This is a genomic window from Pseudomonas sp. URMO17WK12:I9, assembly GCF_900230165.1.
GTDB classification, from domain to species: Bacteria; Pseudomonadota; Gammaproteobacteria; order Pseudomonadales; family Pseudomonadaceae; genus Aquipseudomonas; species Aquipseudomonas fulva.
Genome location: NZ_OCMQ01000002.1, coordinates 566,886 through 623,773 on the forward strand (window position 1 = coordinate 566,886; position 56,888 = coordinate 623,773).

General features: G+C 61.1%; 54 protein-coding genes (1 of these 54 only partly in view). 27 read left to right on the forward strand and 27 right to left on the reverse strand.

All coding sequences use genetic code 11. The annotated features are described in order from the left end of the window. The 10 genes from CRP40_RS07310 to CRP40_RS07355 all read left to right on the forward strand — a co-directional run. A protein-coding gene (locus CRP40_RS07310) for a DUF2235 domain-containing protein (RefSeq protein WP_050587285.1) crosses the window boundary here: on the forward strand, nt 1-199 show its 3' portion. Its footprint begins 1,496 nt before the window's first position; the window shows 199 of its 1,695 coding nt (coding positions 1,497-1,695); its start codon lies beyond the left edge, outside the window; the stop codon is at nt 197-199. A gap of 107 nt (nt 200-306) precedes the next feature. Further along, nucleotides 307-777: a hypothetical protein gene (locus CRP40_RS07315; RefSeq protein WP_027913255.1), complete on the forward strand. Its 471-nt coding sequence runs from the start codon at nt 307-309 to the stop codon at nt 775-777. Nucleotides 778-1,022: 245 nt separating this feature from the next. Further along, on the forward strand, nt 1,023-1,610 hold the full coding sequence (locus tag CRP40_RS07320) for a hypothetical protein (RefSeq protein ID WP_231977362.1): 588 nt from the start codon (nt 1,023-1,025) through the stop codon (nt 1,608-1,610). 69 nt (nt 1,611-1,679) lie between these two features. Then, nucleotides 1,680-3,380, forward strand: a complete 1,701-nt coding sequence (locus CRP40_RS07325; RefSeq protein WP_050587284.1) for a DUF2235 domain-containing protein — start codon at nt 1,680-1,682, stop codon at nt 3,378-3,380. Then, nucleotides 3,377-4,138 carry a TraX family protein gene (locus CRP40_RS07330; RefSeq protein ID WP_050587283.1) on the forward strand — a complete coding sequence of 254 codons (762 nt, stop codon included), beginning with the start codon at nt 3,377-3,379 and terminating at the stop codon, nt 4,136-4,138. The genes CRP40_RS07325 and CRP40_RS07330 overlap by 4 nt, the downstream gene beginning before the upstream one ends. Before the next feature lie 10 nt (nt 4,139-4,148). Continuing rightward, nucleotides 4,149-4,688 (forward strand): IncP plasmid survival protein KfrC family protein, encoded by a 540-nt coding sequence (locus tag CRP40_RS07335; protein ID WP_023532599.1) that lies wholly within the window; start codon nt 4,149-4,151, stop codon nt 4,686-4,688. A 46-nt stretch (nt 4,689-4,734) separates the two neighbouring features. Next, the gene (locus tag CRP40_RS07340; RefSeq protein WP_027913252.1) at nt 4,735-6,573 is read left to right on the forward strand and encodes a type IV secretory system conjugative DNA transfer family protein; all 1,839 of its coding nucleotides are present in this window, start codon (nt 4,735-4,737) and stop codon (nt 6,571-6,573) included. Continuing rightward, entirely contained in the window at nt 6,570-7,109 is a 540-nt protein-coding gene (gene traF / locus CRP40_RS07345; RefSeq protein WP_027913251.1) for a conjugative transfer signal peptidase TraF, read from the forward strand. The genes CRP40_RS07340 and traF overlap by 4 nt, the downstream gene beginning before the upstream one ends. Nucleotides 7,110-7,395: 286 nt before the next feature. Next, a complete protein-coding gene (locus tag CRP40_RS07350) occupies nt 7,396-8,115 on the forward strand; it encodes a carbonic anhydrase (protein WP_023532649.1) in 720 nt (239 codons plus the stop codon). Nucleotides 8,116-8,305: 190 nt separating this feature from the next. After that, complete coding sequence (locus tag CRP40_RS07355) at nt 8,306-9,838, forward strand: SulP family inorganic anion transporter (RefSeq protein WP_027913250.1); 1,533 nt, start codon at nt 8,306-8,308, stop codon at nt 9,836-9,838. Between the two features lie 53 nt (nt 9,839-9,891). Here CRP40_RS07355 and CRP40_RS07360 read toward each other — a convergent pair whose 3' ends face one another. Then, a complete protein-coding gene (locus CRP40_RS07360; protein ID WP_027913249.1) occupies nt 9,892-10,533 on the reverse strand; it encodes a hypothetical protein in 642 nt (213 codons plus the stop codon). A gap of 356 nt (nt 10,534-10,889) precedes the next feature. Here CRP40_RS07360 and CRP40_RS07365 point away from each other — a divergent pair, with 356 nt between their 5' ends. After that, entirely contained in the window at nt 10,890-11,522 is a 633-nt protein-coding gene (locus tag CRP40_RS07365) for an SCO family protein (protein WP_027913248.1), read from the forward strand. Between the two features lie 126 nt (nt 11,523-11,648). Here CRP40_RS07365 and CRP40_RS07370 read toward each other — a convergent pair whose 3' ends face one another. From CRP40_RS07370 to CRP40_RS07380, 3 genes are all read right to left on the reverse strand, one after another. Continuing rightward, a complete protein-coding gene (locus CRP40_RS07370; protein WP_027913247.1) occupies nt 11,649-12,419 on the reverse strand; it encodes a MetQ/NlpA family ABC transporter substrate-binding protein in 771 nt (256 codons plus the stop codon). Nucleotides 12,420-12,483: 64 nt separating this feature from the next. After that, nucleotides 12,484-13,164, reverse strand: coding sequence for a methionine ABC transporter permease (locus CRP40_RS07375; protein WP_173645902.1), 681 nt, complete (start codon nt 13,162-13,164; stop codon nt 12,484-12,486). Continuing rightward, nucleotides 13,155-14,162: a methionine ABC transporter ATP-binding protein gene (locus CRP40_RS07380; RefSeq protein ID WP_027913245.1), complete on the reverse strand. Its 1,008-nt coding sequence runs from the start codon at nt 14,160-14,162 to the stop codon at nt 13,155-13,157. Before CRP40_RS07380 ends, CRP40_RS07375 begins: the two co-directional genes overlap by 10 nt. Nucleotides 14,163-14,384: 222 nt before the next feature. Here CRP40_RS07380 and katE point away from each other — a divergent pair, with 222 nt between their 5' ends. Further along, nucleotides 14,385-16,520, forward strand: coding sequence for a catalase HPII (gene katE, locus CRP40_RS07385; RefSeq protein ID WP_027913244.1), 2,136 nt, complete (start codon nt 14,385-14,387; stop codon nt 16,518-16,520). Between the two features lie 45 nt (nt 16,521-16,565). On the opposite strand, the gene CRP40_RS07390 is transcribed toward katE, so the two are convergent. From CRP40_RS07390 to zur, 4 genes are all read right to left on the reverse strand, one after another. Beyond that, nucleotides 16,566-17,273: a PA5502 family lipoprotein gene (locus CRP40_RS07390; protein ID WP_027913243.1), complete on the reverse strand. Its 708-nt coding sequence runs from the start codon at nt 17,271-17,273 to the stop codon at nt 16,566-16,568. Nucleotides 17,274-17,398: 125 nt separating this feature from the next. After that, the gene (znuB, locus tag CRP40_RS07395; RefSeq protein ID WP_027913242.1) at nt 17,399-18,181 is read right to left on the reverse strand and encodes a zinc ABC transporter permease subunit ZnuB; all 783 of its coding nucleotides are present in this window, start codon (nt 18,179-18,181) and stop codon (nt 17,399-17,401) included. Then, a complete protein-coding gene (gene znuC / locus CRP40_RS07400) occupies nt 18,174-18,947 on the reverse strand; it encodes a zinc ABC transporter ATP-binding protein ZnuC (RefSeq protein WP_027913241.1) in 774 nt (257 codons plus the stop codon). The genes znuB and znuC overlap by 8 nt, the downstream gene beginning before the upstream one ends. Further along, complete coding sequence (gene zur, locus CRP40_RS07405; protein WP_027913240.1) at nt 18,944-19,429, reverse strand: zinc uptake transcriptional repressor Zur; 486 nt, start codon at nt 19,427-19,429, stop codon at nt 18,944-18,946. Before zur ends, znuC begins: the two co-directional genes overlap by 4 nt. A 66-nt stretch (nt 19,430-19,495) precedes the next feature. Here zur and CRP40_RS07410 point away from each other — a divergent pair, with 66 nt between their 5' ends. Beyond that, nucleotides 19,496-20,401, forward strand: coding sequence for a zinc ABC transporter substrate-binding protein ZnuA (locus CRP40_RS07410; protein WP_027913239.1), 906 nt, complete (start codon nt 19,496-19,498; stop codon nt 20,399-20,401). A gap of 99 nt (nt 20,402-20,500) precedes the next feature. Here the strand turns inward: CRP40_RS07410 and CRP40_RS07415 are convergent, their stop codons facing one another. Next, entirely contained in the window at nt 20,501-21,451 is a 951-nt protein-coding gene (locus CRP40_RS07415; protein WP_027913238.1) for a homoserine kinase, read from the reverse strand. 68 nt (nt 21,452-21,519) lie between these two features. Continuing rightward, nucleotides 21,520-21,807 (reverse strand): DUF2782 domain-containing protein, encoded by a 288-nt coding sequence (locus tag CRP40_RS07420; protein ID WP_027913237.1) that lies wholly within the window; start codon nt 21,805-21,807, stop codon nt 21,520-21,522. Between the two features lie 75 nt (nt 21,808-21,882). Here CRP40_RS07420 and polA point away from each other — a divergent pair, with 75 nt between their 5' ends. Then, nucleotides 21,883-24,630 carry a DNA polymerase I gene (polA, locus tag CRP40_RS07425; protein WP_027913236.1) on the forward strand — a complete coding sequence of 916 codons (2,748 nt, stop codon included), beginning with the start codon at nt 21,883-21,885 and terminating at the stop codon, nt 24,628-24,630. A gap of 298 nt (nt 24,631-24,928) precedes the next feature. Here polA and yihA read toward each other — a convergent pair whose 3' ends face one another. Then, nucleotides 24,929-25,561 carry a ribosome biogenesis GTP-binding protein YihA/YsxC gene (gene yihA, locus CRP40_RS07430; protein WP_027913235.1) on the reverse strand — a complete coding sequence of 211 codons (633 nt, stop codon included), beginning with the start codon at nt 25,559-25,561 and terminating at the stop codon, nt 24,929-24,931. 228 nt (nt 25,562-25,789) lie between these two features. Here yihA and CRP40_RS22160 point away from each other — a divergent pair, with 228 nt between their 5' ends. The 7 genes from CRP40_RS22160 to CRP40_RS07465 all read left to right on the forward strand — a co-directional run bounded on the left by CRP40_RS22160 (nt 25,790) and on the right by CRP40_RS07465 (nt 32,905). Beyond that, nucleotides 25,790-26,062 (forward strand): cytochrome c5 family protein, encoded by a 273-nt coding sequence (locus CRP40_RS22160; RefSeq protein WP_080992798.1) that lies wholly within the window; start codon nt 25,790-25,792, stop codon nt 26,060-26,062. A 31-nt stretch (nt 26,063-26,093) separates the two neighbouring features. Next, a complete protein-coding gene (locus tag CRP40_RS07440; protein WP_027913234.1) occupies nt 26,094-26,711 on the forward strand; it encodes a c-type cytochrome in 618 nt (205 codons plus the stop codon). Nucleotides 26,712-26,862: 151 nt separating this feature from the next. Continuing rightward, on the forward strand, nt 26,863-27,495 hold the full coding sequence (gene dsbA, locus CRP40_RS07445) for a thiol:disulfide interchange protein DsbA (RefSeq protein WP_027913233.1): 633 nt from the start codon (nt 26,863-26,865) through the stop codon (nt 27,493-27,495). A gap of 11 nt (nt 27,496-27,506) precedes the next feature. Next, nucleotides 27,507-28,361, forward strand: coding sequence for an endonuclease/exonuclease/phosphatase family protein (locus CRP40_RS07450; protein ID WP_027913232.1), 855 nt, complete (start codon nt 27,507-27,509; stop codon nt 28,359-28,361). Nucleotides 28,362-28,456: 95 nt separating this feature from the next. Beyond that, entirely contained in the window at nt 28,457-30,331 is a 1,875-nt protein-coding gene (locus CRP40_RS07455) for a GGDEF domain-containing protein (RefSeq protein WP_027913231.1), read from the forward strand. Nucleotides 30,332-30,407: 76 nt separating this feature from the next. Next, complete coding sequence (locus CRP40_RS07460) at nt 30,408-31,196, forward strand: N-acetylmuramoyl-L-alanine amidase (protein WP_027913230.1); 789 nt, start codon at nt 30,408-30,410, stop codon at nt 31,194-31,196. 104 nt (nt 31,197-31,300) lie between these two features. Then, a complete protein-coding gene (locus CRP40_RS07465; RefSeq protein WP_027913229.1) occupies nt 31,301-32,905 on the forward strand; it encodes an EAL domain-containing protein in 1,605 nt (534 codons plus the stop codon). A gap of 15 nt (nt 32,906-32,920) precedes the next feature. On the opposite strand, the gene CRP40_RS07470 is transcribed toward CRP40_RS07465, so the two are convergent. Together CRP40_RS07470 and algB are read right to left on the reverse strand one after the other, a co-directional pair. Then, nucleotides 32,921-34,687 (reverse strand): KinB sensor domain-containing domain, encoded by a 1,767-nt coding sequence (locus CRP40_RS07470; RefSeq protein WP_033694889.1) that lies wholly within the window; start codon nt 34,685-34,687, stop codon nt 32,921-32,923. 11 nt (nt 34,688-34,698) lie between these two features. Continuing rightward, nucleotides 34,699-36,045, reverse strand: a complete 1,347-nt coding sequence (gene algB / locus CRP40_RS07475) for a sigma-54-dependent response regulator transcription factor AlgB (RefSeq protein WP_027913227.1) — start codon at nt 36,043-36,045, stop codon at nt 34,699-34,701. A gap of 211 nt (nt 36,046-36,256) precedes the next feature. Between algB and CRP40_RS07480 the strand changes: the two genes are divergently transcribed. The 6 genes from CRP40_RS07480 (at nt 36,257) to CRP40_RS07505 (ending at nt 41,626) form a co-directional block, all read left to right on the forward strand. Beyond that, nucleotides 36,257-37,078, forward strand: a complete 822-nt coding sequence (locus tag CRP40_RS07480; protein WP_027913226.1) for a BON domain-containing protein — start codon at nt 36,257-36,259, stop codon at nt 37,076-37,078. Between the two features lie 173 nt (nt 37,079-37,251). Beyond that, nucleotides 37,252-37,542 (forward strand): hypothetical protein, encoded by a 291-nt coding sequence (locus tag CRP40_RS07485; RefSeq protein ID WP_027913225.1) that lies wholly within the window; start codon nt 37,252-37,254, stop codon nt 37,540-37,542. 34 nt (nt 37,543-37,576) lie between these two features. Beyond that, nucleotides 37,577-37,738 (forward strand): DUF1328 domain-containing protein, encoded by a 162-nt coding sequence (locus CRP40_RS07490; RefSeq protein ID WP_023532363.1) that lies wholly within the window; start codon nt 37,577-37,579, stop codon nt 37,736-37,738. After that, nucleotides 37,735-38,205: an inhibitor of vertebrate lysozyme family protein gene (locus tag CRP40_RS07495; RefSeq protein WP_027913224.1), complete on the forward strand. Its 471-nt coding sequence runs from the start codon at nt 37,735-37,737 to the stop codon at nt 38,203-38,205. The genes CRP40_RS07490 and CRP40_RS07495 overlap by 4 nt, the downstream gene beginning before the upstream one ends. Nucleotides 38,206-38,933: 728 nt before the next feature. Continuing rightward, nucleotides 38,934-40,262, forward strand: a complete 1,329-nt coding sequence (gene gltP / locus CRP40_RS07500) for a glutamate/aspartate:proton symporter GltP (protein ID WP_023532821.1) — start codon at nt 38,934-38,936, stop codon at nt 40,260-40,262. A 134-nt stretch (nt 40,263-40,396) separates the two neighbouring features. Further along, complete coding sequence (locus CRP40_RS07505; RefSeq protein ID WP_023532681.1) at nt 40,397-41,626, forward strand: spore maturation protein; 1,230 nt, start codon at nt 40,397-40,399, stop codon at nt 41,624-41,626. A 31-nt stretch (nt 41,627-41,657) separates the two neighbouring features. Here the strand turns inward: CRP40_RS07505 and CRP40_RS07510 are convergent, their stop codons facing one another. From CRP40_RS07510 to CRP40_RS07575, 14 genes are all read right to left on the reverse strand, one after another. Then, nucleotides 41,658-42,680 carry a DUF5924 family protein gene (locus CRP40_RS07510; RefSeq protein ID WP_027913223.1) on the reverse strand — a complete coding sequence of 341 codons (1,023 nt, stop codon included), beginning with the start codon at nt 42,678-42,680 and terminating at the stop codon, nt 41,658-41,660. Nucleotides 42,681-42,756: 76 nt separating this feature from the next. Further along, the gene (locus CRP40_RS07515; protein WP_027913222.1) at nt 42,757-44,163 is read right to left on the reverse strand and encodes a pitrilysin family protein; all 1,407 of its coding nucleotides are present in this window, start codon (nt 44,161-44,163) and stop codon (nt 42,757-42,759) included. Nucleotides 44,164-44,193: 30 nt separating this feature from the next. Next, entirely contained in the window at nt 44,194-45,852 is a 1,659-nt protein-coding gene (locus CRP40_RS07520) for a Na/Pi cotransporter family protein (RefSeq protein WP_027913221.1), read from the reverse strand. A 208-nt stretch (nt 45,853-46,060) separates the two neighbouring features. Continuing rightward, on the reverse strand, nt 46,061-46,831 hold the full coding sequence (locus tag CRP40_RS07525) for a TerC family protein (protein ID WP_027913220.1): 771 nt from the start codon (nt 46,829-46,831) through the stop codon (nt 46,061-46,063). Nucleotides 46,832-46,901: 70 nt separating this feature from the next. Then, a complete protein-coding gene (locus tag CRP40_RS07530) occupies nt 46,902-48,209 on the reverse strand; it encodes a CitMHS family transporter (protein ID WP_027913219.1) in 1,308 nt (435 codons plus the stop codon). Nucleotides 48,210-48,498: 289 nt separating this feature from the next. Next, the gene (locus tag CRP40_RS07535; RefSeq protein WP_027913218.1) at nt 48,499-50,454 is read right to left on the reverse strand and encodes a DUF4105 domain-containing protein; all 1,956 of its coding nucleotides are present in this window, start codon (nt 50,452-50,454) and stop codon (nt 48,499-48,501) included. Further along, on the reverse strand, nt 50,451-50,771 hold the full coding sequence (locus CRP40_RS07540) for a DUF2388 domain-containing protein (RefSeq protein ID WP_023532340.1): 321 nt from the start codon (nt 50,769-50,771) through the stop codon (nt 50,451-50,453). The genes CRP40_RS07535 and CRP40_RS07540 overlap by 4 nt, the downstream gene beginning before the upstream one ends. A 36-nt stretch (nt 50,772-50,807) precedes the next feature. Continuing rightward, nucleotides 50,808-51,101, reverse strand: coding sequence for a DUF2388 domain-containing protein (locus CRP40_RS07545; RefSeq protein ID WP_027913217.1), 294 nt, complete (start codon nt 51,099-51,101; stop codon nt 50,808-50,810). 29 nt (nt 51,102-51,130) lie between these two features. Next, the gene (locus tag CRP40_RS07550) at nt 51,131-51,448 is read right to left on the reverse strand and encodes a DUF2388 domain-containing protein (RefSeq protein ID WP_027913216.1); all 318 of its coding nucleotides are present in this window, start codon (nt 51,446-51,448) and stop codon (nt 51,131-51,133) included. Between the two features lie 285 nt (nt 51,449-51,733). Then, nucleotides 51,734-51,949 (reverse strand): DUF1127 domain-containing protein, encoded by a 216-nt coding sequence (locus CRP40_RS07555; protein ID WP_027913215.1) that lies wholly within the window; start codon nt 51,947-51,949, stop codon nt 51,734-51,736. Between the two features lie 338 nt (nt 51,950-52,287). Then, a complete protein-coding gene (locus CRP40_RS07560) occupies nt 52,288-53,781 on the reverse strand; it encodes an acetyl-CoA hydrolase/transferase family protein (protein ID WP_027913214.1) in 1,494 nt (497 codons plus the stop codon). A 186-nt stretch (nt 53,782-53,967) separates the two neighbouring features. After that, nucleotides 53,968-55,404: an NAD(P)(+) transhydrogenase (Re/Si-specific) subunit beta gene (locus tag CRP40_RS07565; RefSeq protein WP_027913213.1), complete on the reverse strand. Its 1,437-nt coding sequence runs from the start codon at nt 55,402-55,404 to the stop codon at nt 53,968-53,970. Then, the gene (locus CRP40_RS07570) at nt 55,401-55,721 is read right to left on the reverse strand and encodes an NAD(P) transhydrogenase subunit alpha (RefSeq protein WP_023532697.1); all 321 of its coding nucleotides are present in this window, start codon (nt 55,719-55,721) and stop codon (nt 55,401-55,403) included. The genes CRP40_RS07565 and CRP40_RS07570 overlap by 4 nt, the downstream gene beginning before the upstream one ends. A 12-nt stretch (nt 55,722-55,733) precedes the next feature. Continuing rightward, nucleotides 55,734-56,855 carry a Re/Si-specific NAD(P)(+) transhydrogenase subunit alpha gene (locus CRP40_RS07575; RefSeq protein WP_027913212.1) on the reverse strand — a complete coding sequence of 374 codons (1,122 nt, stop codon included), beginning with the start codon at nt 56,853-56,855 and terminating at the stop codon, nt 55,734-55,736. Nucleotides 56,856-56,888: the final 33 nt, after the last annotated feature.

Here is a 56,888-nt window from a genome sequence, read left to right on the forward strand (position 1 = left end):
CGAACACCATATCCTTCAAAAGGTCGGTCAGACTGATCAATTCGTGATCCATGACCGGCGTGACGTCGACCCTAACCGAAACTTCCAGGTAGGCAAAAGTACAGCCATCGTCAACGAGAAAGGTATTGGTGAGCTGGGGCGTAGTACCCCACCCAAGATCGAACTTGATGTGGGGCTAGGTCAGGCGATGCGTAGATAAATCCATCTCGACCTGCAGACCTTGCCAGTTCACGTGTTGTACGCGTCGCTCGGCAGTCAGTTGCCGGCCTGATCGCAGGCGCTACCCCACAAACCTGAGAGTCCAAAATGACTGAAAAAAACGATGCCTATTCGTGCGATACACGCGGCATGAAGCTGCCCGATGGGGTCTTCCCCCCTATGCAGGGATATACCCATGAGGACTTGATAAGCGCGGCGGCAGTCCGTGCCGAAGCGGTACTGACCAAGGATGGTATGGACCCCACGCTGATTCGGGAGTCGCTATTGGCAATGGCAAACTACCTCAAGCCAGCATTCGAGGCCCAAAACGTCGAGTACCAGATCTCGACGTGGTACCAAAAACCATATGCGGACCCGGCGGATCGTGGCAGAAGCGTTGCTGACATGGCCGAAACCTTTGGCGCTCTCGCGGTGCGAGCCACCACCGAATCTCTGCGAGGCTCTGCGTTATTGGACAAAGACTGGGATTTTATCCGTGAGTACATCAGCAACGCGGGGGACGGCGTGCACGACCTGATCGCTGGCTTGGAACGGCCAGACGCCACACCGGATGTGTAGGGTCACCAGGCCGAGTGAATGAGGACACCAAGCTCGTCGAACGTTCTCTCACGACTTAGTCGAGGTAGGCACCCTGTTCTGGTGCAACATTGGTCTGCTGAGCCTCATAACTTCTCGGCTTCGCCTGTCTTGTGAGGCCAACGCATCAACAGAAAAACACTTCAGAAGGACGCAGGCCACTCAACGACCAAACTTCAACCATGGAAAATACCATTGAATTTCATTCCTCATTATGGAGGAGAGTGATGAACCAAAAAAAACGTTGGCCTCAAGGACGCTGTGGACTAATGCGCGGCGGCCTACTGGGCTTTGCACTGACTACCAGTCTGGTAGCGCTGCTGATCAATTCCCCTGTTCAAGCAAAGGAGCCAACCATGGCTGATAAAGACTACACCTACCACCCCTACACCCCTGGCATGAAGCTCCCCGACGGTGTCTTCCCGCCCATGGAGGGTTACACCCATGGTGACCTGATCGCAGCCGCTCAGGTCCGCGTTGAGGCGTACATGAAAGCGCACGATATCGACCCGACGCTGATACGTGAGTCGTTGATCGCACTGGCGGCGCACATGAATGAAAAGTTCGAACGTGAAGGCGTCGAATACCAAGTGTCGAGCTGGTATCAGAAACCCTACGACGATCCTGCCGCACGAGCGCGCAGTGTCGAGGCGATGAGCGAAGAGTACGGTTCTGCGACCGTCGAAGCCGCCGCAGAATCGATGGACGGTTCGCCATTACTGCATCAGGGCAGGGAGTTCTACAAAGGTTACATCGGGGCGGCAGGTGATGCAGTTCGTGATCTCATCATCACGCTGAACAAACGAGACGCCTGACCGCGTACCGGCGTGGTATGCACGCCGGCTCGCGAACACTCAAGCCTTACAACTGCATAGGGACGTGACATGAGCGACGCTCTGCGATTTTCGGTCTTTTTTGATGGCACCGGGAATAACAAAGACCTGGACCAACCTAAAGGCATGCACACGAACGTGGCTCGCCTGTACGACCTGGATAATGCCCAAGGTACCAACTTGGCCAGAAACTCCGGTCACGAGCCCGCTCAGTACGACAGTACCTTGCGTACGGGACAGTCCGAGAAGGTGTACTTCGACGGCGTCGGCAGTCAGGCACAGACGTCCGTTCGCTCGGCACTGGAAGGTGGGACGGGCCTGGGCGGGCAGGAGCGGGTTGAGCAGGCGTACAACGCCATCGTGGCGTTCCACAACAAATACCCGGATCAGAAAGTCGATGTAAACATCGTCGGTTTCAGCCGTGGTGCTGCCCAGTCGCGTGCCTTGGCCAATGAGTTCATTGATCGTGGTGTGCCCAAGCTCGATGACCAAGGCAAAAGCACGGGCGAATATCTGATTCCTCCCGGACAAGCTCACGTTCACAAGTTGGCGATCTTCGATACCGTTGCTTCCTATGGGAACGCCTTGTCCGACGAGCACTTGGGCAAGAACCTGGAAATCAGCAAGAACGTCGACTCCACCACTCATCTGGTGGCCAGTAACGAATACCGCGGTACGTTCCGGTTGACCAGTGCACTGCGCAATGATGACAACTCCAAGATCGAAGAGGTGAAATTCCCTGGTGCGCATTCGCAGGTGGGTGGCGGGTACAGGGATGACGACCTAGCGGCTGGGCCACTTGCCCATATGTACAACAGCCTTGAGGACGCCGGCTTTGATCTCAAGCCAATGTTGCAAGAGGACCTCCAGCGCGTCGGACGCTATAACGACATTATTCAAGATCCTGCCAAGGTTCAGGAGGCCCTGATCGATTCTCGACTCAAGGATGGGAATCTGGCATTCGGACGGGGTGAAGACGGCTCGTATATTGTCTTGGACAATACGCCGTTCATCGGTGAGCGAGGCACGGTGCTGAGCTCTAATCGCCAGACTCGGCCGTTCGATCACGAGACGAATGGTCGAGGCGTGATTTTTGAAAATGACGACTCGCTGAGCAAAACGCGGATCCAGCGTGGCGTGGAGACGGTCGGGACATGGTTTGAGAAAGCCGGCGATCAACTCAAGAACCGGGCTGCGGAATTCGTGGGTAAGCGTCCCGAAGTCAGTCAAACTGTCGACAAGATGGGCGACGACCTCTTCGAAAAGCAGCTCAAGCAGTTGAATGCGCAGTCTACGGCGCAGAGCCAAGCCATGAAGGCTGCGATGACGCAGTCCAGGCCCGACCAGGCCTACATCTCTAGCCTGAACCTGCAACCTGTTCCCATACCCGGTCAGAAAAACCGCCCGGGCGAGGAAGATACTCAGGCCCGCCAACGTGGTGAATCCCACAAAGCAATGGAGGAAAAGGCTAAGTCGCTAAACCCTGGGGCCAGTATTCGCGACGCTGGGCAAGAGGGCCGCTCTGCCACCAGTGGCATGGTCGTGGACATGGATGATCACCACATCTTGCAGAAGGTGGGGCGCTCCGATCAATTCGTGATTCACGACCGTCGTGATGTGGACCCCAACCGTAATTTCCAGATTGGTAAAAGCACGGCCATCGTCAACGAGAAGGGGCTCGGCGAGGTCGCGCGCGACATGACACCCAAACTCTCCCTCGAAACAGGACTGGGCCAGGCGATGCGCAGATGACGCACACCAGCGCGCATTGCGCCCCTGCACCTGCCGATCAGGTGGCAGCGCCGGGCGTTCGATTTCAGACCGGTGCGCTTGAAGCGTTGAAGTGGCTGGCATTGTTGTTGATGACCGGCGATCACGTGAACAAGTACCTGTTCAACGAGACGCTCCCCTATCTGTTCGAAGCTGGCCGTGTCGCGATGCCGCTGTTCGTGATGGTGCTGAGCTACAACCTGGCGCGCCCGACGACTTGGCACAATGGCGGCCACCGGCGTACCGCCTGGCGCCTACTGGGCGTCGGCCTGCTCGCCACGCCGCCGTTCATCGCCTTGGGCGGGCTGTGGTATGGCTACTACCCGTTGAACATCCTCTTCACCCTGCTGGTCATCACGCTTACCCTGGCCGCCTGCGAGCGCGCCTTGGCAGGCCAACGCTGGGCGTGGTTCGTGGCACTGATGGTGTTCGTGCTCGGCGGCGCACTGGTGGAGTTCTGGTGGCCGGCGGTACTGCTGGGGCTGTGTACGACTTGGTTCGTCCGTCGTCCCAATCCGATAGCCGCACTGGGCGCAGTGCTCTCGTTGGCATCGCTTACCTATATCAATGGCAATGCCTGGGCCATGGCTGCCCTGCCCATCGTGCTGCTGGCGCGCGGCCTGTCACTGAACGTACCGCGGTGGCGCTGGCTGTTCTATGCCTATTACCCCCTGCACCTTGCGGCGCTTTGGCTGATCCGTATCCCCATGGCCAAGGTCGGTTACCTGTTCCTGATTTGAGGAGTGCTTGATGAAAATGCCCACCCCCATCAACCCGCCGGCGGATGATGCTGGCCAAGGTATCGAGGCGCAGGCCCAGGCATTGGCCGCCGAGCAGGCTGCGCTGCTGCAGGGCAGTTCGGTACAGGCCCGCTACGATCAGGCCCTCGGCGAACTGGTGGAGCAGAAAGCCGATCAGGCGGGTGCGCTGGAACAGCGGCTGGAGAACATGCTCGATCGTCAGCAGGCGCAATTGCAGCAGAACATGGCCTCACGCCCAGGCATGATCGCCCTGCCCTCCACACGTGCTGCCTGGGAACAGGCGAACCAGCGCTGCCAGGCACGTTTGCAACAGTTGCAGGCGCGCCTGGAACGGGTACAGGACCTGCACCATGGCATGGGTCTGTACTCTCCGCGTATCGAGGAGATGGCGGCGCGCCAGTTGCGAGCCGAGCAACCTGAACTGGTCGAGCAATGGAGCCTGCAACGCCAGGCCGAGCGCAGCTTGACCGAAACACAGCGCCGCAGCCTCACCCAAGAGCTGAGCCGTGGTCGGACGCCATCACCATGACGCCAACCCTTTTTCCCACTCACTTCATCCTTTCCGGAGCCCATCCATGAAGCACAACAACGCCGTTGGGCCGCAAATTCGCGGCGAGAGGCGCGGCGGCGCCAGCCGTTGGCAAGCTTTGCTGGCGCTGGCGTTTTTGCTCGCCGGGTTGGCCACTGCCACGCAATATTTCGCCTATCTGTTCAACTATCACGCCGCCCTTGGGCCTAACCTCAACGGGGTCTATGCCCCTTGGATGATCCTGGTGTGGGCCGCTCGCTGGTCGACCGAACAGCAGGACGCGCTGATGACCGCAGGCTCCGTCGGGGTACTGGTCACAGGGGTTGGCCTGATTGCCGTGGTGGTGGTGCGCATGATCACCAACAACAGTGCCCAGGCCAACGCCTTCCTGCACGGTTCGGCGCGCTGGGGGGGGCACAAGGACATCCAGAGCGCGGGTTTGCTGGCCGATGAAGGCGTGTACGTCGGCGCCTGGCTCGACAAGCGCAACAAGCTGCATTACCTGCGTCACAACGGGCCGGAACACATCCTCACCTTTGCCCCCACGCGCAGTGGTAAGGGCGTGGGGCTGGTGATTCCTACCTTGCTGTCGTGGAAGCACAGCGCCGTGATCACTGACTTGAAGGGTGAGCTGTGGGCGTTGACCGCAGGGTGGCGTCAACAGCATGCGGGCAACCGCGTGCTACGGTTCGAACCGGCAACCGCCAATGGCTGTGTGGGTTGGAACCCGCTGGAAGAGATCCGCCTGGGCACCGAGTTCGAGGTGGGTGATGTGCAGAACCTGGCCACGCTGATCGTCGACCCTGACGGCAAGGGCCTGAACGACCACTGGCAGAAGACCTCCCAGGCCATGCTGGTCGGCTGCATCCTGCACCTGTGCTACCGCGCCCAGGATGAAGGGGGCGTGGCCAGCCTGCCGATGCTCGATGCCATGCTGGCCGATCCCTCCCGGCCCATTGCGGAGTTGTGGGAAGAGATGACCCATTACGGTCACCTGGACGGCGAAAACCACCCGCTGGTGGGCTCTGCCGCGCGCGACATGCTCGATCGGCCGGCCGAGGAAGCCGGCTCGGTGCTGTCTACCGCCAAGTCCTACCTGTCGCTGTTCCGCGACCCGATCGTGGCCCGCAACGTGGCGCGCTCGGAGTTCAAGATCCGCGACCTGATGAACCACGACGACCCGGTCAGCCTGTTCATCATCACCCAGCCCAACGACAAGGCGCGCCTGCGCCCGCTGGTGCGAATCCTGGTGAACATGATCGTGCGGCTGCTGGCCGACAAGATGGACTTCGAGGACGGCCGGCCCAAGGCCCATTACAAGCACCGCCTGTTGATGATGCTCGATGAGTTCCCAAGCCTGGGCAAGCTGGACATCATGCAGGAGTCGTTGGCGTTCGTGGCCGGTTACGGCATCAAGTGCTACCTGATCATCCAGGACTTGTCGCAGTTGCAGGAGTTCTACGGGCAGAACGAGAGCATCACCTCCAACTGCCATATCCAGAACGCCTACCCGCCTAACCGCGTGGAAACGGCCGAGCACCTGTCCAAGCTGACAGGCCAGACCACCATCGTGAAAGAGCAGATCACCACCAGCGGGCGCCGCTCCAGTGCGTTGCTCGGGCAGGTTTCGCGCACCATCCAGGAGGTCCAGCGCCCCTTGCTCACCACCGACGAAGCCCTGCGCATGCCCGGCCCGCGCAAGGACAGCCAAGGCAACATTCAGGAAGCCGGGGACATGGTGGTGTACTGCGCAGGTTACCCAGCCTTCTACGGCAAGCAGCCGTTGTACTTCCAGGACCCGATCTTCCTGGCCCGCGCCAAGGTGCCTGCGCCGCGCGAGAGCGATCGCACCATCGATCTACGGGACACTGTGACCCCGGCATGAAACGTCCGCTGAGCGTGGCCGCCGCCTTGGCCATCCTGTGTTTCCTGTTGCTGCCCCTGGCGCTGCACTGCGGCGCCAGGATCAATGTGACCAGCAGTTTCCCGCCCGGTATCTATTGGGTAGTCGACAAGACGCCGGCCAAGGGCGACTTGGTGATGTTCTGCCCGCCAGAGCAGCCCTTGTTCGATTTGGCCCATAGCCGTGGCTATGTGGGCAGCGGGACATGCCCTGGCGGCTACATGCACATGCTCAAGCGCCTTGTGGCCGTGGCGGATGACGAGGTGGACTTCGCCGAGACGGGCGTGCGGGTCAATGGTCAGTTGCAGGTGCGCAGCCAGCCGCTGGCCAAGGACCCCAGTGGGCGGAGCCTGCCACGCCCGCCTCAGGCTCACCTGCGCCTGGCGGGCAGCGAGGTGCTTCTGCTCTCCGACTACAGCAGCCTGTCGTTCGACGGTCGCTATTTCGGTGTCTTGCCACGCAAGCAAGTGAACGAAGTGGTCAGGCCTTGGCTGGTATGGCAGCGCGAGCCACGTTGAGCGCTGGGGCCTTAATCCCCAGCCTCACTAATCCGAGCAAATAATTGCAGTCATGGTACTTGGCAATTGATGCTTTTTTGCTACTATTGAAACTCCCTCCTGATCATCTGGAACGCCCGTTCTAGAGCCTCCGAATTAAGTTTCAGTTAAGTTTTCCCGGCTAGCGTAGGAAATCAGTCCACACCGACTGTGATTTATGCTCAATGCCTGTCATCTAAATCCCAGCATTGCCAGAATCTTTCACCGGTAAAATGGATTTGCCTACTCACCGTCAAGAGGATGAATCATGCCCGTAAAGGACCCATCCAAGGTCGTGCCGCAGGTCCCTGCGGAGAGCGCCGATGCCGCCCTGAAGCACATTGTCGACGGCTTCCTGCGCTTTCATCATGACGTTTTTCCTGAGCAGCAAGAGCTGTTCAAGAAGCTCGCCACGGCGCAAACGCCGCGCGCCATGTTCATTACCTGCGCCGACTCGCGCATCGTGCCGGAGCTGATCACGCAAAGCTCGCCGGGCGATCTGTTCGTTACTCGCAACGTCGGCAACGTGGTCCCGCCTTATGGCCAGATGAACGGCGGCGTTTCCAGCGCCATCGAATACGCCGTCATGGCGTTGAAGGTGCATCACATCATCGTGTGCGGTCACTCCGACTGCGGCGCCATGCGCGCCGTGCTCAACCCGCAGTCGCTGGCCAAGATGCCGACCGTCAGCGCATGGCTGCGTCATGCCGAAGTAGCCCGCACCGTGGTCGAGAACAACTGCACGTGCGAAACCGAGCACGAGAACATGCAGGTGCTGACCAAGGAAAACGTCATCGCCCAGCTGCATCACCTGCGTACGCACCCCTCCGTTGCTTCGCGCCTTGCCGCTGGCGAGCTGTATATCCATGGTTGGGTGTACGACATCGAGACGAGCAAGATCGAAGCCTACGACGCCTTGAGCGACAGCTTCCTGCCGCTGTCGGCAGACCAGCCAGTGCCCTGCGCTACGCCGAGAGGCCGCTACTAAGCGACCCGACCACCGCTGAACCTTGATGGCCGGCTACACCCCGCTGGGGTGTGGCGTGGCCGTCTGCTGCCCTGAATTCCCTGACTGGTGTGCCGGCTTCTGCGCTGGCGGCTTGCTGCCGCGCGCCTGTCGGGGCTAAACGTGCCCGCGGCCAGAGGAATGGCCGTGCGATAGAGAAAGGAGTAATACGGTGAACATTACACAGCTGAAAGCGGCCCTGCCGCGTGAGTTGCTGGCCTCGGTAGTGGTCTTTCTGGTGGCCCTGCCCTTGTGCATGGGCATTGCGATTGCCTCCGGTATGCCGCCGGCCAAGGGACTGATCACCGGTATCATCGGCGGCATTGTCGTCGGTTTTCTTGCCGGTTCCCCGTTGCAGGTCAGCGGACCGGCAGCTGGGCTGGCGGTGTTGGTCTTTGAGTTGGTGCGCCAGCACGGCATGGCCATGCTCGGGCCGATTCTGCTCCTGGCAGGGATACTGCAGTTGCTGGCCGGGCGCCTGCGCCTGGGCTGCTGGTTTCGAGTGACGGCGCCTGCGGTGGTGTACGGCATGCTGGCGGGTATCGGGGTACTGATCGTGCTGTCGCAGGTCCATGTGATGTTCGACACGGCGCCTCAGCCGTCGGGCATGCAGAACCTGCTGGCGTTCCCGGCAACCGTCGCTGGGGCATTGCCCCTGCAAAGCGCAGGCATGGGTTGGCAGGCCGGTGCATTGGGGTTGGGTACCATGGTCATCATGTGGGGCTGGGAACGGTTGCGGCCACAGCGTTTGCGCTTCATTCCGGGGGCATTGCTGGGTGTGACGGCCATGACTGCCATCAGCCTGTGGCTGGCGCTGCCGGTGAATCGCGTGGAGGTACCGGCGGACTTGTCCGAGGCCATCGACTGGATTCGGCTCGATGACCTGATGAAACTGACCGACCCTAGCCTGCTGGTGGCTGCCTTCGCACTGGCATTCATCGCCAGCGCCGAAACCTTGTTGTCCGCCGCAGCGGTGGACCGCATGCACAGTGGCCAGCGCTCGAATTTCGACCGGGAACTCTCGGCCCAAGGCATCGGCAACATGCTGTGTGGCGTACTGGGCGCGCTGCCCATGACCGGCGTGATCGTGCGTAGCTCGGCCAACGTTCAGGCCGGCGCACAAACCCGGGCTTCGGCGATTCTGCATGGCGTGTGGCTGTTGGCGTTCGTGGTGGTGCTCAGCAGCATCTTGCAGCAGATCCCGATTGCAAGCCTGGCCGGGGTGCTGGTGTTTACCGGGATAAAACTGGTCGATCTCAAAGCCTTCCGGGGCCTTGGACGCTATGGCCGGATGCCGATGTTCACCTATGCGGCCACCGCCTTGGCGATCATCTTCACCGACCTGCTCACGGGCGTCTTGCTGGGCTTTGCCCTGACGTTGCTCAAGCTCGCCTTAAAGGCAGCACGCCTGAAGATCAACCTGGTGGACCTGCCCAAGGCCGGGCACATGGAACTTCGCCTGAGCGGCGCGGCCACCTTCCTCAAGGTGCCGGCGCTGACCAAGGTGCTCGACGGCGTACCGGCCGGCACCACCTTGCATGTGCCGCTGGGCAACCTCAGTTACATCGACCACGCCTGCCTGGAGTTGCTCGAAGACTGGAGCCGCAGCAATGCAGCCAATGGCTCCAAGCTTCGCGTCGAGCACAAGCGCTTGAAACGGCGGGTAGAGGGACGGTTACGTACCACGTCCGGCGTCGGCGCCTGACAGCGGGCCGTGGCCCAGGCCGGCCATCGCAAGAACAGCCAGCCTGGCCCTGCTCAGGCTGGCTGGCCGAGCTCCACGCCCAGCTGACGTGACAAGCAAGGCCAACGTTTCCAGGCGGCGCCGGTTTCAGGGCTGCTCAGCTTCTCGCGGTAGGCCTCTACGGATTCGGCGGCGAAGCTCTCGTCGTCGAGCATTTCATCGACCGAATGGTGCACCACTTCGTCGAGCTGATTGGCGAACGCCTCGCCGATCAGCTGGTGAGCGATCAGGTTGGCAACGGTGGTATCGACGGGGATGAGCGGCTGCTGGAAGTGCCGGATGTACAGGTCGTTCACCTCCTCCACCAGGCGATGGGCCAGATAGGCCTCATCCAACAGGCAGTCCAGGCCGACATGCCCTTGCATCACGCTGGGCGGCTGCAGGAAGTAAGCCTCGGCAATCTTCAGCACCGGCGTGATCTGCGACTCGATGCCGGCTTCACGCGCCACCTCATGAGCCGCTTCGAGCAGTTCCGGCACTTGATCGATGTAGGCACCCACAAAGCGCGCCAGCGTGTCCTGAGCACCCTGCTCCGGCAATTGAATGGACGGGTGCAGGTGCGGCAGTTGCAGCGCGAGACGTTTTTTCAGCTGGCCGGTCTGGCCTTCATGTTGATGGGCTTGATTCACCTGCTCGCGTACAGCAGCGATGTTCATGACAACTCCAAGGACAAAACGTTTCAAACGGAAGACACTAACTTAGCTGGATATTCAATTAAGTTAAGATCCATTTGTTATAAACGGATCCAATCCCTGTGGCATCCAGCATATATGGCGTTCCCTGCCTGACGGTTTTCCTTCAATTACACCGGTTTAGAGCCTTGAGGCGGCGGATGAAGTTCATTTCATGAAGAGCCTCGCCCACCGTGCTGATCCTTCCGGGCAGCCTGAAAAGGCCAGTGCAGGCCGTGGCGCCGCGCCGCATGCGCAGCATGTCGGCATCGCGTACCCTACTGCCTACCTTGTGCGCTGTTCGCCACAGCGATCGTCGACCTCAACCTGTTACCGAGCCCATGACCCGAACCCAGAAAGCCGTCTTCATCATCGCTGCCCTGATCGTTGTGATCATGGGCCTGATCCTCAACAATGTGCTCAACGCCAAACGCGCCCCGAGCGCCACCGAGCTTATCGATGCTGGCATCATCCTGCTGCCGCAAAGCCGGACGGTGGCTGGCGTGACCATGACCAACCAGGATGGCCAGCCGGTGCAGCTGGACCAGCTGAAAGGCAAGTGGTCGCTGCTGTTCTTCGGCTATACCTACTGCCCGGACATCTGCCCCACCACGTTGGCGCAGCTGCGGCAGGTAAAGAGTGAACTGCCCAAGCAGGCGCTGGACCGCTTGCAGGTGGTATTGGTGAGCGTGGACCCCAACCGCGACACGCCGAACCAGCTCAAGCAGTACCTGGGTTATTTCGACAAGGACTTCATGGGGCTGGCCGGTTCCGTGGAAGACACTCAGAAGCTGGCCAATGCGCTCAGCATTCCCTTCATCCCAGCCGATACCAGCAAGCCCGGTTACACCGTGGACCACAGCGGCAACCTGGCCATCGTCGGCCCGGACGGCCGTCAGCGTGGCTTCATTCGTGCGCCGTTCGACAGCCAGAAATTGGTGGCCCGCCTACCTGGTCTGGTCCAGGGCGACTGAGCATCGCTCAGGGCCCTGCGCGGAGCCTGGCCTCTGGGGCGATAGCACAGGCGCATTGCCCCCGTGCTTGTGTCACGCGCCAGTAGCAACCTTACCCTGGGTCGCCAGGCGACCCAGGGCGCAGGCTCAGAACGCGGGTACTACAGCGCCTTTGTACTTCTCGGTGATGAACTGCTTCACCTCAGGCGAATGCAGAGCGGCTGCCAGCTTCTTCATGTCCTCGCTGTCCTTGTTGTCCGGACGCGCGACGAGGATGTTCACGTAAGGCGAATCGCTGCCCTCGATGGCCAGCGCATCCTTTTCCGGGTTCAGCTTGGCTTCCAGTGCATAGTTGGTGTTGATCAGGGCGGCATCGACCTGGGTCAGCACGCGCGGGATGGTGGCCGCTTCAAGTTCGCGGAACTTGATGTTCTTCGGGTTCTCGGCAACGTCTTTCACAGTGGAGAGGATGTTGGTGTTGTCCTTGAGCTTGATGACACCAGCCTTGTCCAGCAGCAGCAGAGCACGGCCACCGTTGGTGGCATCGTTGGGGATGACTACGGTGGCGCCGGACGGGAGTTCGTCGAGCTTCTTGATCTTGGTGGAGTAAACGCCCAGCGGTTCGATGTGCACGCCAGTCACGCTCACCAGGTCAGTGCCCTTGGCCTTGTTGAACTCATCGAGGTAAGGCTGGTGCTGGAAGAAGTTGGCGTCCAGACGCTTTTCCGCCACCTGTACGTTTGGCTGGATGTAGTCGGTGAATTCCTTCACCTTCAGCTCCACCCCTTGCTTGGCCAGCAGCGGCTTGACCACATTGAGAATCTCGGCATGCGGCACCGGCGTAGCGGCGACGGTGAGGGTATCGGCCTGGGCCGAGAAGGCCGCGATGGCGGCAGCGACAGCAAGCAGCTTCTTCATTGATCACTCCTTGTGAGGGCCGCGACGGCCCCCGAACGGGTCGGTCGAGCCGACCCCATTGGGGTTACTTACGGGAAAAATGCACAACCAGCCGGTCGCCGACACTTTGCAGGACCTGCACCAGCACCAGCAGCAGCACCACGGTCACGACCATGACGTCGGTCTGGAAGCGCTGGTAGCCGAAACGAATCGCCAGGTCCCCCAGGCCACCGGCACCCACGACACCGGCCATGGCGGTGTAGGAAACCAACGTGATGGCCGTGACGGTGATCGCGGCGAAGATCCCTGGCCGGGCCTCAGGCAACAGCGCGCTGGTGATGATCTGGCGCGTGGTGGCGCCCATCGACTGGGTAGCTTCGATGATGCCGCGGTCCACTTCGCGCAGGGCGGTTTCGACCAGACGTGCAAAGAACGGGGTAGCACCCACCACCAGCGGCGGGATCGCACCTGCCACGCCTAGCGATGTACCCGTGATCAGCACGGTGATAGGGATCATTACGATCAGCAGGATGATGAACGGCAGCGAGCGCAGGATGTTGACCACCAGCGACAGCAACGCGTACACGCCCTTTTGTTCGAACATTTGCCGCGGGCCGCACAGGAACAACAGCACACCGAGTGGCAGGCCGAGCAGTACGGTGAAGAACAGCGAGCCGAACAGCATGATCATGGTATCGACGGTTGCCAGCCAGATTTCGGCCCAGTCGACGTTAGCGAAGAAACTCAGGGCGTCCATCAACGCAATACCTCCATATGAACATCAGCAGCCTTGAAGCAGGCAAAGGCCGCTTCCATGTCGCCGCCGATCAGGGCAAGTGTGAGCTGGCCGTAGGGGACGTCCTTGATGCGATCGATACGCCCGGCAAGGATGCTGTAGTCGACGCCGGTTTCACGGGCGACGGTGCCCAGCAGCGGTGCATAGGTCGCGTCACCCTGGAAGGTCAGTCGCACGATGCGGCCTGGCACATGGGCGAAATCGTCGCGCTGCTCGCCTTCGTCGACTTGCTCGTCTTCCTGCACGAAGCGTTTGGTGGTGGGGTGCTGCGGATGGAGGAACACGTCCGCCACCGAGCCCTGCTCGACGATCTGGCCGGCGTCCATTACTGCCACCCGGTCGCAGACACGGCGGATCACGTCCATTTCATGGGTGATCAGCACAATGGTGAGCTTCAGCTCACGGTTGATCTCGGCCAGCAGCTGCAGTACCGAGGCGGTGGTCTGCGGGTCCAGGGCGCTGGTTGCTTCGTCACACAGCAGAATCTTCGGGTTGGTGGACAACGCACGGGCAATGCCGACGCGCTGCTTTTGACCGCCCGACAACTGCGCAGGGTACTTGCGCGCATGGTCCGACAGACCGACCCTGGCCAGAAGCTCGACCACGCGTTTGTCGATCTCGGCGCGCGACAATTGGCCAGCGAGGGTGAGTGGCAGGGCGACATTGTCGGCGACGGTCTTGGACGCCAGCAGGTTGAAATGCTGGAAAATCATGCCGACCTGCTGGCGAAAGCCGCGCAATTGGGTGGCATTGAACGCGGTCACTTCTTCACCGTCGACGATGATCTTGCCGCCGGAAGGCTCTTCCAGGCGGTTGATCAGGCGCAGCATGGTGCTCTTGCCGGCCCCGGAGTGGCCGATCAGGCCAAACACCTGGCCATCCTCGATCGTCAGGGTCGTCGGATTCAGGGCGGGAATTTCTCTACCGGCAACGCGGTAAGTTTTGTGTACCTGTTGGAACTCGATCACGTAGCGAACCTTGTGGGGCGCATGGAAATTGATTCAGCGGTGGGCTGGGGGCCGCATTTTAGCCTTTTATAACCGCTGTTCTTAGCATTTATTTTGCCTCTGACCAATCAGAACGCTATATGGCGACAGCTGGTCATCCCGATGGAACGCTCGCTCTTGTGCCCGGGTCACTAACTGGACAAGCCCGATCGGGCGCCCGAAGACTGATGAGGAAAGCCAACCATGCCCAGCAAGAACAAGGATGCGCCGAAGCACAGCGAGGCCGCAGGTACTCAGACCCCGGATCGGGCCAATACCAATGCCAAGTTGCAGAGCCTGGAAGCAGACCGCAGCGATGCCACCGGGCAGGCGCTGCGCACCAACCAGGGTGTGCGCATTTCGGACAACCAGAACACCTTGAAGGCCGGCGACCGCGGCCCCTCGCTGCTTGAAGACTTCATCATGCGCGAGAAAATCACCCATTTTGACCATGAGCGCATCCCGGAGCGGATCGTCCATGCACGAGGCACCGGTGCCCATGGTTATTTCCAGAGCTATGGCTGCCACGCCGAACTGACCAAGGCCGGTTTCCTGCAAGATCCGGAGAAGATCACCCCGGTATTTGTGCGCTTTTCCACCGTTCAGGGGCCGCGCGGCTCCGGTGACACGGTGCGCGACGTGCGCGGCTTTGCCGTGAAGTTCTATACCGATGAAGGCAACTTCGACCTGGTCGGCAACAACATGCCGGTGTTCTTTATCCAGGACGCCATCAAGTTCCCGGACTTCGTACACGCCGTCAAGCCCGAGCCGCATAACGAGATCCCCACCGGCGGTTCGGCCCACGACACCTTCTGGGACTTTGTCTCGTTGGTGCCTGAATCGGCGCACATGGTCGTCTGGGCCATGTCGGACCGCGCCATCCCACGCAGCCTGCGCATGATGGAAGGTTTCGGCGTGCACACCTTCCGTCTGGTCAACGCCGAAGGCGTGGCCCACTTCGTCAAGTTCCACTGGAAGCCCAGCGAGGGCGTGCATTCCGTGCTGTGGGACGAGGCGCAGAAACTGGCGGGCAAGGACACCGACTACCACCGTCGTGACCTGTGGGAAGCCATCGAAACCGGCGACTACCCGGAATGGGAACTCGGCGTGCAGATCGTGCCTGAGGCCGACGAGCACAAGTTCGACTTCGACCTGCTGGACCCGACCAAGATCATCCCTGAAGAGCTGGTCCCGGTCACCCCGCTGGGCAAGATGGTGCTCAATCGCAACCCGGACAACTTCTTCTCCGAGGTCGAGCAGATCGCTTTCTGCCCAGGCCACATCGTGCCGGGCATCGACTTCACCAATGACCCGTTACTGCAGGGTCGCCTGTTCTCCTACACCGATACTCAGATCAGCCGCCTGGGTGGCCCAAACTTCCACCAGATCCCGATCAATCGCCCGGTTGCCCCGAACCACAACAACCAGCGCGATGCGATGCACCAGCATATCGTGCACAAAGGCCGCGCCGCCTACGAGCCCAACTCCATCGACGGCGGCTGGCCGAAGGAAACCCCGCCCGGCCCACGCGACGGCGGTTTCGAGACGTATCAGGAGCGCGTCGATGCGCACAAGATTCGCCAGCGCAGCGATTCGTTCGGTGATCACTTCTCCCAGGCACGCCTGTTCTTCCAGAGCATGAGCCCGACCGAGCAGCAGCACATCATCAAAGCCTACAGCTTCGAATTGGGCAAGGTTGAGCGTGAGCACATACGTGCACGCCAGGTGAATGAGATTCTCGCCAACATCGACCTGAAGCTGGCAGCAGCCGTGGCGGAAAACCTGGGCCTGCCAGCCCCTAAAGCCGGTACCGTCAAGGTCAAGGGCAGCCAGCTGGCCGAATCGCCAGCCTTGAGCCAGATGAACCATCCGGGCAAGGTCGGGATCAAGGGTCGCAAGATCGCTGTACTGATCGCCAACGGCGTGGATGCCGCCAGCGTCGACAAGATGGTCAAGGCCCTGGAGGCGCAGAGCGCTCGCCCCATGCTGCTGGGCCCGACCTCGGCGCCTGTGAAGGCCGCCGACGGTACGCAACTGCCGGTAGATGCCTCCATGGAAGGCATGCCGTCGATCATGTTCGATGGCATCGTCGTACCCGCTGGCAAGGCGTCCACCGATGCCATGGCGGCCAGTGGCCTGGCCAAGCACTTCCTGCTTGAGGGCTACAAGCATCTCAAGGCGATGGTGCTGACCCAGGAACTGCTTGCAACGCTGGGCCTGAAGGAAGACAAGGGTCTGCTGACCGGCGACGACCAGAAGGCCATGGACGCGTTCGTCAAGGCAGTGGAAGGGCATCGCGTATGGGAGCGTGAAGCGGCTGCCGAAGCGGTTCCTGCTTAAACCCTCCGCGTGTCAGGGGCTGCATTGCAGCCCCTATCCACGGGCCTAGCGCTGGTGGGGTACCAGCACCACCTGAGCGGGCAACGCGCGCTGGATGTCGTGCTTTTGTTTCAGGTCGAAGGTGCTGTCGATCTTGCGAACACGCTTGGCCAGCAATGTCTTCAGCCACGGCGCATCCGCGCTGCGTGGCACCTGGAACACCACATCGCAACCATAATTGACCACGTCGGCGGCGATGTCATCGAGCTGCTGGCGCATGGCTTGGATGTCGGTGGTTTCCAACGCAATCACCGTACTGGGCGCACTGGGGTCGATCACTCGAGCCTTGGGTTTGGCTTCGGCAGCCTTGAGTGCGGCTTCGGCCTTGGCCAGCTCGGCCTTGCGCGCTTGTGAAACGGCATCACCGCCAGTGACCGCCGGTGCCTGTGGCATCAGTGCGCGCGCGCGCGCCAGGGCTGTGACCGCCGCATTCACGTCACCCTTCTGCAACATGATCTGGCTGCGTTGCAGGTAGGCTTCGGCCAGCTCGCGCTGGTATTGCTCGACGCGGCCATCGCCAGGCGACTGCGCTTGCAGGGAGACCAGTTGGTCTTCTGCGGTGGCCAGCTCGTTGCTGGCGATATTTTGTTGCAACTGCTGCCATGCATCAGGCTGGGCAGGCGTGCTGGCCTGTTCGACCGGTGCATGGGAGCACGCGGCAAGGAACAGGGAAAAGACGCCAACAAGCAGACAACGGGAGGCAAACGGCTTCATTCCTGCGGCTCTCTATTTGCGCAAAAAGCGAGCAAGTCTACACCCAGGTGCGCACGCTCGAAAACTGGTCTTACAGACCCTTTACTCCGCCGAAGGTTGCAAGGCAGGACTTGGACGCCTGTCGCTCACCGTTTGGGCAGGGCCAGACTCAGCAAGAATAGCACCGCAGCGCACACCACAATGGATGGACCGGCAGGCGTGTCCTTGAACCATGACAAGGCCAGCCCGCCGCAGACCGCTACCACGCCTATGACGCTGGCGCCTACGGCCATCTGCTCGGGAGAGCGCGCATGCCGCTGAGCGGCTGCCGCCGGAATGATCAGCAAAGAGGTGATCAGCAAGACGCCGACGATCTTCATGGCCACCGCGATGACCACGGCGATGAGCAGCATCAGCGCCATGCGCAACGCTGCAACCGGTAGCCCTTCGACCGTTGCCAGTTCTTCGTGGACGGTGACGGCGAGCAAGGGGCGCCACAAGACGGCGATCAGTACGAGTACCAGGGCGCTGCCGCCCAAAATCCAGGCAAGATCGGTCGGGCTGATGGCCAGCAGATCCCCGAACAGGTAAGCCATCAGGTCGATGCGCACGTCGTGCATGAAGCTCAGCACCACCAGGCCCAAGGACAAGGTACTGGGTGCCAGGATACCGAGCAGCGTGTCGGATGCCAGAGGCTGGCGTTGCTGCAAGGTCACCAGCAAAATCGCCAGCAACAGGCAGCCCACGGTGACGGCCAATGTGGGGCTGACATCCAGCACGAAGCCCAGGGCCACACCCAGCAAAGCAGCATGGGACAGGGTGTCGCCAAAGTAGGCCATGCGCCGCCAGACGACGAACGAGCCAAGGGGGCCAGCTACCAGCGCGAGGGACAGACCAGCGAGCAGGGCGTAGAGAAGAAAATCAGCCATGCTTGCAGTGCGCTCCGTGAACATGGGGGGCTGGGGCGACCACCGAACCGTGCAGGTCGTGACTGTGGTCATGATGATGGTGATAAATGGCCAGGCTGGGTGCGGTCTGGCCGAACAGTTCGACGAATGCCGGGTCACCGCTGACCTGTTCGGGATGACCGGAGCAGCACACATGGCGGTTCAGGCACACCACCTGATCGGTCGCACTCATGACCAGGTGCAGGTCGTGGGAAACCATCAATACGCCGCAACCCAGGCGGTCGCGCAGTCGGGTGATGAGGTTGTACAGCTCCGTTTGCCCTACTACGTCAACGCCTTGGACCGGCTCGTCCAGCACCAGCAACTGCGGCTCTCGCAGCAGCGCACGGGCCAGCAGCACACGCTGCATTTCACCCCCGGACACAGTCTGGATGGGACTGTCGATCACGTGCTCGGCGCCGACCTCCTGAAGCGCCGACAGGGCCGCTGCGCGATCCACGCCAGGTACCAAGCGCAGAAAGCGCAGCACCGACAACGGCAGCGTGGCGTCGACCTGGATTTTTTGCGGCATGTAGCCAATGCGCAGCCGGGGTTTGCGCCATACCGAGCCGCGGTGTGGCTTGAGTAGCCCCAGCACGGCGCGGACCAGCGTGGTCTTGCCCGCTCCATTGGGCCCGATCAGGGTGACGATCTGGCCGGGTGCGACTGCCAAGTCGATGCTGTCGAGCACGGCCTCCCCGCCATAGGTGACGCCAACCTGCTCCAGGCGGATCAGCGCGTCGCTCATGCCGCGTCCTTGCAGTTGCTGCACACGCCCACGACCTCGACGGTTTGGTTCTCGACCGTGAAACCTACATGCCTGGCGCTGCCGACGATGGCATCGCTGATACTCGCCTGCTCCAGCTCAATGGCGATATGGCACAGTCGGCAAATGAGAAACTGCCCCTGGTGCGTATGCTCGGGATGGCTACAACCGATAAAGGCGTTGAGCGAAGCGATGCGGTGCACGAGACCGTTTTCCAGAAGGAAGTCCAGCGCGCGGTACACCGTTGGCGGCGCCGCGCGACGGCCATCCTGTTCGCTCAGCACCGCCAGGATGTCGTAGGCGCCCAGCGGTTTGTGGCTCTGCCACACCAGCTCCAGTACCCGGCGGCGCAGCGCCGTCAGGCGCAGCCCTTGACGAGCGCACAGAGCGTCGGCTTCAGCCAGGGCGCTGTGCACGCAATGGGAATGGTCATGAGGACGGGTGGCCAGCGGCGTAATGGACATGGGCAGCGACGATTCTGGATAGAGACGTTATTATGTTACCTGTTTCTGACGATTCGAGTACCTACCGTGGCCCGATTCCTTACCCTGTTTGTCGCTTTCATCGCATTTTCCGCCCACGCTGACGTGCATGTGCTGACCAGCATCAAGCCTCTGCAACAGATCGCCGCTGCTGTGCAGGAAGGCGTCGGCAGCCCTGAAGTGCTGTTGCCGCCGGGTGCCTCGCCTCACCATTACGCACTGCGTCCCTCGGACGTGCGCAGGGTCGCGGAGGCGGATTTGCTGTACTGGATAGGCCCGGACATGGAGGGCTTTTTGCCCAAGGTGCTGACCAGCCGCAGCAAGACGACCGTCGCGGTACAGTCGCTGCCGGGCATGAAGCTGCGTCACTTTGGCGAGGACAGCCATTCCCACGACGAAGACCACGACGACCATGACCATGATCACCGCCCAGGCAGCCTGGATGCGCACTTGTGGTTGTCTTCGGTGAACGCCCGGGTGATCGCCGGGAAAATGGCCGCCGATCTCGCCAGCGTGGACCCTGCCAATGCCGACCGCTACACGCGTAACCTGGCGACCTTCACCCAGCGCCTGGACGCGCTCGACACCCGCATCAAGGCTCGGGTGGCGGGTGTGGCCGGTAAGCCTTACTTCGTGTTCCACGAGGCCTTCGATTATTTCGAGGCTGAGTATGGCCTCAAGCATACCGGCGTGTTCAGCGTGGCGTCCGAAGTGCAGCCCGGCGCTCAGCACGTGGCCGCCATGCGTAAGCGGCTGCAGGAAGTGGGCAAGACTTGCGTCTTCAGCGAGCCGCCCTTGCGCCCCCGGCTGGCCGAAACCCTGACAGCCGGTCTGCCGGTGCGCCTGGCCGAGCTCGATGCGCTGGGTGGCACCGATCCGGTAGATGCGCAAGGCTACGAGCGATTGCTCGACAAGCTAGGGGGCGACCTGGCGAGCTGCCTGGAGCAGCTGTAAAGGTACGCTGCGGCTGCATATCTGGGTGGGCGCCCGGGGCAGCGCCTGATGCCTTCTGCCCCATGGGCAGGCGCACAGGGCCTGCCGCCAGGGTTTGGATCAGAGGGCGAACGGCAGCTTCACGGCCACCTGCTGGCGCTGCGCCAGGCGCACCTCGAACTCGCTTGGGTCGTGGATCATCACATCCATGCCAGCAAAGGACTCCGCCGCGATCAAGCGAGACAGCCAGAACCGCACGCAGGCAACGCGCAACATCTGTGGCCAGAGTTCGGCTTCGGCTGCTGTGAACGGCCGTAATGCGGCGTAGGCGGCAAGCAAGGCCTGGGCGCGCGGTACATCGATGCCGGCCTGCGCATCCAGGCACCAGTCGTTCAGGGTAATGGCAATGTCATACAGCATCGGCCCCGAGCAGGCGTTGTAGAAGTCGATGACCCCGGACAGATGGGTGCCTTCGAACATCACGTTGTCGCGGAACAGGTCGGCATGCAGGTTCGCCCGGGGCAGTGCCAGGATCTGCGCCTGGTGGGCGGCGATTTCATCCAGCGCCGGTTGCAGCAGGCTCGCCTGCTCGGCGTTCAGGCGCGGCAGCAGTTCAGCCCCGGCGGCCAGCATCCACTCAAGGCCTCGGTCCGTGCGGCGCTCGATGATGTGTTCACGGGTGGCCAGGTGAATGTGTGCGAGCAGTTCACCGACCTGGGCACAATGCTGGGCATTGGGCGCCTTGATGTGTTTGCCCGAGAGCCTGGGTTGCAGCAACGCCGGTTTGCCGCATAGTTCGCGCAGGCCATGGCCGTCACGGTCACGAATGGCGTAGGGCACTGGCATCCGGGCCGTGTGCAGGGTATCGAGCAGCTCGATGAAGAACGGCATGTCCTCGCTGGGCCCACGCTCGATCAGCGTCAGCACGAACTCCCCCTGTTCGAGGCTGACGAAGAAGTTGCTGTTCTCGGTGCCGGCGGCGATACCCTGGAAATCGAGCAGGCGACCCAGCTCATAAGGTGCCAGAAAGGTTTCCAGCTCAGGCCGGGTCACGGGGGTGAAGACTGACATGATGAAAGATTGCCCATGCAGGCACTTCTGGCCGAAGTGCCGGGTTGATGTGAACGGTGCGCGTCAGATTACCACTCGAAGATCTTCCAGGACGGAATCAGCATGTCCGGCTGGTCGGAACGAATGAAATTGCCATCGGAGCCATCGGCGCGTACCAGAAAGTAAGGCTTGCCATGTTTGGGCGTGATCTTGATCGCATACAGGAAGCCGTTTTGGCGATATTCCTGGATGGTCTTGTCGCCTTCCGTGCGAATGGTCACCTCGGGATCGGCCGAGGGCGCGTCATCCGCCGCCAAGGTAACGACGGGCAGACCTGCCATCAGGCAGAGCAGTAACAGGCGATTGAGTGTACGCATGATAACCTAGTCCCTTTGTCGTCAATGATTCTGGCTATTCTAGCGCCGGACCCGTCGAAAAGGTTGATTCTGCTCATGAGCCAAGCGCCCCTCGTCCTCGTGGACGGTTCCTCCTACCTTTATCGCGCCTTCCATGCCTTGCCCCCGCTGACCACGTCCAAGGGCATGCCAACCGGTGCGGTGAAGGGTGTGCTCAACATGCTCAAGAGCCTGCGCAGGCAGTACCCAGACAGCTTGTTCGCCGTGGTGTTCGACGCCAAGGGCGGCACGTTCCGCGACACTCTGTTCGCCGACTACAAGGCCAACCGCCCCAGCATGCCTAACGATCTGCGGGTGCAGATCGAGCCGCTGCATGCCAGCGTCAAGGCCATGGGCTACCCACTGTTGTGCGTCGAAGGGGTCGAAGCTGACGATGTCATCGGTACCTTGGCACGCAGCAGCGCGGCGCTGGACCGGCCGGTCATCATTTCCACCGGCGACAAGGACATGGCGCAACTGGTCGACGGGCACATTACCCTGGTCAACACCATGACCGGTAGCGTGCTGGACGTGGCTGGCGTGCACGAGAAATTCGGGGTCGGCCCCGAGCACATCATCGACTTCCTGGCGCTGATGGGCGACAAGGTGGACAACATTCCAGGTGTGCCTGGTGTGGGTGAAAAGACCGCCGTCGGGCTGTTGACCGGGATCGGCGGGGGGCTCAGCGACCTGTACGCGAACCTGGACAAGGTGCCTGCGCTGCCCATTCGAGGCGCCAAGAGCCTGCCCGCCAAGCTTGAAGAACACCGTGAAGCGGCTTTCATGTCGTACGAGCTGGCCACCATCAAGATCGATGTGCCGCTGGACATCGAAGTCGATGCGCTGGTGTGCGGCGAACCAGACCGCGAGGCGCTGCTGGCGCTGTATACCGAAATGGAGTTCAAGAGCTGGATTGCCGACCTGCAGCGCGATGCGGCTCGGGAAGGGGACCAGTTGCCCCCGGTAGAGGCCCCGGCGGCCATGGTCGAGGCCCGCTATGAAACCATCCTTGACCAGGACCGCTTCGACGCCTGGCTTGAGAAACTGCGCCAGGCACCGCTGTTCGCGTTCGATACCGAAACCACCGGCCTCGATGCGCAGCGCGCCCAGCTGGTAGGGATTTCCTTCGCCGTCGAGCCCCATGAAGCGGCCTACGTCCCCTTGATGCACGACTACGAAGGCGCCCCTGCCCAGTTGGACCGTGAGGCCGTTCTGCTCGCGCTCAAGCCCTTGTTGGAGGACCCGGCAAAAGCCAAGGTCGGCCAGAACGCCAAGTACGACATCAACATCCTTGCCAATGGTTCTCCCGCGATCCAGGTGCAGGGGGTGGCCTATGACACCATGCTTGAATCGTACGTGTTCAACTCGACCGGCACGCGGCACGACATGGACAGCCTGGCGCAAAAGTACCTTGGGCATACCACCATTGCGTTCGAGGACATCGCAGGCAAAGGTGCCAAGCAGCTGACCTTCAACCAGATCCATCTGGACAAGGCCGGCCCCTACGCGGCCGAAGATGCCGACATCACCCTGCGCCTGCACCAGGCATTGCAGGCGCACATGGCCAAGACCCCCAGTGTGCAGTCGGTGCTCACGGACATCGAAATGCCGCTGGTGCCGGTGCTGGCCAAGATCGAGCGCCAGGGCGCGTTGGTCGATGCGGCGCTGTTGCACGTCCAGAGCGGCGAGCTGGGTGTGAAGATGGCCGAGCTGGAACAGCGGGCCTTCGAACTGGCTGGTGAGGAATTCAACCTGGGTTCGCCCAAGCAGCTGGGCGCGATCCTGTACGACAAGCTGGGCATGCCGGTGATCAGCAAGACGGCCAAGGGCCAGCCATCGACGGCAGAAGCTGTGCTGGACGAGCTGGCCGAGCAAGGGTACCCACTGCCTGAAGTGCTGATGCAGTACCGCAGCCTGAGCAAGCTCAAGAGCACCTACACCGACAAGCTGCCGGGGCAGATCAACCCTCGCACGGGGCGAATCCACACGTCGTACCAGCAGGCAGTGGCGGCCACGGGCCGGTTGTCGTCCAGTGACCCGAACCTGCAGAACATTCCGATCCGCACGGCCGAAGGCCGGCGAATCCGCCAGGCCTTCATCGCAAGCCCTGGCTACAAGCTGCTGGCCGCCGACTATTCCCAGATCGAGCTGCGCATCATGGCGCACCTGGCCAAGGACGAAGGCTTGCTGCACGCGTTCCAGAACGATCTGGACGTGCACCGGGCGACGGCGGCCGAAGTATTTGGCGTTGCGCTCGAACAGGTCACCCATGACCAGCGGCGCAGCGCCAAGGCGATCAACTTCGGGCTGATCTACGGCATGAGCGCCTTTGGTCTCGCCAAGCAGATCGGGGTGGACCGCAAGCAGTCCCAGGATTACATCGATCGTTACTTCACACGCTATCCAGGGGTGTTGGCCTACATGGAGCGTACCCGTGCCCAGGCCGCAGAGCAGGGGTTCGTGGAAACCCTGTTTGGTCGCCGGCTCTACCTGCCTGATATCAACGCCAAGAACCCAGCCTTGCGCCGGGGAGCCGAGCGCACGGCGATCAACGCGCCGATGCAGGGTACGGCTGCCGACATCATCAAGCGCGCCATGGTCAATGTGGACAACTGGCTGACCGAAAGCGCACTGGATGCGCGGGTGATCCTGCAGGTGCACGACGAACTTGTTCTTGAGGTGCGCGAAGACCTCGTGGATCTGGTGAAAGATGAAATTCGAAAGCACATGAGTCAGGCGGCGCAACTGGACGTGCCGTTGCTGGTCGAGGCCGGTGTGGGCGCAAACTGGGACGAAGCCCACTGATTGCGCGGGCCAAGGGGCGTTGTGGTGCGGTTTGCCGTCACAGTCGCCCTGGGCTGTCACAACCGGTTTCATGAAACTGTCGCAAATAGTTCCAGGCCCCAGGAACTAAAGCAGTGAACTGCAACTCAGAGTACCTGAATGGCTGGTGAAGCCGTTCGATGCTCCTATGTTGTGTTAAGTGTTGGCAGATATCCGGACCCCGCCCTAGCGGTCCGGGCTTGGACCCCGAACTTCCCCCTCCCCATACGAAGTCCGGGGTTTTTTTTGCCTGAAATTTGCCTGGCGCGGGCCTTGGCCCTCAGGCGACAGGCTTGTCTTCGAGCTCCATCCAGTCGGCCAGCACGCGGTAGGCGTCTTCAAGGCCCAGGCGCTTGGGGGCCGAGAACAGTTGGATGGTCACGCCTTCGCCCCAGCCTTTCCTGATCTCCGATTGCACCTTGAGCAAGGTGTTCTTGGCGGCGCCATGGGTGAGCTTGTCGGCCTTGGTCAGCAAGATATGCATGGGCATGCCGCTGGCCTTGGCCCAATCGAGCATCATCTTGTCGAAATCCGTCATCGGGTGGCGGACATCCATCATCAGGATCACGCCACGCAGGCATTCGCGGCTGCCCAGGTAAGCTTCCAGGTGGCGCTGCCAGTGCTGCTTGAGGGGGATGGGCACCTTGGCGTAGCCGTAGCCCGGTAAGTCGACCAGGCGGCGTTCGTCATCCAGGCTGAAGAAGTTCAGCAACTGGGTGCGGCCGGGCGTTTTCGAGGTGCGGGCCAGGCTGGCGTGGGTCAGCGTATTCAGCGCGCTGGATTTACCGGCGTTGGAGCGGCCGGCGAAGGCCACCTCGTAACCCTGGTCGTCCGGGCATTGTTCGACCTTGGCAGCGCTGAGGGCGAATTTGGCTTTCTGGCACAGGCCGAGGATGGGGTTCTTGACTTGCATGGGATATCCGATGTGGTGATGCCAGCCCCCTGTTGAGCGGGGCCTGGCAAGCGGTGTCGTTTCCGTTTGGGTGGCGGAAGTATATAATGCCCCAGTTTTTGTGTGCTCTTTCTCCCGGCTTTGGGGAACGAGCATGGGGTGTCGAACATGAGCTTGCGCATTAGAACGCAGCGCGGCCCCCAACCCTGAACGTCATGGCGCAATACGCAATGGCCGCTTGCTGTCGGTCTGTTCCTGCCGGTTTTCAGCGCACAGGCTACACAGGATTCCGAGGTGTTGTACAACCGCGTGTGCGCGGCGGGTACAGCGAACGCCTGCTCCATGAGCCCAGAGGGGCGATCGGGCAACCTGAATCCTGATCTGGCGCAATGCATGAATATCTCGGCACGGCACAATGCTCAGGGTTTCAAGGCTATGCCGCCGCGTGGATTGTGCATGGACTGCAGTGCCGAGGACTACCGTCTGGTCATCCTTTGGATGAATGGCAGTCCCGATACATAACATTTCACCCCTAGCCGTGTTGGATTAGCTGATGAACAAACTAGTCGTGAGTCTGCTGTTGAGCCTGGGTGTCGCAGGTGCGGCCACTGCTGCGCAGCCCGTCAAAGGCGATGCCGCCGCAGGTCAGGCCAAGACGGCCGTCTGCGGGGCCTGCCACAACCCAGATGGCAATAGCCTGGCACCGAACTTCCCCAAGCTGGCAGGTCAAGGCCAGCGCTACCTCGAAAAACAAATGCACGATATCAAGTCCGGCAAACGCGTCGTGCTGGAGATGACCGGCATGCTGGCCGGTTTCAACGACCAGGACCTGGCCGACATTGCGGCATATTTCGCTAGCCAGAAAAGCAGCGTGGGCGCGGCCGACCCTGCGCTGGTCGAGCGCGGGCGTGCGCTGTTCAACGGTGGCGACCTGGACAAGGGCATGCCGGCCTGCACGGGCTGCCACTCGCCTGACGGGGCGGGTATCGCACTGGCCGGGTTCCCTCACCTGAGCGGGCAGCATGCCCAGTACGTGAGCAAGCAGCTGACGGACTTCCGTGAAGGCAATCGCACCAACGATGGGGATGCCATGACCATGCGCACCATCGCCGGGAAGCTCAGTAACCATGACATCGAGGCATTGGCCAGCTACATCCAGGGCCTGCATTAATGCCCGGTTAATGTTGAAAGCCAAAGATGAAAGGGCGGCGCGGCTGCCCTTTTTTTCGTCCGCAGCCGTTACACTACAGAACTAGAGCCCTTCCCGGCCTGTCTCAATCCAGGTCGTGCCGTGGCGACCCATGACTGCTCAGGAGTAAAGCATGCGTAAACTGATTCTCAGCGCTGCGCTGGTCGCTGCCAGCGTACTTGGTATGACTTCCGTTCAGGCCGCAGAGCCTGTAGCCGGCAAGGAGTATGTCGAGCTGAGCAACCCGGTTCCGGTTTCCGTGCCTGGCAAGATCGAAGTGGTCGAGTTGTTCTGGTATGGCTGCCCGCATTGCTATCACTTCGAGCCTGTCATCAACCCGTGGGTCGACAAGCTGCCCGAGGACGTCAACTTCAAGCGTGTGCCTGCCATGTTCGGTGGCCCTTGGGATGCCCATGGCCAGATGTTCCTGACTCTGGAAGCGATGGGCGTCGAGCACAAGGTGCACGCGGCGGTATTCGACGCCATCCAGAACCAGCACAAGCGCCTGACAGACCCAGAAGACATGGCCGCTTTCCTGGCAACGCAGGGGGTGGACAAGGACAAGTTCCTGGCCACCTACAACTCTTTCGCCATCAAGGGCCAGGTCAACCAGGCGAAAGAACTGGCCAAGAAGTATGAAATCACGGGCGTTCCCAGCATGGTGGTCAACGGTAAGTACCGCTTCGACCTGGGCACCGCTGGCGGACCAGAGGGCGTCCTCAACGTGGCCGACCAGCTGATCGACAAGGAGCGCGCTGCCAAATAGGCAGCGCACCCATGCCTCGCCTACGGGTCACGCGCGGCGTTGCCCTGCCCCAGCCGCAGGTCAACGAGCATCACCTGCAAGCCCCCGGCTTGCCAGAAGATGGTCGTCTGCGGCTGCTCAGCTTCAACATCCAGGTGGGCATTAGTACCGAGCGCTATCGGCATTACCTGACGCGCAGCTGGCAGCACCTGCTGCCGCACACTGGCCGAGCCAGCAACTTGCAGAAAATCGGTAAGTTGCTTGGGGACTTCGATCTGGTGGCCCTGCAAGAGGCGGATGGGGGCAGCTTGCGCTCGGGCTATGTCAATCAGGTCGAGCATCTGGCCCAACTGGGTGCCTTCCCCTATTGGTACCAACAGCTCAATCGCAACCTTGGGCGCTTCGCTCAGCACAGTAATGGCGTACTCAGTCGCTTGAAGCCTCACCAACTCGAGGATCACCCACTGCCTGGCCCAGCAGGGCGCGGGGCTATCCTGGTGCGCTTCGGCGAGGGTGAGGATGCGCTGATCGTAGTCATGATGCACTTGGCCTTGGGCGCCAAGACCCGTGCACTGCAGCTGGCCTACATCCGCGAACTGATCGGCGGGTATCGCCATCAGGTGTTGATGGGGGACATGAACACCCATGCTACCGACCTGCTCGAGCATTCACCGTTGCGCGACCTTGGCCTGATTGCGCCTCAGGTGGAGGCCACCTTCCCCAGTTGGCGACCACAGCGCTGCCTGGACCATATCCTGCTCAGCCCGAGCCTTACCCTGGAAAGGGTCGAGGTGCTGGCCCAGCCGATTTCCGACCATCTTCCTGTGGCCGTCGAGATCCGATTGCCTGATGCATTGACTGTGGATACGCTGCCGGCCTTGAGCTGAATCAACTGACGCCTCGCTTGCCCTCAAGTGTCCCGGGCACGCGCCGACAGTGTGTATCAGACAGCCCCAGTTGTATCACCCGTGCGGACACAGGCATGACCGAAGAAGCCGAGCGCTGGAAAGAAAAATACCTGATAAGCATTGAGCAACAGGAGAAGCTCGAACGTCGCTGGGAGGCGCGCCTGGACTTGCTGCGCCGAGGCCTGGTTCGCAGTACGTTAGCCGCTGAGGGCAGCGACAAGGTCGTCGACCAGTGCATGAAGGAAATGCGCGAGGTCATTCGCAGTGACAACATGGATGCCGGGCTTGCCGGCCTTATCCCCCGTCTTGAAAAAGCGGTACTGGAGTCTGAGCAGCGCCGCGAAACCCGCATGAACCAAGTGGGCGATGCGCTGACGGCACTGGTTGATCAGTTGCAAGGCCTGCCGTTGACCAGCGATGTCTCCAGGCCGTTGAAGAAGCTTGCCAAGCGGCTGGAGGCCGGTGTAACCCAGTCTCGCGATCTGCCGCCGCTGCTGGGGGAACTCAGTGGGCTGCAAGGGCGTGCGCTGGCCGCGCTGGACAGGCCCGAAGCCAGTTCGCGGGGCGGCTTTTTGCAGCGGTTGTTCAAAGGTCGCGATGACCTGGCGCCTGTCGAGGCCGCCAGCGAGCAGGCGCCGGGCCTCGTCCCTGCTGCCTCGCAGCCCCTGGTTCAGGAAGCGTCCATTGTCCCTCAGCACGATGGGCATGAGGACAGCGATGCGTCCCCGTCACTGATCGAGTCTGAACAAATGTCGGGTGGCGAGCCGCCGCCCGTGCCCCAGGCACCTGGTCCGGCAATGGGCGTGCCATTGCAAAGTGGGGGTGAGGATGATTCGACCCCTTTGGCTGATGTCACGTTGTCTGACCAAGAGGCCTATGCCCTGCCCTACGCAGTCGAGCCGCCATACAGCCAGGTGGCCGCCCATATCGAGCAGACGCTGCTCGGTCTGCTGGATGACCTGAGCCTGCCGGACCGCCACAAGGCGCAGGCGCAGGCGATGCGCGAACGGGTGGCGCGCGGCATGAACTGGTACGAGTTGATTCCGGTGCTGGATGATCTTGCCGTGTTGTTGCTGGCGATCACCGACAGCGGCCAGCATGAGTTCGAAACCTATCTGCAATTGCTCAATGAGCGGCTCGAGGGTTTCCACGGCCACTTGCAGGCCGCCAGCGCAGGTCACGCCGACAACAGCAGTGCGGCACGCGAACTGGATACGCAATTGCGTGAGCAGGTGGACGGGCTGCAAACCGACATGCAAGGCGCCGCAGACGTATCGAGCTTGAAGCACCTGCTCGAAAGCCGGCTCGAAGGCTTGCTGATGACGATGGACCAGCACCAGCACGAGCGCGATCGCCGCGAGCAGGCGCTGGCTGGGCGTCTGCAGGGGCTGTCCGAGCGCGTGGCCAGCATGGAGCAGGAAGCGCTGGGTTACCGTGAGCACCTGGAGGAGCAGCGGCAGAAGGCGTTGCTCGACCCACTGACCGGCTTGCCCAATCGTGCGGCCTGGAGCGAGCAAATCGAGCGCGAGATGCAGCGCTGGCAGGAAAACGGCGGCGACTTGGCCATGGCGATTCTGGACCTGGATCATTTCAAGCAGATCAACGACGGCTATGGGCATCTGGCCGGTGACAAGGTACTGAAGATCGTGGCCGAACAGTTGCGCAAACGGCTGCGAGGCCAGGATTTCATTGCCCGCTTCGGGGGCGAGGAGTTCGTGCTGCTGCTGCCCGACACCTCCCCGGCAGACGCGTTACAGGTCGTCGAAACGATGCGCCTTGCCGTAGAGGCCTGCCCGTTTCACTTCAAGGGGGAGCGGGTGGTGGTATCCACGTCCATCGGGCTGAGCGCGTTCAGGCCTGGCGAGGTGGCCGATCAGGTGCTCAAGCGTGCCGACGCAGCGCTTTACCGTGCCAAGCAACGGGGGCGCAACTGCGTGGAGCAGCACTGACCGAGCGCCTGGCAAGGGCGAGCGCAGATGCGGGGAGAGCGTTATACTGTAGCGCTCATTCGCTGAGGCCACTGCCGTGCTTTCCACGCTGAAAAAATCACTGATCACCCTGCTGCTGCTGACTGTCGCCGGTTGCTCCACGGGCTTGCGCATCGACCGCAGCCACCCGTCAGCCAACCAAGACAACCGCATTCAGTTCGTGGTGCTGCACTATACCAATGCTTCACTGGAGCGCTCGTTGGCGTTGCTGACCCATGGCGAGGTCAGCAGCCACTACCTGATCGGTGATGGCCCCGCAACTGTCTACCAATTGGTGGATGAAAGCAGGCGGGCCTGGCACGCTGGCGACAGCCAGTGGCAAGGCAGAACCTGGTTGAATTCATCGTCCATCGGTATCGAGATCGTCAACGCTGGCTTTACCGATACGCCTGCCGGGCGGGTATGGCACCCCTACAGCGAAGCGCAGATCCAGTCGCTGATCGCGCTGCTCAAGGATATCGTCAAGCGTAATGGCATCGAGCCACGGCACATCATTGGCCATAGCGACATCGCCCCACTGCGCAAGCAGGACCCCGGCCCGCTGTTCCCGTGGAAACGTTTGGCCGACGCCGGCCTGGGTGTGTGGCCTGACGCCTCTAGCGTGGCTCGCCAGCAGGCCTACTTCGAGGTCAATCCTCCTACGGTTGGATGGTACCAGCAGGCGCTTGCCCGATTTGGCTACGCCATCGAGCAGACGGGCGTGCTCGATGTCCAGACTCGGCACGTGATCGCGGCGTTCCAGATGCGCTTCCGACCTCAACGCTTCGACGGCCAGCCCGATGCGCAGACGGCCGCCATGCTCGAGGTGCTCAACCGCATGCGGTAAAGCGTTGACGGCTGCCGTTTGGTCCTCGCGCAAGCGAAGCGCTAAACGGCAAAGGTAATTGTCCATTGAGTTGCTATACCTTGGTAATCAACTGGATGCCTTCGATGCCTGATCGCCTAGCGGCCTTGCGCCAATTTTTCTACCGCCCCTGGATGCTTGCCGCTTTGGCGGCAATCGCCAGTGCCGCCCTATTGCTAACCGCCAGCATCGCCATTGCGTTGCAGCAGATGAAGCAAAGTGAAAGCGAACAGATGAATGCTCAGGGCGAGCGTTTTCTGGAACGACTGGAACAGGTGTTCGGGCAGTTGCGCGAAGGTGTGGACTTATTGGAGACGCAACCTTTGCGTGGCTGCGGCCCCGCCATGCTGACGGCCTTGCAGCAGATCGGGTTGAGTTCACGGTTCATTTACGAGGCGGCCTATGTCGACGGTAATGTTGCCTGCTCGAACCGAGGTGACGAGCGGGCTTTCGTGCCGCTGCGCCCACCAGACATTAAAGGGCCGGTCTACAGCTACTGGCTCAACACCACCACCGAGCCCGACGAAAACCTTGCCGCCCTGATGTTGGGGCGTGGCCGGTTTCTGGTGTCCACGTCCCGTGGGCATCTGACCGATGTAGTGGATTTGCCTCCGGGCGGGAGCTTGTTGGTCGTGCTGGACAACGGTGCTCGGGCGATCCCGGTGCTGGGCCCGCCCCAGGTGTGGCCACCGCCTTCTGTGTGGTCGACCAGTCACAAAACGTTGCTGGAGTTCAGCGATCGTCTCATCTATCGCATGCCCACCAAGTCTCCTGATTACCAGTTGGTTCTGATCGCACCACGCGCAAGTCTCCCCCTGCGCATGAATGGCGCCCTGTGGCTGCTGTTTCCAGGCAGCGTACTGGGAGCTTGTTGCATTGGCTGGCTGGTCCTGCAATTGGCTCAACAGCGACGCTCCATGAGCTCCGAGCTTCAGCAAGCGCTGAGTCGTGGCCAGCTGCAAGTGCTCTACCAGCCGATTTTCGAGCTCGACAGCAGGCGCTGTGTCGGCGCCGAGGCATTGGTGCGCTGGCGTCGTCCCGATGGCAGCCTGACCAGCCCTGAGCTGTTCATACCGCTGGCCGAGAATACCGGGCAGATCCGTGAAATCACCGACTTCGTCCTGCGACGCGTCCTTGAGCAACTCGGCCCTCTGTTGCGCTCAAGGCCCATGCTCTACATCTCGGTGAACCTGGCGGCGTGCGACGTGATGGTTCCGCGTGTTGGGGAAGTGGCGGCGCGCCTGCTGGCGCTGCACCGGGTGGCCCCGAGGCAGATCGCTTTCGAGGTGACCGAACGGGGCCTGATCGATGTGGTGGTGGCGCGCGAAAACCTGCAAGCGTTGCGCGCCGAGGGCCATCAAGTGCTGATCGACGATTTCGGCACGGGTTATTGCAGCCTGGCCTACCTTCAGACCTTGCCCGTGGATTGCCTGAAAATCGACAAGGCATTCATCGATGCGCTGGGCCACGATGCCGCCAGCAGCGGTGTGGCACCCCATATCATCCGCATGGCCCACGACCTGCATCTACGGGTGATCGCCGAAGGTATCGAGCGTGAGGACCAGGCGCTGCTGCTGCTTGGCGAAGGGGTGAAGTACGGCCAGGGCTGGCTGTTCGCCAAGGCCCTGACGGCCCGGCAGTTTGCCGAGCTGGTCACGCGGGATAAGTTGCCACGGGGCAGACAGGCCTGACAGGCCTTGCGAGCGTCAGACCGGCAGGGCCAGGTAGAACTGGGTACCTTCACCTGGTCGCGAGAAGACGCCCATGCGCCCACCGTGCAACTGCACGATTTCCTTGCACAGGGCCAGTCCCAGGCCGGCCCCGCCCTTCTTGCGGCCCACTTGCACGAACGGCTCGAAGATGCGGCCCTGCTGACCATAGGCGATACCCTCGCCCGTGTCCTCGACACTGATGATCACGCGTTCGGCATGGCGGCGCGCATGCAGGCGGATGCGCCCGCCCTGGGGGGTGTGCCTGACCGCATTGTGCAGCAGGTTGTCCAGCACGCGGTCGAGCTGAGCAACGTCAGCCTGGATGCGCGGCAGTGGCGGTTCCAGGGCCAAGACCAGTTCGATCTGCTTCTGGCCCGCCTGATCGGCGAAGCGCAATTGCGCCCGCTCCAGCAATTCATCGATGGCACAGGGCGCCAGCTCGAGCTTTTGCAGACCGCTTTGATAGCGGCTGAAGTTGAGCAGGTCGTTGATCAACTGGGTCAGGCGCTGCATTTCTTCGCCGATGGTTTCCAGCAGATCGTATTCACGCGCTTCCTCGGGAAACTTGACCCGTTCGCGCAGCAAGCCGAACGCCATGTGCATACCGGTGACAGGCGTACGCAGCTCGTGGGAGGCGCGTAGCACGAACTCGCTGCGCACCCGCTCGAAGGCACGCTGTTCGGTCACATCGTGCAGCACCATCACGGCGCCCAGGATCGGGCCCTGAGGATGGCTGACGGGCGTCAAGCTATAGGTCAGCAGACGCGTTTCCTCGTCAACGTCGATGTGAAGGTCGTCCGGTTGACGGTCCAGACTGCCGCCGCGTAGCACCTGGCACAGTTGCTGTTCCAGTTCAGGTCGTTCCAGGGCTTCGGCCAGGCTGCTGCCAACGCGGCTGTCGTTCCAGCCCAGTTGGCGTTGAGCAACCGGGTTCAGGTGCTCAAGCAGGCCCTGTCGGTCGATGATCAGCAGGCCATCATCGATACTGTCGAGCACGGCTTGCAGGCGCTGCTGCCCGGCGAGCAATTCGTCGACATTGGTGGCCTGGTGCTTGCGCAGGGCGTCGGCCATGATCCCGAAGCGACGCGTGAGCTGGTTCAGTTCGCTGGCTTGAGTGATCGGGAGTGTGACATCGAAATTGCCCTTGCCCAGCTGATCGGCTGCCTTGGCCAGGGCCTCGATGGGCTGGCCGAATCGGCGGGCAATGTTGTGGGCCGTGATGAAGCCCAAAACCAGGACCACCAGGCCCATCAGGCCCAGCACGCCGCCTACCAGCAGTGCGCGGGCACGGCTTTGTTCTTCGCTGCGAGCGATGTTGGCCAGCGCTTGTTTGTGGGAATCGATCAGGTCGGTACGCACTTGATTGAATGCGGCGCCCAGTGGCTGGTCCACGGCCAGGCTGCGCGAGGGCGCCGGGGTGGCGTGGTAAGCCTCGAGAAATGCCTGGTAGTGGTCGCGGGCTTCGCTGAACCCTGGCCGCTGGCCACCGTCGGCCAGGCCTTGGTCGAGCAGGCGTTGGAAGTCGTCTTGCAGCGTTTGCAACTGACCTGGAGCCGTGTCCGTATCCAGCAGCAGGATAAGCTGCTCACCCAGGTTCTGGCGTAGCTTTAGCCCTACATCCAGCGAGTGGTTGGTGTCGCGAACCAGCGCCTGCTGGGCCGAAGCCATCTGCAGGACACTGACCAGGCCGAGTAGCAACCCCAACAGGGCGACCGTGACCAGCGCCGAGATGCTGAGAAAGAGCCGCGTGCGCAGCTTCATGGTCGGCCACTTCACAGGTTGTACTGCTTACGCTTGCGATACAGGGTCGATGCGTCGATCCCGAGGGTCTTGGCGGCTTGGTCGAGCGTGTCGCTGGCGGCCAGCACAGCGCCGATGTGCGCGCGCTCAAGCTCATCCAGGCTCAAGGCGGCCCCTACGCGCGGCGCGTTGCTGGCCGGTTGCTCGCCCATGCCCAGATGGCTGATCTCGACCTTTTCCTGGGGGCAGATGATGCTGGCCCGCTCGATCACGTTACGCAATTCGCGAATGTTGCCCGGCCAGCGATAATTGAGCAGCGCTGCACGTGCTTCCTCACTGAAACCGCGGGCCGGCCTTGAGTATTCCTTGACGAAGCGCGCCAGAAAGCGGTCGGCAAGCGTGAGGATGTCTTCACTGCGCTCGCGCAGGGGCGGCAGGTGCAAGGTAATGACGTTCAGGCGGTAGAGCAGGTCTTCGCGGAAACGACCCTCGCGCACCATTTCTTCAAGGTTGAGGTTGGTGGCGGCGAGAATGCGCACATCGGCCCGGCGGGTGACCGGGTCGCCAACACGCTCATATTCCTTGTCCTGGATAAAGCGCAGCAACTTGGGTTGCAGGGTCAGGGGGAAATCACCGATTTCATCGAGGAACAAGGTGCCGCCGTCCGCCTGGTTGACTCGGCCAAGGGTGCTTTCGCTGGCGCCGGTAAAGGCCCCTCGCGTGTGACCGAACAATTCGCTTTCCATCAGCTCGGCATTCAGCGACGGGCAGTTGATGGTCACGCAGGCCTTGCGTGCGCGCTTGCTCCAGCCGTGGATGGCGCGAGCCAACTCACCCTTGCCGGTCCCGGATTCGCCCAGGATCAGGATGTTGGCATCAGTGGTTGCCACCTGGCGGGCTGTTTCCAGTACGACCATCATGGCCGGGCTGTGGGAGTCGAGGCCATCCTTGGGCTTGCGCACTTCGCCTTCCAAGGCTTCCAGGCGGGCGGAAAGCTGGCGCACCTCCAGTTGCTTGGCTGTGGCCAGGCGCAACTGGTCAGGACTGCAAGGCTTGACCAGGTAGTCGGCGGCGCCGGCCTGGATGGCATCGACCGCTGTATCGATGGCGGAGTGGGCGGTCACGATGACTACACGCATCCACGGCGCCTGAACGCGCATCTGGGCCAACACGTCCAGGCCATTGTCTTCGCCAAGGCGCAGGTCAAGGAAGCACAGGTCGAACACCTGGCGCTGCAGCAGGCTCTCCGCCTGAGTGGCGCTGTTGGCGGTCGCCACGCTATAGCCCTCGTCTTCCAGGCAGTAGCGGAAGGTGCGCAGGATCGCGGACTCGTCATCCACCAGCAGAATGCGGCCTTGCTTGTCCTGGGCTGATTCCATGTACCTGCGCTCCTTTGGGAAATATCTTTGTTTAGTGTGGGAAAAATCGGGCAAGTTGCATGGTCAATTCTGAAGGATTCTGCCCTTTGCACGCCAGCGAGTCGACCAGCATGCTCAAAAGTCCCGGGGGACTGGCGATTTGCTTAGAGAGGGTGGTTGGCACATTGGTTGCGAAGAGTTTCAGATTTTGCCTACAAAAGGAGAGTACGACATGCCCTTCCCCTTTCGCGCGCTTGCGCTAGCGGTCAGTTTGCTGCCCTTCGTCGCTGTGGCGAGTGGAGATCCTGTTCACGATGCTCGCTTGGAAGGTTCGCTGCAGACGGCAGTGTCCCTGAACCGGATCCTCAACCCTTATCGGATCACCGTTGAGGTCGACGGCGCATCGGCGCGTTTGGCTGGGGAGGTCGAAAATGAGGTTGAGCGCCGTTTGGTCGAGGAAGTGGCCTTGGCCACTTCAGGTATCGAGAAGGTCGACAATCAGGTAAAGGTCAATCCTGAGCTGGTTGAGCGACCGCTGGCGTTGCGAGCCTATGCCCGGCGCACGGAAGACGTGACGCTGACGGCGGTCATACGGTCACGGCTGTTGTGGAGCCGCCTGACCGAGAAGGCATCTATAGAAGTGCAAAGTGACAGCGGTGTCATCACGCTCCGGGGTCGGGTAGACAATCCCGAGGCCAAGGAGCTTGCGGGCGTCGTGGCACGTACCACCGAGGGGGTGTACCTGGTCAACAACCTGATCAGCCTGGACACCGCCGCCATGATCAAAGCCAAGGGCCAGCCCGTGGATGCCCCGAGCGGACCACAGCCAAGCGATGCCTGGATCGTGGATAAAGTCCAAAGCAGTTACAGCTTCAGCCGCAACCTCGACGGGCTGAATCTGAAGGTGGTGAGCCAGGATGGCTTGGTACGACTCTCCGGCGAAGTCGTTAGCCCCGAGCAGAAAAATATCGCGATGGACATCGCCAGGCAGATCATCGGAGTACGTGGCGTAGATGCCGACATGCTCAAGGTGGCAACCAAGGTTGAGGGGTGATCGTGCATTTCGCACGGCCCCCCAGGGTGCATCGTGCAGGATACGTGGTAGGTCCTAATGGTTCAATCTTTTAAATCATTGAAAAATAAGGATTTTTTCTAATTTGAAAGCTGGCACGCAGGCTGCAATTACTTGTTCAAGTCTGGACAAAAATTACAGCAGGAGAAGCCGGCATGAACCGCCCATCTGTCAACCGTTTGCAAGTTACCGCCCTGCCACTGCGTCAGATCATGTCGCTTGGCATCGCGGTCATGCTGACCTTGGCAGCAGGGCTGTTCTACTACAGTGTGCAAACCGCCCGGTTGGCCGATCAGGTAGCGGCGCAAACCGCCCTGCTGTCGCAGATCCAGAACACCCGCGCCAGTAACCTCGTTCAGGCAGCCGAGCCGCTGCCATCGAAGGGTAAGGCCGAGTCCCCTGCAACCGTTGAACATGTCGTACCACAGGACCGTTGGGTGTTCTGATCACCCTGCTTTTGAAAAACAAAGGAGAATCACCATGCTGAGCTGGGCTATCACTTTCCTCATCATCGCCATCGTCGCTGCAGTTCTGGGCTTTGGTGGTATCGCTGGCGCTGCAACGGGTATCGCCAAGATCCTGTTCATCGTCTTCCTGGTTCTTTTCGTGGCTTCGTTCTTCTTTGGACGCGGTCGCAGATGAGCAGGCTGTTGCGCAATGCCGTAGCTGGCGTTCTGATGATGAGCGCCACTGCAGCAGCGTTTGCGGCCAATGATGGCCAGCAACGCGTCGATCAATTGCTGGGTAGCGATGCCGAATACCGGGAATCTTGGCAGGATGCTGTCAAAGGCGAAGAACGCCTGCCCGATTGGGTATTGAACCTCACGGGGAGTTCGCCTCAGCAGATGTCGGCGGTCACGGAAGACGGTAATAAGTACCTCGTGGGCCCGCTCTGCGAAGCCGCGGAAAAATGCACTTACAAGCGTTTGATCGTGGCATTCAGCTGGGACAAGGATGACGCCTACGGGATGCTGGTGGAGGTACCGGAAGGCCTGCCCAGCGACAAGTCGCCTACCCGCCATGCGCAGTACCGGTGGCTTGGCGAACCTGATGATGGCATGAAAGCCCTGCTTCAGGAGCAACTCAAGCAGGACCCGAACTGGTACTGAGTCGCAAGACCAGTGTGGTTCAGGTCCGGCACTGTCATGAAATAGAAGCTGAACGGCCGTAGGCTTGCAGCCTTCTATGATGCGCCGCTCCGAGGAGGAGCAGCACATGACCAAGGGGCCGGGCTGTTCTGATCGCTACAGGATCGGAGTGGCCTAGGGGTACAGGGAGTGCCTCCACCTGTTGGGCCGGGTCAGGTAAGGCAGAATCGGAAGTTCCAGGTCAGTAGAGCCCTGAACGATCTTCAGGGTGGACCTGGCTTCCGAGGAGCCATCCAAATATCAGTGCACGATGCACGAATTCCCTCTCGGGACACATTTTGTCTCAACCGCATGTCTTTTTTTTCCTCAGCCGTGCTATCAATACGAGCTGCGTTTGAAGCATTCGGATTGTCGAACAACCTGATTTTTCCTACGTGCTTTTGCGACTATTCCAGCCGCCATTTGGCGTTTATGTCCTATTCGGGTTTCCGAACGGCGCACCGCATGTCAGTTATTTCCCTCGAAATGCCTCCACTTTCCCATGCTTGATCGGTATGGGGTATGCGTTTCCGGCATTAGATTTCCCTCTTTCCCATCGCAATAGTTGCGGCCTTTTTCGCCGACCGAGCCCTGCGCTCGTCTGCGCTGTCCTTACAACACGTCGCTGATCGGCGCATTCGCCCGGGGTTGTTTCCACAGTTTTCCGGTAGCCGTTAGTTGACATGACCACTACAACAAAGGGTAAAGACATGAAGAAGGCAAAACTGAGCCTCGCCTGGCAGATCGTCATCGGTCTGGTCTTGGGCGTTGCAATCGGCGCGCTCCTGAACCACTTCAGTGCGGAAAAGGCCTGGTGGATCAGCAACGTCCTTCAGCCTGCTGGTGATATCTTCATTCGCCTGATCAAGATGATCGTGGTCCCGATCGTGATCTCATCGCTGATCGTGGGCATCGCCGGGGTTGGCGACGCCAAGAAGCTTGGCAGTATTGGCCTGAAGACCATCCTTTACTTCGAAGTCGTCACGACCATCGCCATTGTCGTGGGCCTGGTGCTTGCCAACCTGTTCCATCCGGGCGCCGGCATCGACATGAGCACCCTCGGCACCGTGGACATCTCCAAGTACCAGGCGACCGCCGCCGAGGTGCAGCATGAGCATGCCTTCATCGAGACCCTGCTCAATCTGATTCCGTCGAACATCTTCGCGGCGCTGATGCGCGGTGAGATGCTGCCGATCATCTTCTTCTCGGTCATGTTCGGCCTTGGCCTCTCCAGCCTGCAAGCCGAGCTGCGCGATCCGCTGGTACGCACCTTCCAGGCCGTATCGGAAACCATGTTCAAAGTCACTCACATGATCATGAAGTACGCGCCGATCGGTGTGTTCGCGCTGATCGCGGTGACCGTTGCCAACTTTGGCTTCAGCTCATTGCTGCCACTGGCCAAGCTGGTCCTGCTGGTGTATTTCGCCATCGCCTTCTTCGCCTTCATGGTGCTGGGGCTGGTAGCGCGCCTGTTCGGCTTCTCGGTGATCAAGATCATGCGCATCATGAAAGATGAGCTGATCCTGGCCTACTCCACCTCAAGCTCGGAAACCGTCCTGCCACGGGTTATCGAGAAGATGGAGAAATACGGTGCGCCCAAATCGATCTGCTCGTTCGTGGTGCCTACCGGCTACTCGTTCAACCTCGACGGCTCTACCCTGTACCAGAGCATCGCGGCCATCTTCATCGCCCAGCTCTACGGCATCGACCTGTCGTGGAGCCAGCAGCTGCTGCTGGTACTGACCTTGATGGTGACCTCCAAAGGTATTGCCGGAGTACCGGGTGTTTCGTTCGTGGTACTGCTGGCCACCCTGGGTAGCGTGGGTATCCCGCTGGAAGGTCTGGCGTTCATTGCCGGTGTCGACCGCATCATGGACATGGCCCGCACGGCACTCAACGTGATCGGTAATGCCCTGGCCGCGCTGGTCATCTCCCGCTGGGAAGGTATGTACGACGCAGCCAAGGGCGAGCTGTACTACGCCTCGCTGATCGCCGAGAAGCCTGAAGCTGCCATGGTGGGTGAAGCAGCCAAGCGCTGAGGCTAAGCCTGTTGGACACAAAGCCCCGACATGTCGGGGCTTTTTGTTGTCTGCGGCATCTACACTCACGGCGGGCCGCAGCCAGGGCGGTGTTCGATACGTTATGATTCGGGCATTTCGGGGGAGGTACGTGAATGCTCAACGGCTTGTGGCTCGGCTTTTTCCTGGTAGCGGCCATATCTGCCATGGCTCAATGGCTAGTGGGTGGCAACGCTGGCATCTTCGCGGCCATGGTCGAAAGCATCTTCGCCATGGCGAAACTTTCCGTCGAGGTCATGGTATTGCTGTTCGGCACCCTGACGCTGTGGCTGGGCTTTCTGAAGATTGCCGAGCAGGCGGGTATCGTCGAATGGCTGGCCAAGGTGTTGGGCCCCTTGTTCGCACGGCTGATGCCAGAAGTGCCGCCTGGGCACCCCGCGCTGGGGCTGATCACCATGAACTTTGCGGCCAACGGTCTGGGCCTGGACAACGCTGCTACCCCTATCGGCTTGAAGGCCATGCGTGCCCTGCAGACGCTCAACCCCAGCAGCACCACGGCCAGCAATGCACAGATCCTGTTCCTGGTGCTCAATGCGTCTTCCTTGACCCTGCTCCCTGTGACCGTCTTCATGTACCGGGCTCAGCAAGGCGCGCCCGACCCAACCATGGTGTTCCTGCCTATCCTGCTGGCCACCAGTGTGTCGACGCTGGTAGGGCTGCTGTCGGTCGCGGTGATGCAGCGTTTGCGGCTATGGGACCCTGTGGTGCTGGCTTACCTGGTGCCCGGTGCGTTGCTGCTGGGGGGCTTCATGGCCTTTCTCGGCACGTTGTCGGCAGCTGCGCTGGCCAGCTTGTCCTCAATCCTGGGCAACCTCACGCTGTTCGGGGTGATCATCGTTTTTTTGATCATCGGCGCGCTTAAGCGGGTCCAGGTCTACGAAGCGTTCGTCGAAGGGGCGAAGGAAGGCTTCGACGTTGCCAAGAGCCTGCTGCCCTACCTGGTGGCGATGCTGGTGGCGGTCGGTGTGCTGCGCGCATCAGGGGCGCTTGAGGTGGCGTTGGACGGTATTCGCCATGCGGTGAACTGGATGGGCCTGGATACGCGCTTCGTCGAAGGGCTGCCAACTGCCCTGGTCAAGCCGTTTTCCGGCAGTGCCGCACGGGCGATGCTGATCGAGACCATGCAGGCCCAGGGTGTGGACAGCTTCCCTGCCTTGGTCGCTGCGACCATTCAGGGTAGTACCGAAACCACGTTCTACGTCCTCGCGGTGTACTTCGGTGCCGTGGGCATTCAACGGGTGCGCCATGCCGTGGGGTGTGCACTGTTGGCCGAGTTTTCCGGTGTGGTGGCAGCGATCTGCGTTTGCTACTGGTTCTTTGGCTGAACGGCGTTTCAGGTGCTACAGGGTGCGTCGCTCATGAAGCGGCGCCATCCTCGACTACCTTGAAGCGCAGTACGCCTATCACCTGGCCATCTTCGGTCAGCACCCTCACCTGCCAACGCCCCACCGGGTTGGGCGGGAAGTTCTGCTTGTGGGTCCAGGCCCGATAGCCTTCCTTGCGCCCACCGTGAATGTCCAGGGCGATACGGTCCACCTCCTGCCCGTCTTTCTGCCACACATGGTAGATCCGCTCATTCAGGCCGCGCGGCGCGTTGATGGCGGTGTAGGCGTACAGGCCGCTGCTGCGAATACGGCTGGCAGCGATTTTATCCAGTGAATCTCCCGGCTCACGGTTGATGACCTCGGTACTCACGGCGACCTCGGTCATCCACAAGGTGGCCGGCGGCACCCAGGAGCGCAACAACCAACCACCGCCACCGACTGCCAGCGTGATCACCACCAGGCCGACACCGCGTCGCCAGTTGCTGACCGGGAAGCTGCTGACCAGGCTTGGGAAGGACAAGGCCATGGCGATGATCAGGGCCAGCTTGAAGCTTTGCGCGGTGGTGAGGTGCAGGATGATCGGCAAGGCCGTCAGCAAGGCGGCGAACAGGGTCAGGGTGTGCAGCGCCATGAACAGCCAGCGCCGCGGCGCGAGCCAGCGGTAGTACAGCGGGTCGATGATCGAGACCAGCCCGGCGGCGCCCAGCAAGCCTGTAAAGATCGACTGGCCGCTGTTCCAGGTGGTAGTGATGAAGAAAAACGGCAGCACGAAAAACAGGGATTCCTGGTGGATCATCTGCGTGGCATAGCGCAACAGCGGCTGGGGTATTTCACGCTTGAACGTACGCGTGAACAGGCGAGTGAGCGTGCTTTCGAGCATCAGCCAGACCCAGCTGACCAGCAGCATGACGGCGATCCAGCTGGCAAGCCCCGCCTGCCGGTCGACCAGGATGAAGCTGCCTACACCCGATAGAAAGCCCCCCAAGGCAATGACGCCCGGATAGCGTTTGAGCAGTTCGATGATGCGCTGGGCGATCTTGGGTATTGGGGGCATGGGGGCTGCAATGCTTGGAGTGGCTAGGGGGCGGCCCTTGCATGCACGACGCGGGCATTGAAAGGATACCGCCGTTTCACATGTGCCGAGTAGCACCGCTTGGCTTGTCAGGAGTTTGTCGACGCCAGCGCAGAAGGCACGCGGCGAGCAGCAACCCTGCCAGCAGGAACGACAGACCGTAGAGCTCGTCGTACCCAAGCAGCGGTTTTTCGATACGAATGTAGCCTTCGTGGGCGAGCAACTGCTCGAGCGCCTGGTTGGCTTGCTCCAGTGTCACTCGTCGCAGCTGACGCACAGGGCTGGTGAAGCGGCCGTCGGTGTAGTCGTTCAATGCGCCCCAGTAATAATCGGCAAGGGCACTGTTACCTTGGGTTGCCCAACTTTCCTTGGCGATGCTCGCTTGCTTGATGCGGGCAAAGGTGTCCGGGTCCAGGCCCTGCTTGCGCAAATGATCGAACAAGCGCCGCATGACCTCGATGGCCCTTCCTATATCATCGCGCTCAAGGTCGGCGTTGAGGCTGAGCAGGCCGGTATCACCGAAGCTCTCGCGCTGGACCGAGGGCCCGTAGGACAGGCCGTTGCGCAGGCGCAGCTGGTCGTACACTGCCCAATCCAGATAACGGGAGAGCAGATCCAGGGTGGCCTGATGGTCGTTGTCCAACACGGGCTCGATGAACAGCCAGTGGAGTTTGGCGGTATCGCCCAGCCAGCCGTGCATCAGGCCGCGCCGTTGCTTGGCCTCGTGGCTGATCGATTCCAGATCACGGCGGTCTTCCGGCTCGGTGGCCGGGAGTTCGCCGAAGGTTCTTTCCAGGTAGGCGGGCAACAGGCGGTCAAGGCCACCCACCATGATCAGTGTCATGTTGTTGGCCGCGTACCAACGCTCGCGCAGGCCTTGGACCTGCTCGAGGGTCATGTCGTCGAGGTTGGAGCGCTCGGGGCATTTCAAGCCCAATTCCGTGGCCAATTGCTGCCCGGCGGGGTGGCCGATATCCTGCCGGTCGAGCCAGCGCTGCAGGTGCCCGTAATGGCCACCGTCCTCACGCTCGATGATGCGCTTGGCAGTCGCCAGGGCCTTGGCGTCGATCTGGGTGTCGCGAATGATCGACAGCAACAGATCGAGTACCTTGCGCTGATTGCGTGCGGGCGCCTCAATCACGAACGTGGTGTCGGCATTGCCCGTGAACGCATTCCATTCGCCACCCAGCGCCTGCAGGCGCTCTTCCAGACCCCCTTCGCCCGTGTCATCCACCCCACTGAACAGCAGGTGCTCCAGCAGGTGCGGCAGCTCTTTCTGGTCGCAGCCGAAGTCGTCCAGGCCCACCCCCACGACCAGGCGAATGGACACATGGTCGCGTTCGTAGCCGTCCTTGAGGATGACCTGCAGGCCGTTGGGCAGCAGATAGCCCTCCACGCGAGCGCGGTCCAGGGCAAAGGAGCAGAAGCTACACATCAGCAGGCAGACGAACATCAGGCAACGCATGGGTGAGCGGGGGTCCTCAGGTCGGCGACATCACGGCAGAGGGGCTTCGTCCGGCACGCTGTCGAGCATCAGCCCGCCCGTGTCCGAGCCGCCCAGTACCACATAGGCACTGCTGCAGAACAAAGAGTTCAACCGCTTCATGTCGGCGATAAGCTCCAGGTGGATGGAGCTGGTCTCGATGCTCTGTACCACTTTGCGCTGCAGGCGGCTGACATGGGCGTGGGCCAGGCGCCGTTCCTGGGCGCGAAAACGACGTTTCTCGCGCAGCAGCAAACGCGCGCTTTCCGGGTCGGCGCTGAGGAATACCGAGAGGCCGAGGCGCAAGTTGGCCAGCAATTGCTCCTGCAATCCGGTCAGTTCCTCCAGCCCCATCTGAGAAAAGGCACGGCGTTGGCTTGTCTTCTGCTGCTGGACTTTGCGCAACATGCGTTCGATCAGGTCGCAGGCCAGCTTGAGGTTGACGGCCAGCTCGATGATCTCGGCCCAGCGACGGTTGTCGTGTTCGCTGAGGTCCTCGCGGGTCATCTGCGCCAGGTATAACTTGATGGCGCTGTACAGGGCCTCGGCATCCTCACCCAGTGCGCGTACCTGCTGAGGCAATGCAGCCTGAGTGCCGCGCAGGGCGCCAAGCATGGCTTCAAGCAAGTTGTCGACGATATCGCCCAGGCGCAGCGTCTCCCGGGCAGCATTGGCCAGCGCCAGGCTGGGCGTTTCCAAGGCCGAGGCGTCGAGATGGCGCGGGCGTATCTGCCCGTTGTCGCGCTCGCGCTCTGGCAACAGGCTGTTGCACAGCCTTCCCATGGGCTTGACCGTAGGCAGCATGATCAGGCAGCGGGCCGTGTTGTAGAGCAAGTGGAAGCCAATGACCAGTTCTTGCGGACTGAAACTCAGTGAGTCCATCCAGTCCACCAGCGGGTGGAGCACGGGGATGATCAACAGCAGGCCGATCAGCTTGTACAGCAGGCTGCCCAGCGCCACGCGGCGGCCGGCGGCGTTCTGCATGCTGGTGCTGATGAACGCCAGCAGGCCGCTACCAATGTTGGCGCCGACCACCAGGCCTATGGCCACCGGCAGGCTGATCACCTCGGCACCTGCCAGTGTGGCGGTGAGCAGGACGGCGGCCAGGCTCGAATACGACACCATGGCAAACAATGCACCGACCAGGGCGTCGAGCAGAATGTCGCCGGTCAGCGAGGCGAAAAGCACCTTCACGCCTTGGGCATGGGTGATGGGGGCGGCTGCCTGGACGATCAGTTCCAGCGCCAGGATGATCAGGCCCAGGCCGATGCCGACGCGGCCGAGTTGGCCAGCACGGGTCTGCTTGCGTGAAAGGAAAAAGATCACCCCCAGGAAAATCAGCAGGGGCGAAAGCCAGGACAAGTCGAAGGTCAGTACACGGGCCATGAGCGCCGTGCCCACGTCGGCCCCTAACATGATGGCCAGCGCCGGGGTCATGGCCATCAGGCCCTGACCTACGAATGAGGTGACCAGCATTGCGGTTGCGTTGCTGCTCTGCACCATTGCAGTGACCAGAATGCCCGCGATGAAGGCAAGCGGGCGTTTGTCCATGTTCTGGCCGATGATGCGTCGCAGATCCGAACCGAACACCCGTAAAATGCCGGTTCGCACGATGTGCGTGCCCCACACCAGCAAGGTGACTGCCGAAAGCAGATTGAGTAGGGTCAGCATGACGAGAGCCCCCTGAGTGCACCGGCCAAGGTGGCCGGTCGAAAAGACGCGGGCGCAGTGCCGTTTGCAAAGGCCTGTTCAAGCTTTAGTTCTATTATGCCGCTGCCGCCAGCTTCGCATGGCTGTCATCATTTTGAAACATCCTTGGGACGTACTGGCGGCATGCGCAAAGGGCCCCGCAGGGCCCTTTTCTCCGTGACGTGTGAGGTTATTGACCCGGCACGTCCTTGCGCAGCTTCACGGCCTCGTGCTCCTTGCCAGCCTTGCGTGCCAACGACGTACGCATGCGGATGTTGATGGCTTCGACCGCCAGGGAGAAGGCCATGGCGAAATAAACGTAGCCTTTAGGAACATGCACATCGAATGCTTCGGCGATCAGCACGGTACCTACCACGATCAGGAACGACAGCGCGAGCATCTTCAATGAAGGGTGCTTGTCGATGAAGTCGGCGATGGTACCGGCACAAGCCATCATGACCAGCACGGCGACGATGATTGCGGCGATCATCACCGGCACGTGCGACACCATCCCCACAGCGGTAATCACCGAATCCAGGGAGAAGACGATATCGATGATCGCGATCTGGATGATGGTGTACAAGAACTTGCCGCCAGAGCCCTTGGGTTCGTCGGCGTTTTCTTCTTCGCCTTCCAGGCCGTGGTAGATCTCCTGCGAGCTCTTCCAGAGCAGGAACAAGCCACCGAAGAACAAGATCAGGTCACGTCCGGATATACCCTGCCCTAGCACCACGAACAGATCGTCGGTCAGGCGCATTACCCAAGTGATGGACAGCAGCAGCATGATGCGAGTGACCATGGCCAGGGCCAGGCCGAAGATCCGGGTACGCGGCTGCATGTGCTTGGGCATGCGGCTGACCAGGATCGAGATCATGATGATGTTGTCGATGCCCAGAACGATTTCAAGCGCGGTCAGGGTGAAGAAGGCAACCCAGATTTCCGGGCTGGTCAGCCATTCCATGTGTTTTCCTTTGAGCGGTATGGGCGATGCGCCTGCATCGAGGCGCATTGCGGTGGAGAGAGGTCTGTTATCAGAGACTACTGAACAGCGGGAAAATGCCCATGGTCAGCGCGGCGAACATTATGCACAGGCACACCAGTACTGCCCACTTGAGCGTAAAGCGTTGGTGATCCCCGAATTCGATGCCGGCCAGGGCGACCAGCAGGTAAGTCGAGGGTACCAGCGGGCTGAGCAGGTGCACCGGCTGCCCGACGATGGATGCACGGGCCATCTCGACCGGACTGATGCCATAGTGGCTTGCCGCTTCGGCCAGTACGGGGAGAACACCGTAATAGAAGGCGTCGTTGGACATGAAGAAGGTGAACGGCATGCTCACGATCGCCGTGATCACCGCCAGGTACGGGCCCAACGCTTCGGGAATGACAGCCAGCAGGCTTTTGGACATGGCATCGACCATGCCCGTGCCCGACAGGATGCCGGTGAAGATGCCTGCGGCGAAGATCAGGCCGGTAACCGCCAGCACGCTGCCGGCGTGGGCGGCGATACGGTCTTTCTGTTGTTGCAGGCAGGGGTAGTTGACGATCATCGCGATGCTGAAGGCGATCATGAACAGCACTGGCAACGGCAGCAGGCCGGCTATGAGGGCCGCCATCAATGCAGCGGTCAGTGCGCCATTGAAGTACAGCAGCTTTGGCCGGCGTGCCTCTGGATATTGCGAAACACTGATGTCGCTGTGATCGATATCGTCAGTTGGCAGGTGCAGCTCGCCCAGGCGGGCACGTTCGCGTTTGCCGTACAGGTAGGCGATGGCCAGGATCGCGACCACGCCGAACAACATCGCTGGAATCATGGGCACGAAGATATCGGAAGGGTCCACGTGCAAGGCGCTGGCCGCCCGCGCGGTGGGCCCACCCCATGGCGTCATGTTCATGACCCCGCCGGCAAGAATGATGAGCCCCGCCATGATGCGCGGGCTCATGCCCAGGCGGCTGTACATGGGCAGCATGGCCGCGCAGCAGATCATGTAGGTGGTAGCGCCGTCACCGTCCAGCGATACCACCAGGGCCAGCACGGCGGTGCCTACCGACACCTTGAGCGGGTCGCCCTTGACCAGCTTGAGGATTTTTCGCACCGCAGGGTCGAAAAGGCCGGAGTCGATCATCAAGGCAAAGTAGAGAATAGCGAACATCAGCATGACGCCGGTGGGCGCCAACTTGCTGATGCCTTCGAGCATCATGGGGCCGATCTTGCTGGCGAAACCGCCAAAGAGGGCGAACAGAATGGGCACCAGGATCAGGGCGATCAAGGCCGACAGACGCTTGGTCATGATCAGGTACATGAACGTGACGACCATGGCGAAGCCGAGGAAGGTCAGCATGGCAATACTCCAGGCGAGGCGCGACGAAAAAGAGGACGGTTCGGGCGGGTCAGCGTGCAGGACGCTGCGCGTGGAGTAGGTAGGACGGGACTAAGAGAAGTCGGGCACGGAAAGGCATCGGTATCACCATTGTTGTTGTTGGTTGCGCCGGGCGCGGCACGTACCTCGCCCTGGCTGACCGGTCTGTGCCGGCAATGGGGCTATCCTAAGCGGGCAAGCTTTCAGCCAGCTTTCGCTCGATCAAGGGTGACAAAAGGTAGGTAAAGCGGGTGGATGGGCTGTTGAGCCGCTACAGCTGTAGCCCACCCGCTGCCTTATGCAGTGCGCGAAGATGCTCTCCGATGTGCTTCACGTTGGCTTCAACTTCCGCTATCTGCCTGGCCCGGGAAGGTTCGAGCAGCGCCCTCACCTCTTTGTCCAGGTTGGTACTCAAGCGCAGCAACTGCGCCTGGCGTTCGCTGCTGACCTTTTCCAGGTGAACCCGCTCTTCTCGCTGCGGCAGCCCGTAGCCTGTGGTGTCGAGCAATTCCGCCGGGCGACTCAGGAAACCGCTGTTGGCGAGCATCTGCTTGAGGGTGGCATCGGCCTTGTCGACGCTACCATCCTTGAGCGCTGCGGCATTGAGATAGCGCTGCTTGACCTCGTCCTGTGCCAACAGCAGTTGCCGTCGCAAGCCCGCCTGTTCCAGAAGCAGCAAGGCGGCACTGGTGCGCAGGTCAGCCTGGTCGAACCAGGGCTTGCGTTGCTCGGCGTCCAGGGCCAACCAATCCTCTACCTTGGTTTGCTTTACCGGCAGTTGCTTCTTGAGCACATCGAACATGGCCTGGTAGCGGTCGCGGTACGAGTCAAAGCGGTAGCCCAGGCGCAGTGCCTCTCGCGGATCGTCCAGCACGCTGGTGTCAGCCAGCCCACGGCCGTCGAGCACGGCAAGCAGGCCATTGGGCATGATGCTGTCAAGGTCGTTGAGTTTTGGGTTGGCGGTACCGCTACGCAGCAGCTTCAGCGATTCCACGGCGCAGTTATTGGACAGGAACCAGTAGTTGCCGTCGTAGCTCCAGTGCATTTCGGCGGCCTGGCGGACCAGGTTCTCGATCTCCTCACGATTGAGCTTGAGTGGCACCGAGGCCAGGCTGCGCAGTTCGGTCTTGGTGTATTCATCGATGACCTGCCCCAGCGGCAGCACGAACAACCGGGAGGGATAGACGCCGACCAGTCCATCCCAGCTGGACAACTGGACGTCGTTGACGAAAGCGCGGTACGAAAGCACCAGGCTTTGATCAAGGTCCAGGCGGCAGTCCGGGCCTCGCGGACGGCCGGGCTTGCAGATGACCAGGCGCAGCATGCTGTGCCCCCAGCGGCTGACCAGGTTCTGATTGGCCTCGGCCAGCAGGTAATCCACTTCGTACACCCGCTCGGGGTCGACCTCACCCAGCGGCTGGCGCGCGAAGTCGCTACCGGCATTGATGAACGGCAGGCCTTTGGCGCAGGCGTCCTGGGGAGGGCTCCAGCCAAAATGTTGAGTCAGGTATCGATTGAGCGCGGGGCGGCGACAGCCATAGCTGGGGTCGAGAAGGAAGTACTCCATATTGACCGCGACGTATTCTTTCGGGCTGCTCAGCTCGTAGCGGTCGGGGCTACGCACGAACTGGCCGTTATGCTGTTCGCGCTCGCCGCGCCGGCCTACGTACTGGGGCCAGCCGGCGAGGTCCAGCAGGCGTGGGTCATCGCTGAGGGTGAACCGTCGCCCCGCCTGGCCGCGGCATTCGCCGGGCAGGCCTATATTCCCGACAGTGCCTTGCAGGCGGTTGCATCGAGTGAGCAATGCGTTCTGCTGCCCCGGCCACAACCGGGCGCGGTCGTAGATATGAGTGAGCTCATGGACCACGGTCGCCAACAGTTCGTTGCGCACAGTGCCATGGGGCCGATGCGTCAGCTCTGTGGTCGCGGTGCCGTCGGCAAGGCTGGGCAGCAGGCGCCGATTGAGCATCAGGCTGGACACCAGTGATGCCTGGCCGTAGGCGTCAGGCGGCATCTGGTCACTCCAACTGACGCTGACGGTGCGATCAAGCCGCTGCTTGAACGAGGGTGGCAGGCTGGCCATCGCTTGGTCGAGCAGCGCCTGGCTGGCGCTGACCTGCTGCGGGGTCAGGTCGGCGGTTTGCAGATCCAGGTGCAAGTCTGCAAGCGCGGGCGTGCCGAGCAGTGTCAGAAGACAGCCGAACCACCCGGCACGCAGTGACTTCACAGCGCGAGAATAGCTTCGGCCAATACCTGGTCACTGGCATCGCGTGCCTGCGGCACACGCTCGCGCAACGTCGTGAACGCCGCTTCCAGTTGCGCGCCACGGATATCGCCGTCGCTGGCCACGAAGCTGGCTGCATCGTCGTGAGCTTCACGTACCACTTTCGAATCGCGAATGGATGTCGTGGTATCCGATGTGAAGTCGATCGAGCGGCCAAAGGCGCGCACGATGATGTTGCTGGTGGCCACCAAGGTCTGAGCCTGGGCCAGGTCGGCCAACAGGAACATGCCGAGAGTAGCGGCAATCAGCGGTTTACGCATGGAGCATCTCCGAAAATACTGGGAGGAAAAGGATAGTCATTCGACGAGGATTGCTCGCGCCAGTTCCAGGTCGCTGGCAGTGCGCGCGGGTTTATGCACGCGAATGGCTTCAAGGGCTGCCTCAAGGCGTGCACCGCGCACACGACCCTCGGTGGCGACGAACATTGCCGCATCGTCGCGCGCTGCGCTTATGAGCTTTCGATCAAAAGGTGCAGTGGTGACCTGGGTCGTGACGTAACCCGAGATCACCAGGCCTTGGGTGGTGGCGTCCAGCGCGTGAGCCGTGGCTATGCCCGCGATCCAGAGCAGGGGTAATAGCAGAAAACGCATGAGCGATCGGCTGGAGACGGCTTGCTGACTCAAAGAGCCAGGATGGCTTGAGCCAGTTGCTCGTCGCTGGCGTGCAAGGCAGGTGCCTGGGCACGGATGTGAACCAGCGCGCTTTCGAGCTTGGCGCCCCGGATGCTGCCCTGGCTGGCGACGAAGCTGGCGGCGTCGTCGCGGGCTGCTTGCACGATCTTGTTATCGCGCAGGGATGAAGACGCATCGGACGTGGCGTTGGTTGAGGCAGCGACGCCTCGTACCACGGTGTCGGTGGTGACGACAAAACTGCTGGCACTGGCTGTACCAGCCAGGCCAAGCATCAGCGCAGCGCCGATCAGGTAAGTACGGGTCATGAACGTAAGCTCCTGGTGTAAGGGGATCCAGCTGGGAACGTGGGCAACGGCCCTTGCCTAGACTATGACAGTCGGTTCTACCAGACAGTTAAGCGAAGCGTATCACGCGGTGCTGTATCAAGATGTTAATGATAGAGCGGCGTTGAACTGTTATGCCTTACAGAAGAGCTCACGGTAACTGTACCGGTGACGGAGATTTTATTTGAAACACAAATAAAAAACCCGTCGCAGGGCTCTGCGACGGGTTTTCGAAATTCACGTTGCCAGTCAGGCTGGCACAGGCGCTTAGCGCCAGAAAGGCTTGCTCAACTCTTCGTAACGCTGCGATTCGCTGATACCGGCGTCTGCCAGCAGACGCGCATCCAAGCGAGCCAATTGACGACGGCTTGCCATACGACGCTGCCAAAGCAACAAGGTAGAGGCTACGCGCAGGGGGAACGAGGCGTTGGATTGTTTGGCGGTGCTTTCAAAAACCAGACCGGAACTGAGGGTACGTTCCATGATGATCATCCTCCCGCTTATGGCGGCATTAGATAGTGATTTAACTGATGCCAATGATCCTCCCCTCTTGTCCATAACAGTAGATACAGTTGCAGGTAAAGAGGGCGAGCCAGTTAACTGTGTAATGCTACTGTTGCACTCGAAAGTGGCTAAACTGTACTGGTGTGCGCGAATATGGTGCATATTTAGATGGTTCTTCTGCATTTCGAAGAGATCATCTGGTGAAAAGCAGTACAGTAGTACAGTTCATTCAGGTCTTTCCCTGTTGCTGCTTTCTCAGTGGCGTACAAAAGGGTCGCCAAGCGACCCTTCGAGGTTTGTGCTTACTTCAGGACGCGTTACAGGGCAAGCATGCGACCTGTCTCTTCCAGGTTTTCATGCCATGCCAGTGCTTCACGCAAGATGTGCGGCGTGTGCCCGCCCCGCTGGCAAGCGCGCTCGAAGTAATCGTTCAAGGCCGCGCGATAGTCGGGGTGCACGCAGTTGTCGATGATCGCCCTGGCGCGCTCCCGAGGGGCCAGGCCCCGCAAGTCTGCCAGGCCTTGCTCGGTGACCAGGATGTCCACGTCATGCTCGGTATGGTCCACATGGCTGACCATGGGTACCACGCTTGAGATGGCGCCGCCTTTGGCAATCGATTTGGTCACGAATACGGCCAGGTGTGCATTACGGGCGAAGTCGCCGGAACCGCCAATGCCGTTCATCATCCGGGTGCCGCAGACGTGCGTGGAGTTGACGTTGCCGTAGAGGTCGAATTCCAGGGCAGTGTTGATACCGATGATACCTAGACGCCGAACCACTTCGGGGTGGTTGGAGATTTCCTGCGGGCGCAGAACCAGCTTGTCCTTGTACTTTTCCAGGTTGCCGAACACGTCGGTGTTGCGGCGACTGGACAGGGTGATGGAACTGCCCGAGGCGAAGCGCAGTTTGCCCGCATCGATCAAATCGAACGTGGAGTCCTGCAGCACCTCGGAGTACATGGTCAGGTCTTCGAACGGCGAGTCGATGAGCCCGCACATCACGGCGTTGGCAATGCTGCCGATCCCCGCCTGCAGGGGCCCCAACCGGTTAGTCATGCGCCCTGCTTCAACCTCTTTCTTCAGGAAGCTGATCAGGTGGTCGGCAATGCCTTGGGTTTCGTTATCGGGTGGCAGCACCGTGGAGGGCGAATCGGGTTGGTCACTGATGACGATGCCTACGATCTTGGCAGGGTCGATGGCAATGGCGGTACTGCCGATGCGGTCATCCACCTTTACCAATGGGATGGGCGTGCGGGTAGGACGGTACGTAGGTATATAGATGTCGTGCAGCCCTTCCAGATTCGGGTTGTGCGACAAATTGATCTCGACGATAACTTTCTTGGCAAAGATCGCAAAGCTCGCCGAGTTGCCGACCGATGTGGTCGGTACAATATGCCCTTGCTCGGTGATGGCCACCGCTTCGATCACGGCAATGTCGGGGAGCTTCAGTTGCTGGTTGCGCAGTTGCTCGACGGTCTCCGACAAGTGCTGGTCGATGAACATGACCTTGCCATCGTTGATGGCCTTGCGCAGCGTACTGTCCACCTGGAACGGCATGCGGCGGGCCAGTACACCGGCTTCGGTCAGCTGTTTGTCCAGGTCGTTGCCAAGGCTCGCGCCGGTCATCAGGCTGATTTGCAGCGGCGACTGCTTGGCGCGTTCGGCCAGCGCGTGAGGGACGGCCTTGGCTTCACCGGCGCGGGTGAAGCCGCTCATGCCGACGGTCATGCCGTCCTCGATCAGGCCAGCGGCGTCGGCCGCACTCATTACCTTGCTATGCAGGGAGGACAAGCGGATGCGATCACGGTACATGGATTGTTATCTCGGGCTACTAAGCTACTGCTGCGCAGTCTAGTGATTTAGACCGGTGCCGTCCCGCGACCATGGTCGTATTACCCCCGCCGCTTCATGGCCGTTGATCCGGATCAATTAACGAAAAAGCCCTGGCCGTTATCGACCAGGGCTCTTCTTGTTCACAGGATCAGAACAGAACCTGCCTCACTCCACGGCCTTGACCATGTCTTCGATGACCTTCTTGGCGTCGCCGAATACCATCATGGTCTTGTCGAGGTAGAACAGCTCGTTGTCCAGGCCTGCATAGCCGCTGGCCATGGAGCGCTTGTTGACGATGATGGTCTTGGCTTTGAAGGCTTCGAGAATCGGCATGCCGGCGATCGGTGACTTGGGGTCATTCTTGGCGGCCGGGTTGACCACGTCGTTTGCGCCCAATACCAGGACTACGTCGGCCTGGCCGAACTCGGCATTGATGTCTTCCATCTCGAAGACCTGGTCGTAGGGGACCTCGGCTTCTGCCAACAGCACGTTCATGTGACCAGGCATACGCCCTGCCACCGGGTGAATGGCGTATTTGACGGTGACACCGTTGTGCGTGAGCTTCTCGGTCAGCTCCTTGAGCGCATGCTGGGCACGTGCGACGGCAAGGCCATAGCCGGGAACGATGATCACGCTGTCGGCGTTGCTGAGCAGGAAGGTCGCATCGTCGGCCGAGCCGGACTTCACCGGACGCTGTTCTGTGGAGCCTTGGGCAGCACCCGCTTCGGCATCGCCACCAAAGCCGCCCAGGATGACATTGAAGAACGAGCGGTTCATGGCCTTGCACATGATGTAGGACAGAATCGCCCCGGACGAACCTACCAGCGAGCCGGCGATGATCAACATGGAGTTGTTCAGCGAGAAGCCGATCCCTGCTGCAGCCCAGCCCGAGTAGCTGTTGAGCATCGACACCACCACCGGCATGTCGGCACCGCCGATCGGGATGATGATCAGCACGCCCATGATGAACGCCAGCACCAGCATGAGGGTGAAGGCGCTGTAGTGGCCGGTGAAGGTGAACAGCAACCCCAGCGCGATGGTGGTCAGGCCGAGAATGAGGTTGAGTTTGTGCTGACCGGCAAACTGCACCGGCGCGCCTTGGAACAGGCGAAACTTGTATTTGCCCGATAGCTTGCCGAAGGCGATCACCGAGCCCGAGAAGGTAATGGCACCAATGGCAGCCCCCAGGAACAGCTCCAGGCGGTTACCCGTAGGGATTGGATCGCTGATGGCGGCGACGATTCCCATCGACTGGGGCTCGAGCACTGCGGCAATGGCGATGAATACCGCGGCAAGGCCGATCATGCTGTGCATGAAGGCGACCAGCTCAGGCATCTTGGTCATCTCGACGCGTTTGGCCATCACCGAGCCTGCGGTGCCGCCCACCAGCAGCCCGACGATCACATAGCCGATGCCGGCCGTGGCCAGCTCAGCACCGAGCTTATAAATGAGACCGACCGTGGTGAGGATCGCGATACCCATACCGATCATGCCGAACAGGTTGCCACGCCGGGATGTAGTGGGGTGCGACAGGCCCTTGAGCGCCTGGATGAAACACACCGAGGCGACCAGATACAGAAGTGTTACCAGATTCATGCTCATGCTGACTTCTGCCCCTCGTTCTTGACCTTTTTCTTGAACATTTCAAGCATGCGGCGGGTGACCAGGAACCCGCCAAATACGTTGACTGCAGCCAGAGCAACGGCGAGCGTGCCCATCACCTTTCCGGCAGGCGTGACCGTCAGCGCAGCGGCAAGCATGGCACCGACGATAACGATGGCCGATATCGCGTTGGTGACTGCCATCAGCGGGGTGTGCAACGCCGGTGTGACATTCCAGACCACGTGGTAACCCACATAAATGGCCAGCACGAAAATGATGAGGTTATAAATGCCATGGGAAATCAGCATGTCTTCCATTTGTCGTGCTCCTCAGCCGTTCTTGCGGACGATTTGACCGTCGCGGCACATGAGGCAGGCCGCGACGATGTCGTCTTCGAGGTTGATGGTCAGGGCGCCGTCCTTGTCGAACAGCAGTTTTGTGAAGTCCAGCAGGTTGCGTGCGTAAAGGGCGGAAGCGTCCGCTGCGACCAGGGCGGGTAGGTTAGTTGGGCCCACGATGGTGACGCCATGGGCATGCACGACCTCGTCGGCCACGGTCAGTGGGCAGTTGCCGCCCTGAGCCGCTGCCAGGTCGATGACTACCGAACCTGGTTTCATGTGGGCGACCGTTTCGGCGCTTAATAGCGTAGGCGCCTTGCGGCCAGGGATCAGTGCGGTGGTAATGACGATATCCGCTTGCCGGGCACGCTCGTGTACGGCCTGAGCCTGACGCTGCATCCAGCTTGCCGGCATGGGCCTAGCGTAGCCGCCGACGCCTTGGGCACAGTCGCGCTCCTCATCGGTCTCGTAAGGCACATCGATGAACTTCGCGCCGAGCGACTCGATCTGCTCCTTCACCGCAGGGCGCACGTCCGATGCCTCGATGACTGCGCCAAGACGCTTGGCCGTCGCAATCGCTTGCAACCCCGCTACACCTGCACCCAGGATCAAGACGCGTGCTGCCTTCACCGTACCGGCGGCCGTCATCAGCATCGGCATGAAGCGCGGATAGTGATGGGCAGCCAGTAATACGGCCTTGTAGCCGGCGATGTTGGCTTGGGATGAAAGTACGTCCAGGCTTTGTGCCCGAGACGTTCGCGGCGCGGCCTCCAGCGCAAATGCCGTGAGGCCGCGCGCGGCCATCTTGGCGATAACGTCGTTGTTGAACGGGTTGAGCATGCCGACCAGAAGGCTGCCGCTGCTCATCAGCGCCAATTCACCATCGGTTGGCGCGACTACCTTGAGCACCAACTGGGTGCCATAGGCTTCAGCCGCCGAGCCCAGGCGGGCACCGACAGATTCATAGGCGCTGTCCGGAATGCTGGCATTGACCCCAGCACCTTGCTGGACCGTAACCTGATGACCCTGACCTATCAGTTTCTTGATGGTTTCAGGCGTCGCGGCGACCCTTGTCTCGCCGGTCTGCGTCTCGAGCGGAACACCAATGTGCACGACTATTTCTCCTGCGATGACCTTTTTTATATT

Excerpts from the sequence above, each read along its gene's own strand:
- CRP40_RS07315 (WP_027913255.1), top strand. The coding sequence starts at position 307 with ATGACTGAAAAAAACGATGCCTATTCGTGCGATACACGCGGCATGAAG.
- CRP40_RS07320 (WP_231977362.1), top strand. The coding sequence starts at position 1,023 with ATGAACCAAAAAAAACGTTGGCCTCAAGGACGCTGTGGACTAATGCGC.
- CRP40_RS07325 (WP_050587284.1), top strand. The coding sequence starts at position 1,680 with ATGAGCGACGCTCTGCGATTTTCGGTCTTTTTTGATGGCACCGGGAAT.
- CRP40_RS07330 (WP_050587283.1), top strand. The coding sequence starts at position 3,377 with ATGACGCACACCAGCGCGCATTGCGCCCCTGCACCTGCCGATCAGGTG.
- CRP40_RS07335 (WP_023532599.1), top strand. The coding sequence starts at position 4,149 with ATGAAAATGCCCACCCCCATCAACCCGCCGGCGGATGATGCTGGCCAA.
- CRP40_RS07340 (WP_027913252.1), top strand. The coding sequence starts at position 4,735 with ATGAAGCACAACAACGCCGTTGGGCCGCAAATTCGCGGCGAGAGGCGC.
- traF (WP_027913251.1), top strand. The coding sequence starts at position 6,570 with ATGAAACGTCCGCTGAGCGTGGCCGCCGCCTTGGCCATCCTGTGTTTC.
- CRP40_RS07350 (WP_023532649.1), top strand. The coding sequence starts at position 7,396 with ATGCCCGTAAAGGACCCATCCAAGGTCGTGCCGCAGGTCCCTGCGGAG.
- CRP40_RS07360 (WP_027913249.1), bottom strand. The coding sequence starts at position 10,533 with ATGAACATCGCTGCTGTACGCGAGCAGGTGAATCAAGCCCATCAACAT.
- CRP40_RS07365 (WP_027913248.1), top strand. The coding sequence starts at position 10,890 with ATGACCCGAACCCAGAAAGCCGTCTTCATCATCGCTGCCCTGATCGTT.
- CRP40_RS07370 (WP_027913247.1), bottom strand. The coding sequence starts at position 12,419 with ATGAAGAAGCTGCTTGCTGTCGCTGCCGCCATCGCGGCCTTCTCGGCC.
- katE (WP_027913244.1), top strand. The coding sequence starts at position 14,385 with ATGCCCAGCAAGAACAAGGATGCGCCGAAGCACAGCGAGGCCGCAGGT.
- CRP40_RS07390 (WP_027913243.1), bottom strand. The coding sequence starts at position 17,273 with ATGAAGCCGTTTGCCTCCCGTTGTCTGCTTGTTGGCGTCTTTTCCCTG.
- znuB (WP_027913242.1), bottom strand. The coding sequence starts at position 18,181 with ATGGCTGATTTTCTTCTCTACGCCCTGCTCGCTGGTCTGTCCCTCGCG.
- znuC (WP_027913241.1), bottom strand. The coding sequence starts at position 18,947 with ATGAGCGACGCGCTGATCCGCCTGGAGCAGGTTGGCGTCACCTATGGC.
- zur (WP_027913240.1), bottom strand. The coding sequence starts at position 19,429 with ATGTCCATTACGCCGCTGGCCACCCGTCCTCATGACCATTCCCATTGC.
- CRP40_RS07415 (WP_027913238.1), bottom strand. The coding sequence starts at position 21,451 with ATGTCAGTCTTCACCCCCGTGACCCGGCCTGAGCTGGAAACCTTTCTG.
- CRP40_RS07420 (WP_027913237.1), bottom strand. The coding sequence starts at position 21,807 with ATGCGTACACTCAATCGCCTGTTACTGCTCTGCCTGATGGCAGGTCTG.
- polA (WP_027913236.1), top strand. The coding sequence starts at position 21,883 with ATGAGCCAAGCGCCCCTCGTCCTCGTGGACGGTTCCTCCTACCTTTAT.
- yihA (WP_027913235.1), bottom strand. The coding sequence starts at position 25,561 with ATGCAAGTCAAGAACCCCATCCTCGGCCTGTGCCAGAAAGCCAAATTC.
- CRP40_RS07440 (WP_027913234.1), top strand. The coding sequence starts at position 26,094 with ATGAACAAACTAGTCGTGAGTCTGCTGTTGAGCCTGGGTGTCGCAGGT.
- dsbA (WP_027913233.1), top strand. The coding sequence starts at position 26,863 with ATGCGTAAACTGATTCTCAGCGCTGCGCTGGTCGCTGCCAGCGTACTT.
- CRP40_RS07450 (WP_027913232.1), top strand. The coding sequence starts at position 27,507 with ATGCCTCGCCTACGGGTCACGCGCGGCGTTGCCCTGCCCCAGCCGCAG.
- CRP40_RS07455 (WP_027913231.1), top strand. The coding sequence starts at position 28,457 with ATGACCGAAGAAGCCGAGCGCTGGAAAGAAAAATACCTGATAAGCATT.
- CRP40_RS07465 (WP_027913229.1), top strand. The coding sequence starts at position 31,301 with ATGCCTGATCGCCTAGCGGCCTTGCGCCAATTTTTCTACCGCCCCTGG.
- CRP40_RS07470 (WP_033694889.1), bottom strand. The coding sequence starts at position 34,687 with ATGAAGCTGCGCACGCGGCTCTTTCTCAGCATCTCGGCGCTGGTCACG.
- algB (WP_027913227.1), bottom strand. The coding sequence starts at position 36,045 with ATGGAATCAGCCCAGGACAAGCAAGGCCGCATTCTGCTGGTGGATGAC.
- CRP40_RS07480 (WP_027913226.1), top strand. The coding sequence starts at position 36,257 with ATGCCCTTCCCCTTTCGCGCGCTTGCGCTAGCGGTCAGTTTGCTGCCC.
- CRP40_RS07485 (WP_027913225.1), top strand. The coding sequence starts at position 37,252 with ATGAACCGCCCATCTGTCAACCGTTTGCAAGTTACCGCCCTGCCACTG.
- CRP40_RS07490 (WP_023532363.1), top strand. The coding sequence starts at position 37,577 with ATGCTGAGCTGGGCTATCACTTTCCTCATCATCGCCATCGTCGCTGCA.
- CRP40_RS07495 (WP_027913224.1), top strand. The coding sequence starts at position 37,735 with ATGAGCAGGCTGTTGCGCAATGCCGTAGCTGGCGTTCTGATGATGAGC.
- gltP (WP_023532821.1), top strand. The coding sequence starts at position 38,934 with ATGAAGAAGGCAAAACTGAGCCTCGCCTGGCAGATCGTCATCGGTCTG.
- CRP40_RS07505 (WP_023532681.1), top strand. The coding sequence starts at position 40,397 with ATGCTCAACGGCTTGTGGCTCGGCTTTTTCCTGGTAGCGGCCATATCT.
- CRP40_RS07510 (WP_027913223.1), bottom strand. The coding sequence starts at position 42,680 with ATGCCCCCAATACCCAAGATCGCCCAGCGCATCATCGAACTGCTCAAA.
- CRP40_RS07515 (WP_027913222.1), bottom strand. The coding sequence starts at position 44,163 with ATGCGTTGCCTGATGTTCGTCTGCCTGCTGATGTGTAGCTTCTGCTCC.
- CRP40_RS07520 (WP_027913221.1), bottom strand. The coding sequence starts at position 45,852 with ATGCTGACCCTACTCAATCTGCTTTCGGCAGTCACCTTGCTGGTGTGG.
- CRP40_RS07525 (WP_027913220.1), bottom strand. The coding sequence starts at position 46,831 with ATGGAATGGCTGACCAGCCCGGAAATCTGGGTTGCCTTCTTCACCCTG.
- CRP40_RS07530 (WP_027913219.1), bottom strand. The coding sequence starts at position 48,209 with ATGCTGACCTTCCTCGGCTTCGCCATGGTCGTCACGTTCATGTACCTG.
- CRP40_RS07540 (WP_023532340.1), bottom strand. The coding sequence starts at position 50,771 with ATGCGTAAACCGCTGATTGCCGCTACTCTCGGCATGTTCCTGTTGGCC.
- CRP40_RS07545 (WP_027913217.1), bottom strand. The coding sequence starts at position 51,101 with ATGCGTTTTCTGCTATTACCCCTGCTCTGGATCGCGGGCATAGCCACG.
- CRP40_RS07550 (WP_027913216.1), bottom strand. The coding sequence starts at position 51,448 with ATGACCCGTACTTACCTGATCGGCGCTGCGCTGATGCTTGGCCTGGCT.
- CRP40_RS07555 (WP_027913215.1), bottom strand. The coding sequence starts at position 51,949 with ATGGAACGTACCCTCAGTTCCGGTCTGGTTTTTGAAAGCACCGCCAAA.
- CRP40_RS07560 (WP_027913214.1), bottom strand. The coding sequence starts at position 53,781 with ATGTACCGTGATCGCATCCGCTTGTCCTCCCTGCATAGCAAGGTAATG.
- CRP40_RS07565 (WP_027913213.1), bottom strand. The coding sequence starts at position 55,404 with ATGAGCATGAATCTGGTAACACTTCTGTATCTGGTCGCCTCGGTGTGT.
- CRP40_RS07570 (WP_023532697.1), bottom strand. The coding sequence starts at position 55,721 with ATGGAAGACATGCTGATTTCCCATGGCATTTATAACCTCATCATTTTC.